The 55895-nt window shown below is 64.2% G+C and carries 56 protein-coding genes (2 of these 56 running past the window's edge); 31 read left to right on the forward strand and 25 right to left on the reverse strand.

Translation table 11 applies throughout. The features are described 5' to 3' along the window. The 7 genes from NKG60_RS08485 to NKG60_RS08515 form a co-directional block, all read left to right on the forward strand. Positions 1 to 1175, forward strand: partial view of a sensor histidine kinase gene (locus tag NKG60_RS08485; RefSeq protein ID WP_352863015.1) — the end only. Its footprint begins 1387 nt before the window's first position; the window shows 1175 of its 2562 coding nt (coding positions 1388-2562); its start codon lies off the left edge, out of view; it ends in the stop codon at positions 1173 to 1175. 8 nt (positions 1176 to 1183) lie between these two features. Next, entirely contained in the window at positions 1184 to 2695 is a 1512-nt protein-coding gene (tsaE, locus tag NKG60_RS08490) for a tRNA (adenosine(37)-N6)-threonylcarbamoyltransferase complex ATPase subunit type 1 TsaE (protein WP_352863016.1), read from the forward strand. Between the two features lie 41 nt (positions 2696 to 2736). Continuing rightward, positions 2737 to 3495, forward strand: coding sequence for a nucleotidyltransferase family protein (locus NKG60_RS08495; protein WP_352863017.1), 759 nt, complete (start codon positions 2737 to 2739; stop codon positions 3493 to 3495). Beyond that, on the forward strand, positions 3492 to 6629 hold the full coding sequence (addB, locus tag NKG60_RS08500; RefSeq protein ID WP_352863018.1) for a double-strand break repair protein AddB: 3138 nt from the start codon (positions 3492 to 3494) through the stop codon (positions 6627 to 6629). Before NKG60_RS08495 ends, addB begins: the two co-directional genes overlap by 4 nt. Beyond that, entirely contained in the window at positions 6626 to 10138 is a 3513-nt protein-coding gene (addA, locus tag NKG60_RS08505) for a double-strand break repair helicase AddA (RefSeq protein ID WP_352863019.1), read from the forward strand. Before addB ends, addA begins: the two co-directional genes overlap by 4 nt. Positions 10139 to 10210: 72 nt before the next feature. Next, the gene (gene trxA / locus NKG60_RS08510; RefSeq protein ID WP_352663466.1) at positions 10211 to 10534 is read left to right on the forward strand and encodes a thioredoxin; all 324 of its coding nucleotides are present in this window, start codon (positions 10211 to 10213) and stop codon (positions 10532 to 10534) included. 132 nt (positions 10535 to 10666) lie between these two features. Beyond that, positions 10667 to 10948 (forward strand): cupin domain-containing protein, encoded by a 282-nt coding sequence (locus tag NKG60_RS08515; RefSeq protein WP_023718287.1) that lies wholly within the window; start codon positions 10667 to 10669, stop codon positions 10946 to 10948. A 47-nt stretch (positions 10949 to 10995) separates the two neighbouring features. On the opposite strand, the gene NKG60_RS08520 is transcribed toward NKG60_RS08515, so the two are convergent. The 6 genes from NKG60_RS08520 to NKG60_RS08545 form a co-directional block, all read right to left on the reverse strand. Beyond that, positions 10996 to 11415: a VOC family protein gene (locus NKG60_RS08520; RefSeq protein ID WP_352863020.1), complete on the reverse strand. Its 420-nt coding sequence runs from the start codon at positions 11413 to 11415 to the stop codon at positions 10996 to 10998. Between the two features lie 50 nt (positions 11416 to 11465). Next, on the reverse strand, positions 11466 to 12791 hold the full coding sequence (locus NKG60_RS08525; protein ID WP_352974807.1) for a bifunctional folylpolyglutamate synthase/dihydrofolate synthase: 1326 nt from the start codon (positions 12789 to 12791) through the stop codon (positions 11466 to 11468). A 55-nt stretch (positions 12792 to 12846) separates the two neighbouring features. After that, on the reverse strand, positions 12847 to 13773 hold the full coding sequence (gene accD, locus NKG60_RS08530; RefSeq protein ID WP_352863022.1) for an acetyl-CoA carboxylase, carboxyltransferase subunit beta: 927 nt from the start codon (positions 13771 to 13773) through the stop codon (positions 12847 to 12849). A gap of 96 nt (positions 13774 to 13869) precedes the next feature. After that, entirely contained in the window at positions 13870 to 14709 is an 840-nt protein-coding gene (gene trpA / locus NKG60_RS08535) for a tryptophan synthase subunit alpha (protein ID WP_352863023.1), read from the reverse strand. Positions 14710 to 14711: 2 nt separating this feature from the next. After that, the gene (trpB, locus tag NKG60_RS08540; RefSeq protein ID WP_352974810.1) at positions 14712 to 15962 is read right to left on the reverse strand and encodes a tryptophan synthase subunit beta; all 1251 of its coding nucleotides are present in this window, start codon (positions 15960 to 15962) and stop codon (positions 14712 to 14714) included. 32 nt (positions 15963 to 15994) lie between these two features. Next, the gene (locus tag NKG60_RS08545; RefSeq protein ID WP_352863108.1) at positions 15995 to 16654 is read right to left on the reverse strand and encodes a phosphoribosylanthranilate isomerase; all 660 of its coding nucleotides are present in this window, start codon (positions 16652 to 16654) and stop codon (positions 15995 to 15997) included. Positions 16655 to 16820: 166 nt separating this feature from the next. Between NKG60_RS08545 and NKG60_RS08550 the strand changes: the two genes are divergently transcribed. Next, a complete protein-coding gene (locus tag NKG60_RS08550) occupies positions 16821 to 17039 on the forward strand; it encodes a hypothetical protein (RefSeq protein WP_352464644.1) in 219 nt (72 codons plus the stop codon). Between the two features lie 8 nt (positions 17040 to 17047). Here the strand turns inward: NKG60_RS08550 and NKG60_RS08555 are convergent, their stop codons facing one another. From NKG60_RS08555 to NKG60_RS08570, 4 genes are all read right to left on the reverse strand, one after another. Then, positions 17048 to 17806 carry a M48 family metallopeptidase gene (locus tag NKG60_RS08555; protein ID WP_352663454.1) on the reverse strand — a complete coding sequence of 253 codons (759 nt, stop codon included), beginning with the start codon at positions 17804 to 17806 and terminating at the stop codon, positions 17048 to 17050. Positions 17807 to 17903: 97 nt separating this feature from the next. Beyond that, on the reverse strand, positions 17904 to 18380 hold the full coding sequence (locus NKG60_RS08560) for a DUF2852 domain-containing protein (protein WP_352663452.1): 477 nt from the start codon (positions 18378 to 18380) through the stop codon (positions 17904 to 17906). Positions 18381 to 18496: 116 nt separating this feature from the next. Then, positions 18497 to 19639 (reverse strand): benzoate/H(+) symporter BenE family transporter, encoded by a 1143-nt coding sequence (locus NKG60_RS08565; RefSeq protein WP_352663450.1) that lies wholly within the window; start codon positions 19637 to 19639, stop codon positions 18497 to 18499. A 4-nt stretch (positions 19640 to 19643) separates the two neighbouring features. Next, complete coding sequence (locus NKG60_RS08570; RefSeq protein ID WP_352863025.1) at positions 19644 to 20411, reverse strand: alpha/beta hydrolase; 768 nt, start codon at positions 20409 to 20411, stop codon at positions 19644 to 19646. A 192-nt stretch (positions 20412 to 20603) separates the two neighbouring features. Between NKG60_RS08570 and NKG60_RS08575 the strand changes: the two genes are divergently transcribed. The 9 genes from NKG60_RS08575 (at position 20604) to NKG60_RS08615 (ending at position 28150) form a co-directional block, all read left to right on the forward strand. Then, on the forward strand, positions 20604 to 20888 hold the full coding sequence (locus NKG60_RS08575; protein WP_352863026.1) for a type II toxin-antitoxin system TacA family antitoxin: 285 nt from the start codon (positions 20604 to 20606) through the stop codon (positions 20886 to 20888). Between the two features lie 47 nt (positions 20889 to 20935). Continuing rightward, complete coding sequence (locus tag NKG60_RS08580) at positions 20936 to 21397, forward strand: GNAT family N-acetyltransferase (RefSeq protein ID WP_502903368.1); 462 nt, start codon at positions 20936 to 20938, stop codon at positions 21395 to 21397. Between the two features lie 175 nt (positions 21398 to 21572). Then, entirely contained in the window at positions 21573 to 22109 is a 537-nt protein-coding gene (gene infC / locus NKG60_RS08585; RefSeq protein ID WP_023677573.1) for a translation initiation factor IF-3, read from the forward strand. A gap of 227 nt (positions 22110 to 22336) precedes the next feature. Continuing rightward, positions 22337 to 22978, forward strand: a complete 642-nt coding sequence (locus NKG60_RS08590) for a methyltransferase family protein (RefSeq protein WP_352663442.1) — start codon at positions 22337 to 22339, stop codon at positions 22976 to 22978. A gap of 191 nt (positions 22979 to 23169) precedes the next feature. Further along, the gene (gene rpmI, locus NKG60_RS08595) at positions 23170 to 23373 is read left to right on the forward strand and encodes a 50S ribosomal protein L35 (RefSeq protein WP_006201248.1); all 204 of its coding nucleotides are present in this window, start codon (positions 23170 to 23172) and stop codon (positions 23371 to 23373) included. Between the two features lie 38 nt (positions 23374 to 23411). Next, on the forward strand, positions 23412 to 23813 hold the full coding sequence (gene rplT / locus NKG60_RS08600; RefSeq protein ID WP_006201247.1) for a 50S ribosomal protein L20: 402 nt from the start codon (positions 23412 to 23414) through the stop codon (positions 23811 to 23813). A 96-nt stretch (positions 23814 to 23909) separates the two neighbouring features. Then, a complete protein-coding gene (pheS, locus tag NKG60_RS08605; protein ID WP_352663440.1) occupies positions 23910 to 24995 on the forward strand; it encodes a phenylalanine--tRNA ligase subunit alpha in 1086 nt (361 codons plus the stop codon). Between the two features lie 106 nt (positions 24996 to 25101). After that, positions 25102 to 27510, forward strand: coding sequence for a phenylalanine--tRNA ligase subunit beta (gene pheT / locus NKG60_RS08610; RefSeq protein ID WP_352863027.1), 2409 nt, complete (start codon positions 25102 to 25104; stop codon positions 27508 to 27510). A 37-nt stretch (positions 27511 to 27547) separates the two neighbouring features. Continuing rightward, positions 27548 to 28150 (forward strand): nucleotidyltransferase family protein, encoded by a 603-nt coding sequence (locus NKG60_RS08615; RefSeq protein ID WP_352663436.1) that lies wholly within the window; start codon positions 27548 to 27550, stop codon positions 28148 to 28150. Between the two features lie 234 nt (positions 28151 to 28384). Here NKG60_RS08615 and NKG60_RS08620 read toward each other — a convergent pair whose 3' ends face one another. Beyond that, a complete protein-coding gene (locus NKG60_RS08620; protein ID WP_352863028.1) occupies positions 28385 to 29380 on the reverse strand; it encodes an aldo/keto reductase in 996 nt (331 codons plus the stop codon). Between the two features lie 114 nt (positions 29381 to 29494). Between NKG60_RS08620 and NKG60_RS08625 the strand changes: the two genes are divergently transcribed. From NKG60_RS08625 to NKG60_RS08645, 5 genes are all read left to right on the forward strand, one after another. After that, positions 29495 to 30385 (forward strand): LysR family transcriptional regulator, encoded by an 891-nt coding sequence (locus NKG60_RS08625; protein WP_352974818.1) that lies wholly within the window; start codon positions 29495 to 29497, stop codon positions 30383 to 30385. 155 nt (positions 30386 to 30540) lie between these two features. Next, positions 30541 to 31119, forward strand: a complete 579-nt coding sequence (locus tag NKG60_RS08630; protein ID WP_352863030.1) for a cytochrome b — start codon at positions 30541 to 30543, stop codon at positions 31117 to 31119. A 68-nt stretch (positions 31120 to 31187) separates the two neighbouring features. Further along, on the forward strand, positions 31188 to 31763 hold the full coding sequence (locus tag NKG60_RS08635) for a YceI family protein (RefSeq protein ID WP_352863031.1): 576 nt from the start codon (positions 31188 to 31190) through the stop codon (positions 31761 to 31763). Positions 31764 to 31908: 145 nt separating this feature from the next. Then, positions 31909 to 32895: a Gfo/Idh/MocA family protein gene (locus tag NKG60_RS08640; protein WP_352863032.1), complete on the forward strand. Its 987-nt coding sequence runs from the start codon at positions 31909 to 31911 to the stop codon at positions 32893 to 32895. 59 nt (positions 32896 to 32954) lie between these two features. After that, positions 32955 to 34613: an FAD-binding dehydrogenase gene (locus NKG60_RS08645; protein ID WP_352863033.1), complete on the forward strand. Its 1659-nt coding sequence runs from the start codon at positions 32955 to 32957 to the stop codon at positions 34611 to 34613. Positions 34614 to 34636: 23 nt separating this feature from the next. Here NKG60_RS08645 and NKG60_RS08650 read toward each other — a convergent pair whose 3' ends face one another. Beyond that, complete coding sequence (locus tag NKG60_RS08650; protein WP_352974821.1) at positions 34637 to 35383, reverse strand: GntR family transcriptional regulator; 747 nt, start codon at positions 35381 to 35383, stop codon at positions 34637 to 34639. Between the two features lie 99 nt (positions 35384 to 35482). Here NKG60_RS08650 and NKG60_RS08655 point away from each other — a divergent pair, with 99 nt between their 5' ends. The 3 genes from NKG60_RS08655 to NKG60_RS08665 all read left to right on the forward strand — a co-directional run bounded on the left by NKG60_RS08655 (position 35483) and on the right by NKG60_RS08665 (position 37350). Continuing rightward, entirely contained in the window at positions 35483 to 36037 is a 555-nt protein-coding gene (locus NKG60_RS08655; RefSeq protein ID WP_352863037.1) for an autotransporter, read from the forward strand. A 161-nt stretch (positions 36038 to 36198) separates the two neighbouring features. Beyond that, positions 36199 to 36984 carry a DUF899 domain-containing protein gene (locus NKG60_RS08660; RefSeq protein ID WP_352863039.1) on the forward strand — a complete coding sequence of 262 codons (786 nt, stop codon included), beginning with the start codon at positions 36199 to 36201 and terminating at the stop codon, positions 36982 to 36984. Positions 36985 to 37083: 99 nt separating this feature from the next. Beyond that, a complete protein-coding gene (locus NKG60_RS08665) occupies positions 37084 to 37350 on the forward strand; it encodes a hypothetical protein (RefSeq protein ID WP_352863041.1) in 267 nt (88 codons plus the stop codon). A gap of 46 nt (positions 37351 to 37396) precedes the next feature. On the opposite strand, the gene NKG60_RS08670 is transcribed toward NKG60_RS08665, so the two are convergent. The 7 genes from NKG60_RS08670 to bcoG form a co-directional block, all read right to left on the reverse strand. Beyond that, positions 37397 to 38338: an alpha/beta hydrolase gene (locus NKG60_RS08670; protein ID WP_352974823.1), complete on the reverse strand. Its 942-nt coding sequence runs from the start codon at positions 38336 to 38338 to the stop codon at positions 37397 to 37399. A gap of 219 nt (positions 38339 to 38557) precedes the next feature. After that, positions 38558 to 39340 carry a carnitinyl-CoA dehydratase gene (locus NKG60_RS08675; RefSeq protein WP_352863045.1) on the reverse strand — a complete coding sequence of 261 codons (783 nt, stop codon included), beginning with the start codon at positions 39338 to 39340 and terminating at the stop codon, positions 38558 to 38560. After that, the gene (locus tag NKG60_RS08680) at positions 39333 to 41411 is read right to left on the reverse strand and encodes an acetate--CoA ligase family protein (protein ID WP_352863047.1); all 2079 of its coding nucleotides are present in this window, start codon (positions 41409 to 41411) and stop codon (positions 39333 to 39335) included. The genes NKG60_RS08675 and NKG60_RS08680 overlap by 8 nt, the downstream gene beginning before the upstream one ends. 3 nt (positions 41412 to 41414) lie before the next feature. Then, positions 41415 to 42578, reverse strand: a complete 1164-nt coding sequence (locus NKG60_RS08685) for an acyl-CoA dehydrogenase family protein (RefSeq protein ID WP_352863049.1) — start codon at positions 42576 to 42578, stop codon at positions 41415 to 41417. Positions 42579 to 42582: 4 nt separating this feature from the next. After that, positions 42583 to 43656 carry a 3-hydroxyacyl-CoA dehydrogenase NAD-binding domain-containing protein gene (locus tag NKG60_RS08690; protein WP_352863051.1) on the reverse strand — a complete coding sequence of 358 codons (1074 nt, stop codon included), beginning with the start codon at positions 43654 to 43656 and terminating at the stop codon, positions 42583 to 42585. Further along, the gene (locus NKG60_RS08695) at positions 43653 to 44282 is read right to left on the reverse strand and encodes an HD domain-containing protein (protein ID WP_352863053.1); all 630 of its coding nucleotides are present in this window, start codon (positions 44280 to 44282) and stop codon (positions 43653 to 43655) included. The genes NKG60_RS08690 and NKG60_RS08695 overlap by 4 nt, the downstream gene beginning before the upstream one ends. Before the next feature lie 28 nt (positions 44283 to 44310). Continuing rightward, positions 44311 to 45222 (reverse strand): 3-dehydrocarnitine:acetyl-CoA trimethylamine transferase BcoG, encoded by a 912-nt coding sequence (gene bcoG / locus NKG60_RS08700; protein WP_352863055.1) that lies wholly within the window; start codon positions 45220 to 45222, stop codon positions 44311 to 44313. Between the two features lie 76 nt (positions 45223 to 45298). On the opposite strand from bcoG, the gene NKG60_RS08705 reads away from it, so the two are divergent. Next, positions 45299 to 46279, forward strand: coding sequence for a GlxA family transcriptional regulator (locus tag NKG60_RS08705; RefSeq protein WP_352663405.1), 981 nt, complete (start codon positions 45299 to 45301; stop codon positions 46277 to 46279). 6 nt (positions 46280 to 46285) lie between these two features. Here NKG60_RS08705 and NKG60_RS08710 read toward each other — a convergent pair whose 3' ends face one another. Next, entirely contained in the window at positions 46286 to 46495 is a 210-nt protein-coding gene (locus NKG60_RS08710) for a hypothetical protein (RefSeq protein WP_254815980.1), read from the reverse strand. A 165-nt stretch (positions 46496 to 46660) separates the two neighbouring features. Next, positions 46661 to 47317, reverse strand: coding sequence for an O-methyltransferase (locus NKG60_RS08715; RefSeq protein ID WP_352974828.1), 657 nt, complete (start codon positions 47315 to 47317; stop codon positions 46661 to 46663). A gap of 93 nt (positions 47318 to 47410) precedes the next feature. Between NKG60_RS08715 and NKG60_RS08720 the strand changes: the two genes are divergently transcribed. After that, positions 47411 to 48043, forward strand: a complete 633-nt coding sequence (locus NKG60_RS08720) for a TetR/AcrR family transcriptional regulator (RefSeq protein ID WP_352863058.1) — start codon at positions 47411 to 47413, stop codon at positions 48041 to 48043. Positions 48044 to 48173: 130 nt separating this feature from the next. Here NKG60_RS08720 and xylA read toward each other — a convergent pair whose 3' ends face one another. Then, complete coding sequence (xylA, locus tag NKG60_RS08725; protein ID WP_352863060.1) at positions 48174 to 49499, reverse strand: xylose isomerase; 1326 nt, start codon at positions 49497 to 49499, stop codon at positions 48174 to 48176. Between the two features lie 110 nt (positions 49500 to 49609). On the opposite strand from xylA, the gene NKG60_RS08730 reads away from it, so the two are divergent. Continuing rightward, complete coding sequence (locus NKG60_RS08730) at positions 49610 to 49972, forward strand: nuclear transport factor 2 family protein (RefSeq protein WP_352863062.1); 363 nt, start codon at positions 49610 to 49612, stop codon at positions 49970 to 49972. Between the two features lie 38 nt (positions 49973 to 50010). Here the strand turns inward: NKG60_RS08730 and xylB are convergent, their stop codons facing one another. The 3 genes from xylB to NKG60_RS08745 form a co-directional block, all read right to left on the reverse strand. Next, positions 50011 to 51465 (reverse strand): xylulokinase, encoded by a 1455-nt coding sequence (gene xylB / locus NKG60_RS08735; RefSeq protein WP_352863110.1) that lies wholly within the window; start codon positions 51463 to 51465, stop codon positions 50011 to 50013. 182 nt (positions 51466 to 51647) lie between these two features. After that, positions 51648 to 52973 carry a tetratricopeptide repeat protein gene (locus tag NKG60_RS08740; protein WP_352863064.1) on the reverse strand — a complete coding sequence of 442 codons (1326 nt, stop codon included), beginning with the start codon at positions 52971 to 52973 and terminating at the stop codon, positions 51648 to 51650. A gap of 9 nt (positions 52974 to 52982) precedes the next feature. Next, positions 52983 to 53606, reverse strand: coding sequence for a LysE family translocator (locus NKG60_RS08745; protein ID WP_352863066.1), 624 nt, complete (start codon positions 53604 to 53606; stop codon positions 52983 to 52985). 188 nt (positions 53607 to 53794) lie between these two features. Here NKG60_RS08745 and NKG60_RS08750 point away from each other — a divergent pair, with 188 nt between their 5' ends. From NKG60_RS08750 to NKG60_RS08760, 3 genes are all read left to right on the forward strand, one after another. Next, on the forward strand, positions 53795 to 54559 hold the full coding sequence (locus NKG60_RS08750) for a L,D-transpeptidase (protein WP_352663391.1): 765 nt from the start codon (positions 53795 to 53797) through the stop codon (positions 54557 to 54559). A gap of 96 nt (positions 54560 to 54655) precedes the next feature. Next, positions 54656 to 55822, forward strand: coding sequence for a diphosphate--fructose-6-phosphate 1-phosphotransferase (locus NKG60_RS08755; protein ID WP_352863068.1), 1167 nt, complete (start codon positions 54656 to 54658; stop codon positions 55820 to 55822). A gap of 16 nt (positions 55823 to 55838) precedes the next feature. After that, positions 55839 to 55895, forward strand: partial view of an MBL fold metallo-hydrolase gene (locus NKG60_RS08760; protein ID WP_352974833.1) — the 5' end (the start) only. 669 nt of this gene lie beyond the right edge of the window; 57 of the gene's 726 nt are visible here — the first part of the coding sequence; it begins with the start codon at positions 55839 to 55841; the stop codon falls past the right edge of the window.

A 55895-nucleotide genomic window follows, 5' to 3' on the forward strand; every position in this document is an offset into this window, starting at 1 on the left:
AGGGCGGCGTCACCTGGGTGTTCGAGAACCTGACCGAGAAGATGGACCTTGAAAGCCGCTACCAGACCGCCGTGCGGGTCCAGGGCGAGACGCTCGACAACCTTGCCGAAGGCGTCGCTGTGTTCGGCCCCGACGGCAGGCTGAGATTGTCGAACCCGGCCTTTGCGGCATTGTGGGGGCTGGATGCCGATGCCTCAAAACCCAACGTTCATGTCTCGACGATCCGCGACCTGTGCGACCGCCGTGCCGTCGATAGTCCGTGGGGTGGGTTCGTTGCCGCCATCACCGGCTTCGACGACGAGCGCCGCGACCGCCACGGCCAGACCGAATTGAACAACGGCACCGTTTTGCGCTACGCAGTCATCCCTTTGCCTAACGGCCAGGTGATGATGACCTTCGTCGACGTTACCGACAGCGTCAACGTCGAGCGGGCACTGAAGGACAAGAATGAGGCGCTGCAAAAGTCCGACCAGATCAAGAACGAATTCGTGCAGCACGTCTCCTATGAGCTGCGCTCGCCGCTCACCAACATTATCGGCTTTACCGAGCTTCTTTCACTGCCGTCGACTGGTCCGCTGAACCAGAAGCAACGCGAATATATCGGGCATGTCGGCTCGTCCTCCTCGGTCCTGCTCACCATCGTCAACGACATCCTCGATCTGGCGACGGTGGATGCCGGCATCATGGAACTCGACATTTCCGAAGTTCACATCGACCGAACCATTACAGCCGCCGCCGAACTGGTCGCCGACCGGCTGGAGGAACATGCGATCAAGCTTAGGATCGACGCGGCGGCCGCGCCGAAAACCTTCCACGGCGACGAGATACGTGTCCGCCAGATCCTCTACAATCTGCTCAGCAATGCCGCCAATTACGCGCCGGAGGCGAGCACCATAACGCTCGCCTGCCGCCAACTTGCCGACGGCGTGGAATTTTCCGTTCACGATGACGGTCCCGGCATGCCGCCGGACTTGCTTGACTCGGTGTTCCGGCGCTTCGAGCCGCGCACCAATGGCGGCCGTCGCCGTGGCGCCGGGCTCGGCCTTTCGATCGTCAAGAGCTTTGTCGAACTGCATGGCGGCAGCGTCCGCATCGAGACAGGCAGGGATAAGGGCACCACGGTTGTCTGCGCCTTTCCCGACACGCCGTCCGGCATCCGCGCGGCGGCCGAGTAGCGCGTTCGATGGTGGTATTGGTGCTGGAGCGTTTTCTCGCCGACGAGGCCGCGACGGCAAGGCTTGGTGAGGATCTCGCCATGTCGCTGCGCATTGGCGACGTGCTCGCTCTCAAGGGCGATCTCGGCGCCGGCAAATCGACCTTGGCACGGGCGCTGATCAGGGCACTGGCCGACGATGCCGGCCTCGACGTGCCGAGCCCGACCTTCACCCTGGTCCAGAGCTACGACACGCGTGTGCCGGTCCATCATTTCGATCTCTACCGTTTGGGCACGGCATCCGAGCTGCACGAGCTGGGCTTCGACGAGGCGCTGACGCAAGGCGCCGCGCTGGTCGAATGGTCGGAGCGGGCAGAGGCATATCTGCCGAAAACCTCGGTGCTGGTCGAACTTCTCCAGCAGGGCCATGGCCGACTGGCGAGACTGTCGGGAGAGGGCGCCGCCTTCGAGCGCGCGGCGCGATCGCTGGCGATGCGCGATTTTCTCGGGCAGGCCGGTTGGGGCGAAGCGCAGCGGCGATATTTCATCGGTGATGCCTCGGCCCGCTCCTACGAGATCGTCACGCTCGCCGGATTTCCGCCGCGCGTGCTGATGAACTCGCCAAGGCTGGTGCTCGGACCGCCAGTTCGCGACGGCAAACCCTATGCCGAGATCGCCCACACCGCGCAATCCGTTTCGGCGTTCGTCGCCATCGATCGGGCCTTGCGGGCCGGCGGCGTCAGCGTCCCGGAAATCCATGCCCAGGACCTCGACCAGGGTTTTCTCCTGCTGGAACATCTCGGTTCCCAAGGGTTTCTCGACAAGCGCGGCCAGCCGGTGGTCGCGCGCTATGCGGCGGCGGCCGAACTGCTTGCCATGATGCACGGCAAAACATGGCCGGCCCGCATGCAGGCCGGCCCCGGCGTCTTCCACGAGGTGCCGCCTTTCGACCGCGACGCCATGATGATCGAGGCCGAATTGCTGGTCGACTGGTATGTCCCGGCGATATCAGGCGCTCCGCCAGGCGAGGCACTGCGCGCCGGTTACCGCAGCGAATGGAATGCGGTGCTCGATCGGCTGGAGGGGCGCGAATACACGCTGATGCTGCGCGACTTTCATTCGCCCAACCTGATCTGGCGCGGTGACCGTTCCGGTCACGACCGCCTCGGCGTCGTCGATGTCCAGGATGCGCTGATCGGACCGTCAGCCTACGACGTCGCCTCGCTCGCCATGGACGCGCGCGTCACCATCTCACCCGAAATCGAAAAGCACACGCTCGCCGCCTATATCGCCGCGCGACGCACCGCCGGCGCCTTCGACGAGGACGAATTCCGCGAAACCTATGCAATCATGGCCGCACAGCGCAATTCCAAGATCCTCGGCATCTTCGTGCGGCTCGAAAAACGCGACGGCAAGCCCTATTATCTGAAGCACCTGCCGCGCATCCGCGACTATCTTCGCCGGGCACTGGCGCATCCGGCGCTGGCCGGGCTACAGGATTTCTACATCGCCCACGGCTTGCTGGAGGAACGGTCGATTTGACGGCTAAGGATTTGGGCCTGGAGGCGTCGCACGAGGGACCGATGCCAACGACCGCCATGGTGCTCGCCGCCGGGCTCGGCAAGCGCATGCGGCCGATCACCGACACCATGCCGAAGCCGCTGGTCAAGATCGCCGGCAAGACATTGCTCGACTGGGGGCTGGACTGCCTGGCCGAAGCCGGCGTCGCCAACGCCGTCGTCAACGTCCATTACCTGCCGCAACAGATCGTGGACCATGCAGCCCGCCGCAGTGCGCCGAGAATCGTCATCTCGGATGAGAGTGGCGGCTTGCTCGACTCTGCCGGCGGTATCATCAAGGCATTGCCCAGGTTAGGGGCGCCCTTCTATGTGCTCAACGCGGACACCTTCTGGATCGACAGCGGCGTTTCCAATCTCAGGCGTCTTGCCCTTGCATGGGAGGGCGCGACAATGGACATTCTGCTGATGCTTGCGGATCTCCAGTCGGCAACCGGGCATAGCGGCGGCACCGATTTCCTGATCGCGCCGGATGGCGCCTTGCGGCGTTCGAAGGGTGATCCAGCCGGGCTGATCTATGCCGGCGCCGCAATCGTCCATCCGCGCATCTTCAAGGATGCGCCGGCCGGCCCGCTGTCGCTCAACGCCTATTTCGATGCGGCAATCGCCGCCGGCCGCCTGTTCGGCATGAAGATGCAGGGTCACTGGATCACTGTCGGCACACCTGACGCGATCCCGCGGGCGGAAGCAGCAGTCGCCGCCGCGCTTGCCGGCGCGCCCGCTGCTGTTGCTGAGGCACCCGGCGCTCTTACCGAGTCGAAATGAGCGGCTCCCGCCGCGTTTTCTCGATCCCTCCCGGAGCGCCGTTCCTGCCGACGCTGGCCGAGGCGCTGCTTGCGGGGCGCCTGGTTCCCGGCTTTGCCTATGATGGCGATCCGCTGGTGCTGGCCGATCTCACTATCTATGTGCCGACGCGCCGTGCGGCGCGGGCGCTTCGCGGCGTCTTCGTCGATGTTCTCTCGCGCTCCGGAAGCCGTTCGGCGATCCTGCCGGTCATCCGCCCGCTCGGTGAGTTCGATGAAGATGAAGCCGCCTTCGAGGCGGGAGCTTCGGCCGCCATCGACCTTGCGCCGCCGATCGCCGCGGTAGAGCGTCTTCTGCTGCTTGCGCCGTTGGTGCGGGCGTGGAAACGCCGCCTGCCGGCACATGTCGCGGCATTGTTCGATGAGGAGATCGTCATCCCGGCCTCTGCCGCCGACGCCATCTGGCTGGCGCGCGACCTGGCGCGGCTGATGGATGAGATCGAGACCGAAGGCACGGATTGGGCAAGGCTCGCCGACCTTGTAACCGGCAATCTGGCGGGCTGGTGGCAGGTGACGCTCGACTTCCTGACCATCGTGACCGAGAACTGGCCGAAGCTGCTCAAGGAACGCCATCGCTCCAATCCGACCGCGCACCGAAACGCCCTGATAAGGCTGGAGGCGGCGCGGCTGAAGCGCAATCCGCCGGCCGGGCCGGTGATCGCCGCCGGTTCCACCGGGTCTATTCCCGCCACGGCCGAGTTGCTTGCCGTGATCGCCGGTCTGCCCAATGGTGCCGTTGTGGTGCCCGGGCTCGACCGGACACTGGACGACCCCTCCTTTGCCGCCATCAGTGCACTCGGTGCGCGCCCGGCCCTGCTTGGCCACCCGCAATACGGCCTGGCAAAGTTGATCGGCAAGATCGGCGTGCCGCGCACCGACGTCGAGGACCTTGCTGTTGCACCGCGGCCGCTTGCATTGCGCGCCGCACTTGTCGGCGAAGCGCTGCGCCCGGCGGAGACCACTGAGCTCTGGGCCGAGACGCGCGCCGGTTTCACCGCCGGCGATGTTGCCGAGGCCTTCGCCGGCGTGACGCTTCTCGAAGCCGCCAGCGAACGCGACGAAGCAGTGGCGATCGCCGTCGCGCTCAAACAGGCCGTCGAACGGCCCGGCCAGCGCGCCGCACTTGTCACCGGCGACCGTGCTCTGGCGCGGCGCGTCTCGGTCGAGCTGCTGCGCTTCGGCGTTGCCGCCGACGATTCCGGCGGCACGCCGCTCATCAACACGCCAGCCCCCAGCCTGCTCAGGCTGGCACTTCAGGCAGCCTTCCGCCCCGGCGACCCTGTCGCCCTGCTGTCGCTGCTCAAGCATCCGCTGCTTGGCCTCGGCCTGGAGCGGGCAAGCGTGCGCCATGCGGCCGAGATCGTCGAACTCGTGGGGCTGCGCGGCGGCACAGGGCGTCCGGACGTGGCGTCGCTGCCGCAGCTCTTCGACACCCGGCTCCTCGAATTCGACGGCGGCGGCAACCGCCGCCCGCCTTTCTGGCGATCGCGCCTCTCGGTCAGGCGCATCGAACAGGCGCGCGATCTGCTGATCCGGCTAACGGCTGCGCTGGCGCCGCTGGTTGCCTTTCGCGGCGAGGAAAATGCCGATCTTGCCACCCTTGTGCGCGCCAGTGTCGGCGTGCTCGAAAGCCTCGGACGCGCCGCCGACGGTAGCCTGAGCGAACTCTATGCCGGCGATGCCGGCGAAAAGCTCGCCGAGCTCTTGCGCGGGCTGGTCGCGGCCTCGGTGTCGTTCTCCTTCGCGGCGGACGAATGGCCTGACGTGATGGAGGCGCTGATCGCGCCCGAGACGGTCAAGCCGGCGCAGGGCACCGACAGGAACATCGCCATCTGGGGCGTGCTGGAAGCGCGGCTTCAGGACGTCGATACGCTGGTCGTCGGCGGGCTCAACGAAGGCGTGTGGCCGCGCAAACCGGAGAGTGACCGCTTCATGTCGCGGCTGATGAAGACCGGCATCGATCTTGAACCGCCGGAGCGGCGCATCGGCCTTACCGCTCATGATTTCCAGATGGCGATGGGTGCCAAAAAAGTGGTGCTGGCTCGCTCCGGCCGCTCCGGCGACGCACCGTCAGTGCCCTCGCGCTGGCTGCAGCGCATCCTTACCTTCGTCGGCGAGGATCATGCGGCGGCACTTCGCCGGCGCGGCGACGAACTGCTTGCCTGGGCGCGTGCGCTCGATGCCGGCGAAAAGCAGGACTTTGCGCCGCGGCCGCAGCCGAAACCGCCGCTCGCCGCACGGCCGCACCACTTCTCGGTCACCGAGATCGAAACGCTGCGTCGCGATCCCTATGCGGTCTATGCCAGAAGGATACTCGGCCTGATGCCGCTCGATCCGGTCATTCGCGATCCGGGCGCCGCCGAGCGCGGCACGCTGTTTCACGCTATTCTGCACCTCTTCTCAGCGAGGGTGGCCGAACCGCGGGCGCCGGAGGCGCTGGACGGGCTCATCGCCGCAGGCCGCTCCTGCTTTGCCGACGCGGCCCTGCCCGCCGACGTCGAGGCGGTGTGGTGGCCGCGCTTCGAAAAGCTTGCCGCCGGCATCATCGAATGGGAGCGCGGGCGGGCCGCAGCCGTGGCACGGCGGCACGCCGAGGAACGCGCCGAAAAGATCGGTGTCGGCCGATCCGGCGTGACCCTGTCCGGCTATGCCGATCGAATCGATCTGTTGGCTGGCGGAATGGCCGACATTCTCGACTACAAGACCGGCTCGTCGCCATCCAAAGCACAGGCGCACACGCTGCTCGCGCCGCAACTGGCGCTGGAGGGCGCGCTGCTGCGTCGCGGCGCCTTCAAGGAGCTTGGCGCGCGTGAGCCATCGCAACTGGCCTTCGTGCGGCTGAAGCCGAATGGCGAGGTGTTCGAGGAATCGATCCTCGAATACAACCGCAAGCCGCGAACGGCCGCCGATCTCGCCGAAGAAGCGTGGGCGCGGCTGGAAAAACTGCTGATCCACTACGCCGACCCGGCGACCGGCTATCTGTCGCGGGCGCTGCCGTTCCGCGAGGGCGAGACCGACGGCGACTATGACCATCTCGCCCGCGTGCTCGAATGGTCGGCCGGCGGCGATGCCGACGACGAGGGCGGGGAGGCATGAAAAAGGCCTACCCAATTCCGAGCGACACTGCCGCGAGCCAGGCAAGCGCCTCCGACCCGCGCAATTCCGCCTGGGTGTCGGCCAACGCCGGATCGGGCAAGACCCATGTACTCGCCCAGCGCGTCATCCGGCTTTTGCTGCGCGGCACCGATCCGTCCAAGATCCTGTGCCTGACCTATACGCGTGCCGCCGCCGCCAACATGTCGAACCGGGTGTTTTCGACCCTGTCGCAATGGACGGCCCTGGGCGATGCCGAGCTCTCGACACGGATAGAGGCGCTGGACGGCCGCCAGCCCGACCGCGAAACCATGCGCCGGGCGCGGCGGTTGTTTGCCGAGGCGCTGGAAACACCGGGCGGACTGAAGATCCAGACCATCCACGCTTTCTGCGAATCGGTGCTGCATCAGTTCCCGCTGGAAGCCAACATCCCGGCGCATTTCGAACTACTCGATCCGCAGATGGAGGCTTCGCTGTTTGCCGCCGCCCGCCGCGACATGATTTCGGGCGGCGTTGCAGGCGATGCGGCATTGGCCGAAGCTTTTGCCACCGTGCTGGAGCGCGGCGGCGAACATGGGCTCGACGCACTGCTGGCCGAGATCGTGCGCAAGCGCGATGGTTTGCGTGCCTTCATCGCCGCGGCCGGCGGCGATGGTTTTCAGGCGCTGTTCGACGAGTTTCAGTTCCGCGCCGGCCAGACGGCCGAAGGTATAGCCGCCTCGGTCTGGCCGCTGCCCGGCTTCCTGCCGGATTATCTCGTCACCTTTTCACGGGCGGCCGAGGCCGCCGATGCGCGCATCGTGCTGAACAATCTCTTGCCCTACGCCCGCCTTGCCTTTGCCGAGGAGGATCCGGTCCGTCGCCTGAATTTGCTCTCTAAGGCTTTCCTGAGGGCCGACGGCGGCCCTTACGATCCGGCAAAGACGTTTAAAAGGGCCTTGCTTGACCGGCTGCCCGATCTTGCCGAACGTTATCTGGCGGCGGTCGACGCCATTCTCGAAATCTCCGACCGGCTGGCCTTGTTCAGGATGCTGGAAGGCACGCGTGCCGCGCTGACCATCGCCGACTGGCTGATCGCCCGCTACGAGCAATTGAAGCGCGCCCGCGGCTTCCTCGACTTCAACGACCTGATCACCCGCACCGTCAACCTTCTGGCGCGGCCCGATGCCGGCCCGTGGGTGCAATACAAGCTCGACCAGGGCATCGACCACATCCTCCTCGACGAGGCGCAGGACACCAGTCCCGACCAGTGGGAGGTGGTCAAGCGGCTGGCGGAGGAGTTCTTTGCCGGGCTCGGCGCACGCGACGCCGTCCACCGCACCATCTTTGCTGTCGGCGACGAAAAGCAGTCGATCTATTCCTTCCAGGGAGCCGCCCCGGATTCCTTTGCCGACAGCCGGCTTTTGTTTGCCGGCAAAGTTAGATCCGCCGCCGCCGCCTTCGCCGATCTCAAGCTGACCTGGTCGTTCCGGTCGACCGAAGATGTTCTTGCCGGGGTGGATCGTGTCTTTGCCGACCCGAACGTGCGGCGCGGCATCAGCCGCGATCCCGATCCGCTCGACCACAAGGCGATCCGCAACGATGCGCCGGGTTATGTCGAGGTCTGGCCGTCGATCGGCGCCGACGTCGTCGACGAACCGGACGATTGGACGCAAGCGGTCGACCATGCTCACGCGCCGGCAGTCCGCGTCGCTGAAAACGTCGCAGCGACCATTGCCGGCTGGATCGGCGGCGGCGAGGTGATCGAAGGGCGTGGCAAGAAACTCCGGCCCGGCGACGTGCTAGTGCTGGTGCGCAAGCGCGACCGCTTCGTCCATGCGCTGACGCGGGCGCTGAAGCGCCGCGACATTCCGGTGGCCGGCGCCGACCGGCTCAGCCTGCCCGGCCACATCGCGGTGAAGGACCTGATCGCACTCGGTCATTTTCTCATCCAGCCCGAGGACGATCTGTCGCTGGCCGCCGTGCTGCGCAGCCCGCTCTTCGATGTCCCGGAAGAGCAGCTTTTCGCGCTTGCTGCCGAGAGGCCGTCGGGCGTCTCGCTGATCGCCTCGCTGCGCCGGCATGCCGGCGAAAGCGAGGCGTTGGCCGCCGTCGTCAGCCGGCTCGACACATGGTCGAACGAGGCCGCATTCAAGCCGGTGTTCGAATTCTATGCCGCAGCTCTCGCACGCGACGGGCTGCGCAAGAAGATGATCGCGCGGCTCGGTCCGGAGGCCGGCGATATCCTCGACGAATTCCTGAATTTCTGCCTGGCCGAGGAGCGGACCGGCCTGCCGGGACTAGAATCCTTCCTGTCGACATTGGAAAACGCCGGCCCCGAGATCAAGCGCGAAATGGACCAGACCCGCGACGAGGTTCGCGTCATGACCGTGCATGCCGCCAAAGGCCTGGAAGCGCCGGTGGTATTCCTTGTCGATGGCGGCTCGGCGCCGTTCAGCGACCAGCATCTGCCGAGATTGATGCCGTTCGAAGGCTCGGGCGACTGCTGGCAGGGCAAGGGTTATCTCTGGCGCTCGGCCAGCGATGTCGCCAATGGATTTTCACGCGCTGCATCGGCCCGCGCTCGCGAACTCGCCGACGATGAATACCGCCGGCTGCTCTATGTCGGCATGACCCGCGCCGAGGATCGGCTGATCGTCTGCGGCTACCATGGCAAGCGGGCGCCGAATACCGGCACCTGGCATTCGATCGTCAGCCGCGCACTGGTCGGTGCCGCGGAGAGCGAAGCACGCCGGCATCCCGCCACTGGCGAGACCGTGCATCGTTTCCAGGTGACGAAACTGCCGCCGATGCCGCTGGCGTCAGTGGATGAGGCACGACAGGCGGAACGCTTTGCGCCATTACCGGAAACCCTGTTCCAGCCACTGCCACCCTACGAGGAATTGCCGCGGCCGCTGTCGCCGTCCGGCGCCTCGGTGCTGATCGACGAGGCGCGGCAAGCGGTGGCCGACACGCGTTCGCCGGTGCTGGATATCGACGCCGAGCCCGGCTTTGCCGTGATACGCGGGCTGGCGCTGCACAAATTGCTGCAGATGCTGCCCGGCATCGCCGAGGAAAAACGCCGGGATGCCGCCGAACGCTATCTGGCAAGAGCCGGCGCGGAATGGCCCGACGACGAGCACGACAAGGCCTTGGCTGGCGTTTTCAGAATTCTTGCCGACGGCCGTTTCGCGCCGCTGTTTGCGCCAAACTCGCGCGCTGAAGTCGCCATCATGGGCAGCCTGGAGGTAAGGGGCAAACTGCGCTCGATTTCCGGCAAGATCGACCGACTGGCAGTAACGCCGGACAAGGTTTCGATCGTCGACTACAAGACCAATCGGCCAGCGCCAGCTACGCTCGCTGAAGTGCCTCAAGCCTATGTTCTGCAGCTCGCACTTTATCGCGCGCTGCTTCAGCCGCTCTATCCGGGACGCGAGGTCTCGGCGGCGCTGCTGTTCACCGAGGCGCCGCGGCTGATCGAGCTGCCGGCGGCGGCCATGGACGGTGCGCTTGCTAGACTCACGGGAGCGTGACACAACACTTGCTTGAAGACGGACGCGATCACCACCACATTTGGTGCGACGAACAATCGAAAGGATCTCAGCATGGCCACCGTCAAGGTCGACAAGAGCAATTTCCAGGCCGACGTGCTCAACGCCAAGGAGCCGGTCGTGGTCGATTTCTGGGCGGAATGGTGCGGCCCGTGCAAGATGATCGCCCCGGCGCTTGAGGACATCGCCATCGAACTCGGCAGCAAGATAAAGATCGCCAAGCTCAACATCGACGAGAATCCTGAGCTGGCCGCGCGGTTCGGCGTGCGCTCGATCCCGACGCTGATGATCTTCAAGGGCGGCGAAGTCGCCGACATGAAGGTCGGTGCCGCGCCGAAAACGGCATTGTCGCACTGGATCAACGGCAGCCTCGCCTGATCCAATCAAGATTTTGCAGAAAAGCCCGGCCTCGCGCCGGGCTTTCTTTTGCTGGCGTCATTGGTGGGCCGCTCTGGCACTCGCGGCTTGCCGCCCCGTATTCTTCTCTTCTGAACACAAAGGAGAAGCGATATGACCGGATCCGCCAAGGCCACCGTCTTCATCGACAATGAGCGCGTCATCGTCACCGAATACCGCTTCGCCCCGGGCGACAACACCGGCTGGCACCGCCATGGCCACGACTATGTGATCGTGCCGTTGACCGACGGCAAGGTGAAGCTCCTGACCAAGGATGGGGAATCCTTCGCCGAAATGAAGAAGGGCGCGCCGTATTTCCGCAATGAGGGCGTCGAACATGACGTCATCAGCGCAAACGATGGCGAATTCGCCTTCATCGAGGTCGAGCTGAAATAGTCCACCAACCATCGGCTGCGCCGCTGCAATTGTCCGGCGCCGCGCGATCACCAATCCGCGATACGATCGCCGCCGACGAATTGGGCGCTTTTCTCAGTGTATTCGAACAGTTCTATCTTCACGCCGTTGGGGTCACGAATCCAGGCCTGGTAGGTGTCATCGCACGCGCGTTTCTTGGAAGTGACATCAACCCCCTTTGACCTCAAATGGACGATCGCGGCGTCGATGTTTTCCACTTCGAGGCAGAAGTGGTTGATCTGGTTCAAGTCGCTATAGCTTGCGCCGTCTTTCTGGAACACCTCGACATGGCTACGGCCGCCGCAATTGAGGTAGAAGCCGAAAATCTCTCCGTCGCGCAGGAAATTGAACTGTGTATCCATGCCGAGGACGTCCCGATAGAAGCTTCGCGTGGTCTCCAGGTCATTCGCGAAAATGCAAACGTGAGCGAGCTGCTTTACCTTGATCATGACTGGCTCCTCGCGGTGACCTGGTAAGTGTGTCCGGGTGGAGGCACGCCTCAAACCGGCGGCGTGCCGTTTTCGGCCAATACCGCACCGGCCAGGTAAAGCGATCCGCCGATCAGGATGCGTGGCGGTGGTCCGTCCCATGTGTCGCGCAGCAGCATCAGCGCATTGGCGACGGAACTGACCGGTTCGGCCGACAGGCCGGCCTCGATAGCGCGTGTCGCCAGCTCGTCGTTCGGCACGCCGGCGTCGCTCAGGCTCACCGGCACTGTGTAGACATGCCGGACCAGCCCTTTGAAGGCGCGGAAATAGCCGCTCTGGTCCTTGGTGTTGATCATGCCCGAGATCAGGAACAGGGGCCGCGGGTTCTTTTCCTCCTGCTCGGCCAGCGCCTCGGCGACGACCACGCCGGCGCCGGGATTGTGGCCGCCGTCGAGCCAGATGTCGGCGCCCTTCGGCGCCAGTTCGCTCAGCCGGCCTTGCGGCAGCTTCTGCATGCGGGCCGGCCAGGCGACATTCGTCATCGCCTTCTCGGCGGCTCGGTGGCTGATCTCGAAGCCCGCCGCCTTGACCGCCGCGATCGCCGCCGCCGCATTGGCGAATTGATGGCGCCCCGGCAGGCGCGCCGGCGGCAGGTCCATCAACCCATCTTCGTCCTGATAGACCATGCGGCCGTTTTCCTCATAGGCGAGGAAATCCTGGCCATAGACGAAGGCGGGGCAGTCGAGCCGCTCGGCGGTTTCGATGAGCACCTGCTGCGCCGTCTCGCTTTCCTGCGCGCCGATGACAACCGGGCATCCGCGCTTGATGATGCCGGCCTTTTCGGCGGCAATCAGCTCGACGCGGTCACCGAGATAGGCTTCGTGGTCGAGCGACACCGGCATGATCACCGACACGGCCGGCTCGGCGATGACATTGGTGGCGTCGAAGCGGCCGCCAAGGCCGACCTCGAGGATGACGGCATCGGCCGGATGTTCGGAAAACAGCAGGAAAGTGACGGCGGTGAGGATTTCGAAGACGGTGATCTTCTGGCCTTGATTGGCTTTGGCGACGCGGGCGATGGCTTCGGCGAAGACCTTGTCGTCCACGAGCCTGCCGCCGCCATCATCGGCCAGCCGGTAGCGCTCGTGCCAGTTCACCAGATGTGGCGAGGTGTGGACGTGGACGCGGTAGCCGGCGGCTTCGAGCAGCGCCCGTGAAAAGGCGGCACAGGAGCCCTTGCCGTTGGTGCCGGCGATGTGGATGACCGGCGGCAGCTGGTCCTGCGGATTGCCGAGGCGTTCGAGCAGCCGCGAAATGCGGTCGAGCGAAAGGTCGAAGCCCTTCGGGTGAAGCGCCATCAGGCTTTCGATTTCGCGGTCGGCGGCAAGCGTGGTCATGGCGAATCCTAGGCGCGCCACGGACGGCGCGCAATCGCAGTTCGTGGCGAATGCGTCAGGCGTGCGGCCGGGCTTCGGCCGGAATCACCGACGGTGGCAGGATCTCCGGCTCCTGCGGTTTTTGCTCTTCCGGCAGCTTGAGCAGCATTCTCAGCAGCCGCGCAATCGTCTGGCGCATTTCCAGCCGTGACACCACCATGTCGACCATGCCGTGTTCCATCAGATATTCGGCGCGCTGGAAGCCGTCGGGCAGCTTTTCGCGGATGGTCTGCTCGATGACGCGCGGGCCGGCAAAGCCGATCAGGGCGCCGGGCTCGGCAATATGCACGTCACCCAGCATGGCGTAGGAGGCGGTGACGCCACCGGTCGTCGGGTTGGTCAGGACGACGATGTAGGGCAGGCCGGCTTCCTTCAGCCTGTCGACGCCGACCGTGGTCCGCGGCAACTGCATCAGCGACAGGATACCTTCCTGCATACGGGCGCCACCGGAGGCCGCAAACAGGATCAGCGGCCGCTTGCGCTGCAGGGCGACCTCGAAACCATGCACGATGGCATCGCCGGCCGCCATGCCGAGCGAGCCGCCCATGAAGGCAAAATCCTGCACCGTCACCACCACCGGCACGCCCTCGACCGTGCCCAGCGCATTGATGATAGCGTCTTCCATGCCGGTCTTGGCCTTGGCATCCTTCAGCCGGTCTACGTAGCGCTTCTCGTCGCGGAACTTGAGCGGATCCTGAACGACCTTGGGGTTTTCCAGCGTCTCGTATTTGCCGTCGTCGAGGAAGAATTTCAGCCGTTCCTTGGCCGATATCTTCATATGGTGGCCGGAGGACGGGATGACGAACTGGTTCTGCTCCAGATCCTTGTGGAACACCATTTCACCGGTCTCGGGATCCTTGATCCACAGGTTTTCCGGCATGTCGGTGCGGCGGCCGAGCATCGAATTGATCTTCGGACGGACGTAATTGGTGATCCAGTTCATTCGCTTCGGCTCCTGTCCTTACGAAGAGTTAGACCATGATCCCGAAAAGTGGAAACTGGTTTTCGGCAAAGGTCATGGCCAACCAGAAGATCAAGATTATTCGGCGGCAGCAAGGCGAGCCGCGCGAACCCCTTGCGAAAGCCCGCTGACCAGCGTGGCGACGGCCTCGGCCGGATCGGCGGTCTTTTCGCCCTTCGGCCCGAGCACGTTGGCGACGGCATTGACGATTGCGGTGCCGACAACGACGCCGTCGGCCGACGCGCCGATGGTGCGCGCCTGCTCGGCGGTCTTGACGCCGAAGCCGACGCAGACCGGCAGGTCGGTATGGCTCTTGATGCGCTTGACCGCTGCCGCCACCTTGCCGGTGTCGGCCAGTGCCGAACCGGTAATGCCGGTCATCGAGACGTAGTAGACGAATCCCGATGTGTTCTGCAGCACCTTGGGCAGGCGCTTGTCGTCGGTGGTCGGCGTCGCCAGCCGGATGAAATTGATGCCGGCCTTGAGTGCCGGGATACAAAGTTCCTCGTCCATCTCAGGCGGCAGGTCGACGACGATCAGCCCGTCTATGCCGCTGGCCAGCGCATCGCTCAGGAAGCGCTCGACGCCGTAGATGTAGATCGGATTGTAATAGCCCATCAAGACGATCGGCGTTTCACTGTCTCCGGCGCGGAATTCCGAGGCCATCTTCAACGTTTTGACCAGGGTCTGGCCGCCCTTCAGCGCCCGCAGGCCGGCCGCCTGGATCGCCGGGCCGTCGGCCATTGGATCGGAAAACGGCATGCCGAGCTCGATGATGTCGCTGCCGGCGCCGGGCAGCGCCTTCATGATCGACAAGGACGTCTCATAGTCGGGGTCGCCGCCCATGAAATAGGTGACGAGTGCCGGGCGCCCCTCGGCCTTCAGCTTTGCCATGCGGCGGTCGATACGGGTGGCCATGATCAGATCTCCATGCCCAGCATATTGGCCACCGTATGCACGTCCTTGTCGCCGCGGCCGGACAGGTTGACGATGACGATCTGGTCCTTGTCCATATCGGGCACGATCTTCACCGCCTGTGCGATGGCATGGGCCGATTCCAGCGCAGGAATGATGCCCTCGACGCGTGTCGTCAGCTGAAACGCCTCCAGCGCCTCGCTGTCGAGGATCGGCACATAGTCGACGCGGCCGGAATCGCGCAGCCATGAGTGCTCCGGCCCGACGCCGGGATAGTCGAGGCCGGCCGAGATCGAGTGGCCGTCCATGATCTGCCCGTCGGCGTTCTGCAGGAGGTAGGTGCGGTTGCCGTGCAGCACGCCGGGCGCACCGGCACTCATCGAGGCGCAATGCTCGATGCCGTCGAGGCCGCGGCCGCCGGCTTCGACGCCGATGATGTGCACCTCACTGTCGTCGAGGAAGGGATGGAACAGGCCGATAGCGTTGGAACCGCCGCCGACACAAGCGATGATGGTGTCCGGCAGCCTGCCTTCCTGCTCGAGGATCTGGGCACGCGCCTCAGTGCCGATCACCGACTGGAAGTCGCGCACCAGCTCCGGATAGGGGTGCGGGCCGGCGGCGGTGCCGATCAGGTAATAGGTATCCTCGACATTGGTCACCCAGTCGCGCAGCGCTTCGTTCATTGCGTCCTTCAGCGTGCAGTGGCCGGCGGTCACCGGCCGCACCTCGGCGCCCAGAAGCTTCATACGAAAGACGTTGGGGCTTTGCCGCGCGACGTCGGTCGCGCCCATATAGACGATACAGGGAAGGCCGAAGCGCGCCGCCACCGTGGCGGAAGCGACGCCATGCTGGCCGGCGCCGGTCTCGGCGATGATCCGCGTCTTACCCATGCGCTTGGCGAGCAGGATCTGGCCGAGGCAGTTGTTGATCTTGTGCGAGCCGGTGTGGTTCAGGTCCTCGCGCTTGAAATAGACTTTTGCGCCACCCGCGAGGCCCTTAGCCGCGGAAACCCCGCGAAGATGCCGGGTCAGGCCTTCGGCGAAATAGAGCTTCGACGGCCTGCCGGCATAATGCGTCGAGAGATCGGTCAGCTCGGCCTTGAAATCCGGGTCGTTCTTGACCTCGTTCCAGTGCCGCTCCAGCTCGAGGATCAGGGGCATCAGCGTTTCGGCAACGAAACGACCGCCAAAAATGCCGAACATGCCCTGCTCGTCGGGGCCGGTGCGGAAGGAATTCGGTATCGCCGGCTTGTCCATCGCCGATCTCCTGGTTTGTGGCTTGAAGCGGGTCAGGCGGCGCGGTTGTCGCGTGCTGCCCCGACGGCCCGGAAAAATTGTTCGATCAGCGCCGGTTCCTTGACGCCCGGGGCGCTCTCCACGCCCGAGGAAATATCAATTCCGGGCGGGTTCGCCAGCCGAAGGGCGTCGCCGATATTGCCGGCATTGAGCCCACCGGAAAGCATGTAATCGACGCCGGCGTCAAGGCCGGCCAGAACGCGCCAGTCGAAGGCAAGGCCGTTGCCGCCCGGCAATTCCGAACCCTTAGGCGGCTTGGCGTCGAACAGGAAGCGGTCGGCAATGCCGATGAAGGGTTTAACCCGCTCGAGATCGGCAGCCTCGCTGACCGGCAGCGCCTTCATCACCGGCAAGCCGAAGCGCACCTTCACTTCGGCCACCCGCCCGGGCGTTTCGGCGCCGTGAAGCTGCAGCATGTCGGGCTGCATCTTTTCGACGATCTCATCCAGGAACACGTCGCTGGCGTCGACCGTGACCGCAACCGCCTTGGCTCTGCCGCGCGCCGCTTCGCGCAGGCGGCCGGCTTCCGCCGGCTCGACATAGCGCGGGCTTTTGGCAAAGAAAATGAAGCCGACATGGCTGGCGCCGCCGGCCAATGCCGCAGCCAGAGCCTTGTCGGTCTTCAACCCGCATATCTTGATGTCGAGCGCCATGGCGCGGGATTGGCACGAAACAGCCAAAGAGTCGAGAAAAAGCATCCTGTTTGCCGCCAGCGCGGAACGCGCTACCTTGCTAATGTAAGAGCCGAATGCGCTACCTTGCTAATATAAGAGCGCGACGCGCTACTTGCTCAGGCACAAAGGCGGGAGAACAAAGACCATGCCGGAAAAGACCGTCGCGGAACTCAGGCACAAGCTGGCGCAGGCCCATGAGGTCATCGCTCATTTGATGGACAAGGCCGCTTTCAACGGCGCCGAGGCGCACCGGGCGCTGGCATATTTCAGCAACGACACCTTCGAGCAGGATTTCCTGCCCTGGCCGCGCCATGTCGATGAGGGGTTGCGGCCGGAGGAGTTGAACGCGGCGAATGACGATTGATCGGACAACTACTCGAACGTGATCGCCTGCAGCGCGCCGCCATTGCGCTTGAGCCAGTCCTTGCAGCGCTCGGTGTCCGGGCAAAGCTGCTCGCATAATTTCCAGAATTTCGGGCCGTGGTTCATCTCCTTGAGATGCGCCACCTCATGCGCGACGAGGTAGTTTATCACCGGCCGCGGCGCCATCATGATGCGCCAGGAAAACGACAGATTGCCCTCCGACGTGCACGATCCCCATCGGCTAGACGTATCCTTGAAGCGGATCGCCTTGGCGCGCTTGCCGACCGCAGCACTGTGCTTGGTCACCAGCGCTTCGATCTCGCGCTTGGCTTCGCGCTTGAGGAAATCGGCGATGCGGCGCGGCAGGTGCACGCGTTCGCCATGCACGATCATCAGCGGCCCGCGCTCGTCGCGCGATAGCGTGACCGTGCCGCGTTTCGACGGTTCATGGACGATGCGATGCGGCACGCCACGCACCGGTATCTTGATGCCGGGCCGCACCTGCGGCCGATTGGGCACTTTGGCCAGCCTTTGCTCCAGCCAGTCCTGATGGCGGTCGAGGAATTTTTCGACCTCGCCGCGGCGCAGTCCCGGCGGCACGGTGATGCGCAGGCCGCGGCCGCCGGAATCGATGCGCAGCGTCAGGCGCCGCGCCCGGTCGTTCTCGACGATCTTGAGCGGCAGCGTGCGGCCGGCAACGCAATGCTCGCGCTCCACGACGGGCGTGGGCTTGGGTTTCGTCGGGGTGCGAAAGAAGCCGAAGGACATTCCGGGACGATACGTGATTCGAGGGAAACGACTAGAACAAAAAAGAAACGGCGCCGCTGACGCGACGCCGTTGGATTATCTATCTGCGCACGGGACCTTACTCGTCGAGCAGGCCTGGCGTGGACTTGCCGCTGGGTTTGTTGTTCGTCGTCGATCCGGTCGTGGGCGACGTCGACTTGTTGCGATTGGCCATGAAGCGATCGAACTCCTCCTGGTCCTTGGCGCGGCGCAATTCGCGGGCATATTCGTCGAACTCGCTCAGCATCTCGTCGAGCTTGCGGCGTTCCTCGGCAAGCCGCTCGAGCTCCTTCTCGCGCCAATCGTCGAAAGCGACGTTGCCGGTGCGGGCGGAGCCATGACCCCAGCGCGCGGCCTTATCGGAACCGCGGCGGCAGCCGGCGAAGATGCCGTCGGTGGCGCGGTTGACGTCACGCTTGAAGCCGTCGAGCCTGTCGCCCCAGATGATGTAGGCGAGCATGGCTAAGCCGAGCGGCCAGAACACCATGAACCCGATCACCATCAACGCGATGGTCGCCGGCGTCCAGGCCGGACGGATCAATGCAGATGTGTTCATTTCTCCCAATCCTTCAGTTGGAGACAGCCAAATCCGGCTGCGTGGAATCGAAATGGGATGGAGAAAACGGCGATTCAAGACAGCAACCGCCAAAACCGGACAAGCGGCTGAAATGATTATCGCTTTTTGAGCTTTTCGAGGAAAAGCACGACCAATCCCGCAATCAGCCCCCAGAACGCCGCGCCGACGCCGAACAGCGTCAGCCCCGATGCGGTGACGGCGAAGGTGACGGTGGCGGCCATCCGCTCGTCCTCGTCTTTCAAGGCGATTGACAGCGCATTGGCGAGCGGTGCCATTAGCGCCAGGCCGGCGACCAGCGCGATCAGGCTCTGCGGCAATACGGCGAAGATCGCCACCAGCGATGCGCCGAACAGGGCAAAGACGAGATAGGCCAGCGCGTAGAACGGCCCGGTCTTCCAGCGCTCGGCCGGATCGGGATGCACATCAGGCCCGGTGCAGATCGCCGCGGAGATCGCCGCCAGATTGGTGGTCGAGGCGCCGAACGGCGCCGTCAGCAGCGAAAACAGGCCGGTGACGCCGATCAGCGGCCCGGGTTCGGGATGATAGCCGGCTGCCCTCAGCACGGCGAGGCCGGACAAGTTCTGCGAGGCCATGGTGACGAGGTAGAGCGGCAAGGCGAGGCCGATGATCGCGGTGGCGCTGAACTGCGGCATCACCAGCGTCAAGCTCGAAAGTTCCGGTGCCGGCAGACCGCCGACCCGGCCGGTGAGAAAGGCGGCGAGACCGCCGCCGATCAGCACCAGCAGCACCGACAGCGCCGGGTTGAACAGGCGGATGGCGAAGAACGCCGCAACCAGCGGCAGGATCAGCCAGGGGTCGAGGGGAACGGTTTTCACCGCATTGATGGCGAAGGTGACGACGATGCCGGCCAGCATTCCGGATGCGACCGAAGCCGGTATTCTGGCGATCAGCTTGGTCAACGGCCTGAACAGGCCTGTGGTGATCAGCAGGACCGCGGTGACGATGAAGGCGCCAACCGCCTCGCCCATCGAAAAGCCGGTCGATGCGGCGATCAGCGCGACGCCTGGCGTCGACCAGGCGGTGATGACCGGCATTTTCGTACGCCACGACAGCCACAGGCTCTCGATCGCCATCGCCAGGCAAAGCGCCGTCACCCAGCTTGCGGTCTCGACCTGCGTTGCGCCGACCGCCTTGGCCGCGGCAATGACGATGGCCAGCGTACCGCCGAAGCCGACGATCGCCGCCACCGAGGCGGACACCGGAATGGAAATGCGCATGTCTCTATCCCGCCTGCCGCACCATCGCGTCCACCGCCCGCACCAGCATGTCGAGATCCTGCGGCCGCGACAGGCGGTGATCGCCGTCGGGGATGAGCGACAACGTGACGTCGTCGGCCGGCAGCAGGCTGACCAGCTTCAGCGCATGGCTCGACGGCACGTCGGGATCGGCCAGCCCTTGCAGGATGTGGACCGGACAGTGCGTGTCGATCGGCCCGGTCATCACCCGGTTGTTGCGGCCGTCCTCGATCAGTGTGCGGGTGTAGATGTACGGTTCGACGGAATAGTCCGACGGCTCTTCGAAAAAGCCCTTTTTCCTGAGGTCGCGCTTCTGCGCCCCGGTCAGCACCGGCTCCACCAGTTCGAACGTGAAATCAGGCGCCGGCGCCAGCAGCACAAGGCCGGCGACGCTGTTCTCGCCCGCCCTGCACAACTCCTGCACCATGCGCAGCGCGATCCACGCGCCCATCGACGAGCCGACCAGGATTTGCCGGCGCTGGGTGAAGCGGCGGAAAACCGCCATGCTCTCGCCCAGCCATTTCGAGATGGTGCCGTCGGCAAAGGCGCCACTCGATTCGCCGTGGCCGGAATAATCGTGGCGCAGGAAGGCGCGGCCTTCTTTGCGCGTCCATTCCGACAGGGTTTCGGCCTTGGTGCCCAGCATGTCGGATTTGTAGCCGCCAAGCCAGACGATGCCGGGCTCGGCACCTGCCGCATGCCTGACGGCGATGCTCGTCCCGTCGACGTCCAGAAAGATCGGGGTGGTGGTCATGGTGTATTCCCTCACGCCGGTCTTTTGGCACAGCAAGGCATTCAACGAAAAGTGCTCTGCGGTGTCTTTAGCTTGGTGCAACGGCGCTGATTTGCCTTCGCGTTCCCATTCGACACGGCGGTCGCTTGCTTAATGTATTGCGTATCGCGTTACAGAGCCCTATATGTCTTTGACCGTCCAGGAAGCCGCGCAATGTCCGCCCTGTCACCGAGAAAAGAGACGCCCGTATCGATGCGGTTCCGCAACGATGATCTTGCGATCATAGATCGTGGCGCAGACCTCCTCGGCCTTTCGAGAACGGAATTCATGCGACGCGCCGCAATTCAGGAGGCGCAAACCGCCATCCTGAACGAAATCGTCATCCGGCTCTCCCCAGACGCTTTTCGGGACTTCGTGCAGGCGATCAGTGCGACGCCTGCTCCCATTCCACCCAAGGTCGCCGAGCGCCTGCGACGTAAATCTTTCGGGAGCAGCTGAATCGGGTGGCGCTGTCTGGTGTCGAACTCCTCTCGGAAAGACATCGCTTGGAAGGGTTCGAATGCGGCAAGCCCGCACTTGACCATTGGCTGGCGAATTTCGCCCATTCGAATCACACGCGTGGCTTTACTCGCGTCCTTGTGGTTCACGATGCTGGTCAGGTGATCGGCTACTATGGCTTGGCTCCGACTGTGATTGAGCCCAACACCGCTCCACGTGCCATCCGAACGGGGCGCCCGCCGGATCCAATTCCCTGTTTGCTAATCGGCCAGCTTGCCGTAGACCGCCGCCATGTCGGCCGGGGGATAGGCTCGGCGCTTGTGAAGGACGCCTTGCAACGGTGTATCGCCGGCGCGGCAATCGTCGCAGGCCGCGCCGTCATTGTTCGCGCCATTGATGGTGAGGCCGAGACATTCTGGCAAAGCTGGGGATTCATCCCGGCGCGCGACAACCCTTCGGTTCTGATGCGCTCGCTTGACGATATCCGTGCCTGGCTCTCCGGCTACTGACCATCATTCATGCGCAGCCGCGTTTGTTCGCCGCCTTGGTCTTGCTCTTCTCATCGAGCAGGTGATTTCCTGAGAATGCTGTGCTATTGACTCCGACCGCGCGCTCACCACATTGCGCGTTCGCAATTCTGAACTGAAGAACCCCTTAACGAAACGGCTCAAGGAGACCACGACCATTCGCAGACCTTTCAAAGCAGCGGCGCCCACCAAGGAAGGCCCGCGCTCCAACCGTGACATCCGGGTTCCCCGGGTCCAGCTAATCGACGCCGAAGGCCAGAACCGCGGCGATGTCTCCATCAACGACGCATTGCTGCTCGCCGAAGAGGCTGGGCTCGATCTGGTCGAGATATCGCCCAATGCAGTGCCGCCCGTCGTAAAGATCCTCGATCTCGGCAAGCTGAAATACGCCAACCAGAAGAAGGCGGCCGAAGCACGCAAGAACCAGAAGGTCATCGAGATCAAGGAGATCAAGATGCGCCCGAACATCGACAGCCACGACTACGAGACCAAGATGAAGGCCGTCCGGCGCTTTTTCGAGGAAGGCGACAAGGTCAAGCTGACGCTGCGCTTCCGCGGTCGCGAGATGGCGCATATGGAACTCGGCATGCAGCTTCTGAACAAGGTTCGCGAGGAAGTGGCGCCCATCGCCAAGGTCGAAGCCGAACCGAAGCTCGAAGGCCGCCAGATGATGATGGTGCTGGCGCCCCGCTAAAGCGCGTTGCGCTTTAGTTCTGTTTTGTGCATGTCGTTGTCCCAAAACCGCTGCGCACCCTCGGGTCAAGTCCGTGGGGAGGCTTTTTGGGCGACGTGCATAAAATCCGCCTGAATCATGTTGCAAGGCGTCCCGACGATCGGCGGGGCGCCTGTTTCTTGGCCAGACGCTGCGATCGCCGGCGAGAGCAAAGACGCTCTGGTTCCCTCGACGATCGGATTCCCGACATGGTCAATGACGTCAAGCATTCGGAAGCCAAATACGGGCTGGGCAGCTACCAGCACACGCGCAGGATGGTGCTTGCCGTCGTCGTCGTCGTCCTGTTCGCGATGCTTTTGTTCGGGCAGTCGGTTTTTCCGCCCGATACGCCTGTGCATGAAACGATCGAAATGGTCGGCGTCGTGCTGATCTTTCTCGGCATCGTCGGACGCTTGTGGTCGACGCTCTATATTGGTGGACGCAAATCCTCCGAAGTGGTGACCGGCGGGCCATATTCGATCACCCGCAACCCGCTCTATGTCTTCTCTACTTTAGCTGCCGCCGGTGTCGGCGCACAGATCGGCTCCATCACCGCCACGATCGGCTTTGGAGCGCTCTGCGCGGGTGCCTTTTACATCGTTATCCTGCGCGAGGAGAAATTCCTCAAGGAGGTTCTCGGCGCGCCATACCAGGCCTACCTGGCGAAAGTGCCGCGCTTTTTCCCGAAGCTGGCGCTGTATCAGGAAGGCGACACCGGCGGCTTCAAGCCGCGCCTGCTGCGAACCACGCTGCTGGACGGTCTGGTCTTCCTGGTTGCCTTGCCGGCTTTCGAACTGATCGACGGCGCCCAGCAGTCCGGCATATTGCCGGTGCTGTTCCGTTTCCCCTGAGTCCGGTGTTGCTGAGTACAGTGTTGCTGAGCACGGGGTGTTGCGCGCCAGCCCGCTTTGACGTATAGGACCGCCGTTCCCAAAAAACCGCCCGGCAGGGCATGCCGTGGCGGTTTCATTTGCTTTTCGGGCTTTGGTCGGCCTGAAGCGAACAAAAAGCGCATTGGTGCGCATATAAACGGAGTAGCAAAATGCCCAAGATGAAGACCAAATCGGCCGCCAAGAAGCGGTTCAAGATCACAGGTACGGGTAAAGTTCTGTCGGCTGCGGCCGGCAAGCGTCACGGCATGATCAAGCGCTCCAACAAGTTCATTCGAAATGCCCGCGGCACGATGGTTCTGGCTGAACCGGATGGCAAGAAGGTCATCAAGAATTTTCTGCCGAACGGCCTCTAGGGCATTCGGTCTGGACAGCGTTTTAAGGAGATCATGACATGGCACGCGTAAAGAGAGGCGTCACCTCGCACGCCAAGCACAAGAAGGTCCTGAAAGCCGCCAAGGGTTTTTACGGCCGTCGCAAGAACACCATCCGCATCGCCAAGCAGGCGGTGGAAAAGTCGCTGCAGTACGCCTATCGCGACCGCAAGAACCGCAAGCGTTCGTTCCGCGCGCTGTGGATCCAGCGCATCAATGCGGCGACGCATGAGCATGGCCTGACCTATGGCCGTTTCATCGACGGTCTCAACAAGGCCGGCATCGAGATCGATCGCAAGATCCTGTCGGATATGGCCATCCACGAGCCGCAGGCATTCGCCGCACTCGTGGCCAAGGCCAAGGTCGCGCTCGAATATCTCAAGAATACCACGCCGAATGCTTTTGAAAGCGCTGTCGCTTAAGACCAGCGCTTCCCAAGCTATTCGACACTTGATTTGGGAAACCCGCGCTGGCAGGGCTGGCGCGGGTTTTTCTTTGCTTCCAATCGGATCTGGAACATGAGTGACATGGAAACTCTCGAAAATTCCCTGATGGCCGAGATCGCCTCGGCCGCCGACGAGCAGGCGATCGAGGCGGTGCGTGTCTCGGCCCTTGGCAAGAAGGGCTCGGTTTCCGAGATGCTGAAGACACTCGGCTCGATGAGCGCCGAGGAGCGCCAGGTCAAAGGCCCGGCAATCAACGGCCTCAAGAACCGCGTTACCGAGGCGCTTTCGGCGCGCCGTGCCGAGCTGAAAGATGTGGCGATCACGGCACGGCTTGCCGCCGAGAAGGTCGACGTCAGCTTGCCGGTCAGGCAATCGCCGGCCGAGCGCGGCCGCATCCATCCGATCAGCCAGGTTATCGACGAGATCGCGGCGATTTTCGGCGATCTCGGCTTTGCCATTGCCGAAGGTCCCGACATCGAGACCGACTATTACAATTTCACCTCGCTGAACTTCCCGGAAGGCCACCCGGCGCGCGAGATGCACGATACCTTCTTCTTCCAGCCGGACGCGCAGGGCGAACGCAAGCTTTTGCGCACCCACACCTCGCCGGTGCAGATCCGCACCATGGAGATGCAGAAGCCGCCGATCCGCATCGTTATTCCTGGCAAGACCTACCGGCAGGATTCCGATGCCACCCACTCACCGATGTTCCATCAGGTCGAGGGGTTGGTGATCGACAAATCGGCTAATGTCGCCAACATGAAGTGGGTGCTGGAGGAGTTCTGCAAGGCCTTCTTCGAGGTGCCGAGCGTCAAGATGCGCTTCCGGCCGTCCTTCTTCCCGTTCACGGAGCCCAGCCTCGAGGTCGACATCCAGTGCGACCGTTCGCGGCCCGGCGAGGTGCGCTTCGGCGAGGGCTCGGACTGGATGGAGATCCTCGGCTGCGGCATGGTCCACCCCAATGTGCTCCGTTACGGCGGCCTCGATCCCGACGAATACCAGGGCTTTGCCTGGGGCATGGGCATCGACCGCATTGCCATGCTGAAATACGGCATGCCGGATCTGCGCGCCTTCTTCGACGCGGATGTGCGCTGGCTGTCGCATTACGGATTTAGGCCGCTCGACATGCCGACGCTGTTCGGGGGCTTGAGCGCGTGACGAGCTGGCCGCAGCAAATCCGCGGGCAGCTCGCCTTCCTGCACATGTCCGACGCGCGGCCGCATAGCTTCAAGTGCAGCGTGCCCAGACCAGACGGAACACAGTCATGAAACTTACCCTCTCCTGGCTCAAGGATCATCTCGAGACCGACGCCTCGCTGGCGGAAATCGTCGAGCGTCTCACCTCGATCGGCCTCGAGGTCGAGCATGTCGACGACCGGGCGAGCCTGGCCCCCTTCGTCATCGCCAAGGTGCTGACGGCGGTCCAGCATCCCGACGCCGACCGGCTGCGCGTGCTGACCGTCGACACAGGCGACGGCAAGCCGCCTGTGCAGGTTGTGTGTGGAGCGCCGAACGCCCGCGCCGGCCTGATCGGCGCCTTTGCAGCACCGGGCACCTATATTCCCGGCATCGACGTGACGCTGACCGTCGGCAAGATCCGCGGCGTTGAAAGCCACGGCATGATGTGCTCCGAGCGCGAGCTCGAGCTGTCCGAAGAGCATGACGGCATCATCGACCTGCCGGCCGATGCGCCGGTCGGCACCAGTTTCGCCGCCTATGCCCATCTCGACGACCCGCTGATCGAGATCAATCTTACGCCGAACCGGCCGGATGCCACCAGTGTCCATGGCATCGCCCGCGATCTGGCGGCGAGCGGGCTCGGCACGCTGAAGAGCGCGCCGATAGAGCCGATCTCCGGCAAGGGCGAGACGCCGATAAAGGTGACGATCGAAGCGCCGGAGCTCTGTCCCGGCTTTGCGCTGCGCCTGGTGCGCGGCGTCAAGAACGGCCCGTCGCCGAAATGGCTGCAGCAACGGCTTCTCGCCATCGGCTTGAGGCCGATCAGCGCGCTCGTCGACATCACCAATTACGTCACCTTCGACCGCGGCCGGCCGCTGCATGTTTTTGACGCTGCGAAGGTCACCGGCAATCTCACCGTGCGCCGGGCGCGAGACGGCGAAAAGGTGCTGGCGCTCGACGGCCGCGAATACACGCTGACGCCGGAGATGTGCGTGATCGCCGACCAGGACGGCATCGAATCGATCGCCGGTATTATGGGCGGCGAGCATTCCGGCTGCGACGAGAACACCACCGACGTGCTGATCGAGTCGGCGCTTTGGGACCCGATCGCCACCGCCCGGACCGGCCGCACGCTCGGCATCATCACCGATGCACGCTATCGGTTCGAGCGCGGCGTCGACCCGGAAATGATGGTTCCCGGCCTGGAGCTGGCGACGAAGCTGGTGCTCGATTTCTGCGGTGGCACGCCGACGCAAACCGAAGTCGTCGGCTATACCGGCCATCGGCCGAAGATCGTCTCGTTCCCATTGTCGGAAGTGAAGCGGCTGACCGGTATCGAAGTGCCGCACTCGACGAGCCTCGACATTCTAGCCCGCCTCGGCTTCAAGCCGGAGGGCGCCGGCGATGTCGTCAATGTGGCAGTCCCGTCCTGGCGGCCGGATGTCGACGGCAAGGCCGACCTGGTCGAGGAGGTCATGCGCATCCACGGCGTCGACAATATCGCGCCGCAGCCGCTCGGCAGCCACGACGCGGTCAACGCCAAGATCCTGACCGTGCTGCAGATCCGCACCCGTGCCGCCAAGCGGGCACTTGCCGTGCGCGGCATGATGGAGGCCGTCACCTGGTCGTTCATTCCGGCAAAACACGCCGAATTGTTCGGCGGCGGCCAGCAGGCGCTGAAGCTTGCCAACCCGATCGCCGCCGACATGTCGGACATGCGGCCGTCGCTGCTGCCGGGGCTGATCGCGGCAGCGCAACGCAATGCCGACAAGGGCATCGGTGATGTCGCGCTGTTCGAAGTGTCGGGCACTTACGAGGGCGACGGCGCCGACCAGCAGCGACGTGTTGCCGCCGGCGTGCGGCGCGGCACCGCCAAGCTCGAGGGCTTCGGCCGCCATTGGGCCGGCAACGCCGGCGCCGTCGGCGTGTTCGATGCCAAGGCCGATGCGATCGCCGCACTCGAAGCCTGCGGCGCGCCCGTCGAGCGGCTGCAGATCGAGGCCGGCGGCCCGGCCTGGTATCATCCCGGCCGCTCCGGCACGATCAAGCTTGGGCCGAAGGTCGTGCTCGGCACCTTCGGCGAATTCCACCCGAAGACGCTGGAAGGGCTGGACGTCTCCGGCCCGCTCTGCGGCTTCGAAGTATTCATCGATGCGGTGCCCGAGCCGAAGGCCAAGCCGACTCGGACAAAGCCGAGACTGGATCTGTCCGCCTTCCAGGCGGTCAAGCGCGACTTCGCCTTCGTCGTCGACAAGGCGGTCGAAGCCGGCACACTCGTTCGCGCCGCCCTTGCCGCCGACCGAAAGCTGATTTCCGGCGTCTCGGTGTTCGACGTCTTCGAAGGTGCCGCACTTGGGGCGGCGAAGAAATCGATCGCCATCGAGGTGTCGATCCAGCCGGTCGAAAAGACGCTGACCGACGAGGATTTCGAGGCGCTGGCCAAGCGCATCGTCGAGAATGTCGGCAAGCAGACCGGCGGTGTGCTGCGCGGCTGAGCTTGCGGACACATGGCGAATCGCCCTCCAAAGGGCGATGAACCATTTGCGCTATTCGGGGCTGCCCTTTGAGGAACAGCGTGCAGCCTTTCTCGATATCGTCTCAACCGATCCGCTGGTCGGCGAGACGCTGAAGCGGGCACGGGAGCTAGGCCTACCCGAGTGGCTGGTCGTGTCCGGCGCGCTCTACAACAGCGTCTGGAATTATCTGACCGGAAACCCGTCGGGGTACGGCATCCGGGATGTCGACCTGTTTTATTTCGATGAGAGCGATCTGTCATATGAAGCCGAGGACACAGTCATCCGCCGTGCGGCGGAGCATTTCGAAGGGCTGAAGCTGCCGGTCGAGGTGCGCAATCAGGCGCGGGTGCATCTGTGGTTTGAGGCGCGCTTTGGCGGTTCCTATCCCAGGCTGTCGTCGTCCGCCGAGGCGCTTTTCTATTTCGCGTCGAAAACCCATGCGGTCGGCGTTAGATTCGGCACAGATGGGCAACTCGCGCTCGTGGCGCCGTTCGGGCTCGACGACATCTTCTCGTTTCGCATTACCCCGAACCGGGCACTGGACAATCGGCAGACGCACGAGACGAAGGGCGCTCGCGCAAGGGAGAACTGGCCGGAGATCAGTGTCGTGCCCTGGTAGAATGTCGGCGCGAGGCACCCCCCTCTGCCCTGCCGGGCATCTCCCCCTCAAGGGGGGAGATCGGATGTCGCCTCTGCTTTCGCTAATCACCGGCGCCGGAAGGGCGGGCAGCGCGCTGGAACTGCCAATCTCCCCCCTTGAGGGGGAGATGTCCGGCAGGACAGAGGGGGGTGCCTCGCGTCGAGGTCTAGTCAAAAAGGGTGCCGAAACGCCCCGTTTCGACTACTGTGCCGTTCACCCGTTGACCAACGCCAACAGCTCTTCGGTGTAGCGCTTGCCGACCACCTTCTCCGGCGACAGGGCGTCGCCAATAGATGCCACTTCGGCCTGGCTCAGCACGATATCGGCTGCCGCCGTATTCTGCTCCAGATGGCGGATTTTTCGCGCACCAGGGATCGGCACAATGAAGTCGCCCTGATGCAGCACCCAGGCGAGCGCCAGCTGCGCCGGCGTCACGCCCTTCTCGGCGGCCATCTTTTCCAGCACGGCGACGACCGCCGCATTGGCCGCCATGGCGTCGGCCTGGAAGCGCGGCAACCCGCGGCGCCAGTCGTCGGCGCCGAGAACATCGGGCTTGGCGATTGTGCCGGTCAGCAGACCGCGGCCAAGCGGGCTATAGGGGACAAAGCCGATGCCGAGCTCGCGGCAGACGGCAAACACTTCTTCTTCCGGATCGCGGGTCCACAGCGAATATTCGCTCTGCACGGCGGCGATCGGATGCACCGCATGCGCCCGGCGGATGGTCGCCGCACTCGCCTCCGACAGGCCGAGCGCCCGCACCTTGCCCTCGCGCACCAGCTCGGCCATGGCGCCGACCGTATCCTCGATCGGCACGTTGGGGTCGACGCGGTGCTGGTAGTAGAGGTCGATCACTTCGGTATCCAGCCGCTTCAGCGACGCTTCGGCAACCGCCTTGACATGTTCGGGGCGGCTGTCGACGCCGGCCATGCGCTCCATGCCGCTGCCTTCTTCGAGGATCTTGAAGCCGAATTTGGTTGCGATCGTCACCTTGTCACGCACCGGCTTCAGCGCCTTGCCGACCAGGATCTCGTTCTCGTAGGGGCCATAGACTTCGGCCGTGTCGAAGAAATTGACGCCGATCTCGACGGCGTGGCGCAGCGTGGCGATCGCGTCTGCCTCCGGCTGGCCGCCATAGGCAAAGCTCATCCCCATGCAGCCGAGGCCGACCGGGTAGACGTCGAGTTCATTGCCAAGCTTGCGGGTTTGCATCACCTGTCTCCTTGTTGTGATGGTTGTGATGGTTGTGATGCCGCAGAGATAGCCTCTTGCGCTGCGTTCGATAATCGGCTCTCATCTGCACGGGCTGTTCCAAGAAATAGATCAATGAAGCGAACCCATCTTTCACAGCTCGCTGTGCTGGCAACTGTCGCCCAATGCGGCAGTTTTCGCGGTGCCGCCAAGGAGCTGGCAATCGCGCCATCCGCGGTCAGCCATGCCGTTTCCAGCCTCGAAGCCCGCCTCGGCGTCCGTCTTCTGGCGCGCAGCACGCGCAGCGTCGCCCCGACCGAGGAAGGCGCGCAGCTGCTCGAGCGTCTCAGGCCGGCGCTGTCGGAGATCGACCTGGCGCTGGAATCGGCGATCGAGGCGCGCGACCGGCCGGCCGGCAATCTGAGGCTCAACGTGCCGCGCACCGCGGCCCATCTGACGCTGACGCCTCGACTCGGCGCCTTTGCCGCGGCCTATCCGGACATCGTGCTGGAGATCGTCATCGAGGACCGCTTCACCGATGTCGTCGAAGGCGGCTTCGACGCCGGCGTGCGGCTGGACGAGAGCCTGCAGCGCGACATGATCGCGGTGCGTATCGGGCCGAATCTCCGCGGCGCCGTGGTCGGCGCGCCATCCTATTTCGAGACCAGGCCCAGGCCGATCCATCCGCACGACCTTGCCGGCCACCGCTGCATCCGTTTCCGCTTCTCCAGCGGCATTCTCTACCGCTGGGAATTCGAGAAAAACGGCGAAGAGATCGAGATAGCGGTGCAAGGGCCGCTGATCCTCGACGAGGACCATCTGATTGCCAACGCCGCGGTTGACGGCGCCGGGCTCGCCTTCGTGTTCGAGGACTATGTCCGCGACGCGCTCGCCACCGGGAAGCTCGTTCGCGTGCTGGAGGACTGGTGCCCGCCCTTCGACGGCTTCTTCGTCTATTACCCCAGCCGCCGCCAGATGCGGCCGGCACTCAGGGCCTTTGTCGATTTCTTCGGGGTGAGTACATAGGGGCACCGTCGGAACAGCGGCGGGCAATCTCTTCAGGCTGAATGCTCATCTCACGGCCGTTGCGGCGCCGGCGCCGGCAATTATTCGTCTCCAAACACAAGTGGAACCGCCTTTCTGGCCTGGAAGAAACCAGACCTGGCATTCGTTCACCGACCATGTCTACACTGCCCAAAAACCAAACGGCCGGCTACGGCTGGACGGCGATCATCCTTCACTGGCTGATCGCGGCGCTCTTTATCGGCCAGTTCGTGCTCGGCTTCGTCATGGTGCGGCTGTCCAGCCAGCGCACCGCCTTCGAGCTGATCCAGCTGCATAAATCCTTCGGCTTTCTGCTGCTTGGGCTGGTCATCCTGCGCATCGCCTGGCGCCTAGGCAGACCGGCCCCGCCGCTGCCGCGCTCGGTCGGGCCGTTCGAGCGCCGGATGGCGCCGCTGGTCCATCTCGCGCTTTATGCGTTTCAGCTCGCTCTGCCGCTGTCCGGCTGGGCGCTGGTCTCGGTCTCGGTGCTGGAGATCCCGAGCGTGCCGTTCAATCTGTTCGTCATGCCCAATCTGCCGCTTGGCGAATCGGACACGGCAGAAAGCTTCTGGGCAGCGACGCACTGGTATCTCGCCTATGCCGGCATCGGACTTGTCGCTTTGCATCTCGCCGCAGCGCTGCGCCACCATTTCTGGCTGAGGGATACCGTGCTGACGCGCATGATCACGGCTTCGTCAGATCGCGACACGGAATAGAGCGGACGGCTCATTCGTTGATGGGGCGAGGACGCAAGAAAGCGTTGCCTACCAAGAGGACCATTTCCATGTACGCGCGCATCTTCGGATTTGCGGCCGCCGCCGCTTGTTTTGCCATGCCTGTTTTCGCCGCCGTTGCCCTCGGCGACGCGGCCGGCAGCTACACCATCAGCCCGGGGAGTTCCAGCATCCACTTCTCGATCGGCAAGCTCGGCGGCGGCGGGCTCGACGGTGCTTTCTCCCGCTTCAAGGGCAGTATCCTCATCGACAACAGCGATGTCGGCCGGTCCCAGGTCAATTTCACCATCTTCCCCGAAAGCGTCGGTACCGGCCAAAGTCGCATCGACGCCTTTCTTCGCTCGGACGCGGTTTTCGACGCAGCCAACAATCCGGAGATCCAGTTCCGTTCGACCAGCGTCAAACGCACCGGCGACACGTCGGCCCTTGTCACCGGCCGGCTGACGGCGCGCGGCAAGACGTTTCAGGAAAAGTTCACGGCCGAGCTTGGCGGCCTCAAGGCGGGCACGATAAAATTCCACGTCACCGGCAAGGTGCTGCGGTCACGCTACGGCATGGATGTCGGCACGCCGATCTATTCCAACGTCGTCGACTTCGACATGACGCTGACGGGTAGAAGGGGATAGTCTTTGCGGAACTCAGGTTCCGCGAGGGCAGCGCCGACATCCGACAAGCCGCAGACGATCGCCCTGTTCGCCGCCACGCTCCCGCATTGGCTTTTCTCCTGAATTAGGGCAAACCTCCAGGCCTGCAATCGAGAGGAGAAATCTGATGTTCCGATGGGGTGTTTTGTCGACGGCCAAGATCGGCCGCGAGCAGCTTTTGCCGGCAATCGGCGAGGCGGAGAACGGCGTGCTGTCGGCGATTGCCAGCCGTGATCTGTCGAAAGCCCGGGCGCTGGGCGAACGCTTCGGTGCGCGCCACGCTTTCGGCTCCTATGAGGAACTGCTCGCCTCCAGCGACATCGACGGCGTCTACATTCCGCTGCCGACCTCGCAGCATGTCGAATGGACGGCCAAGGCGATCGAGGCCGGCAAGCATGTTCTGGTCGAAAAGCCACTGGCGCTCGATGCCAGGGACATTCCGCCGCTGATCAAGCTGCGCGATGCCAGGAAGGTGCTGGTCTGCGAAGCCTTCATGGTCGTCTATCATCCGCAATGGATCAAGGTGCGCGAGCTGATCGCCAACGGCGCCATCGGCCGGCTGCGCCATGTCCAGGGCGCGTTCTCCTATTACAATGTCGACCCCAACAACATGCGCAACAAGCTCGATCTCGGCGGCGGCGCGCTGCCCGACATCGGTGTCTACCCGACGGTGTCGACGCGCTTTTCGACAGGCAAGGAGCCGCTGCGCGTCCAGGCGACGATCGAGCGCGACAAGACATTCGGCACCGACATCTATTCCTCGATCCGTGCCGATTTCGGCGATTTCGAGCTGTCCTTCTACCTGTCGACGCAGATGGCGGCACGCCAGGTGATGGTCTTCCACGGCGAGAAGGGCTTCATCGAGGTGTTCTCGCCGTTCAACGCCGGGCTCTACGACCATCACCGCGTCGAGCTGCACAACCAGAACCACAGCGGGGCGCAGGTGTTCCGCTTTCCCGGCACGCAACAGTACCGGCTCGAGGTCGAGGCCTTCGCACGGGCGGCGCAGGGCGGCAAGGATCGCGTCTTCACCCTGGAAGAATCGGTGCTCAACCAGAAGATCATCGATGCCATCTTCCGCGCCGGCGAGAAGGAAGGCTGGGAGGCAGTCTAGGCCGGCCATGATCCCAAAAAGTGGGGGACCGGTTTTTGGACGAGATCATGGTCAAATAGATGCCCGACGACGCGGATGTGATCATTGTCGGCGCCGGCATTGCCGGCCTTGTCGCGGCGGCCGAACTGACTGCGGCCGGCAAGAAGACCATCATCGTCGAGCAGGAGCCGGAACAGTCGCTTGGCGGTCAGGCATTCTGGTCGCTCGGCGGCATCTTCCTCGTCGATTCGCCCGAACAGCGGCGTATGCGCATCCGCGATTCGTATGAGCTGGCGCTCGAGGACTGGCTGGGCACCGCAGCCTTCGATCGCACGGAAGATCTCTGGCCGCGCCGCTGGGCCGAGGCCTATGTCGGCTTCGCCGCCGGCGAGAAGCGCTCCTGGCTCATGCAGCGCGGCCTTAAATTCTTTCCGGTAGTCGGCTGGGCCGAACGCGGCGGCGGCAATGCCGTCGGCCACGGCAATTCGGTTCCGCGCTTCCATGTCACCTGGGGCACCGGCCCCGGCGTCCTCGAGCCGTTCGTGCAGCGCGTGCGCGAGGCCGAGAAGCGCGGATTGATCCGGTTCAAATTCCGTCACCGGGTCAACGAATTGACCCGGACGGGCGGCGTCGTCGACGGCGTGCGCGGCGACCTATTGGCGGCGAGCGATTCCGAGCGCGGCCGCAAGAGCTCGCGCGAGATCACCGGCGATTTCGAGCTGAAGGCGCAGGCCGTCATCGTCGCCTCCGGCGGCATCGGCGCCGATCACCAGCTGGTCCGGGAGAATTGGCCGCAGCGGCTGGGTGCGCCGCCGAAACGCATGATCACCGGCGTTCCCGACCATGTCGACGGCCGCATGCTGGCGATCGCCGAGGCTGCCGGCGGCAGGCTCATCAACCGCGACCGCATGTGGCACTATGTCGAGGGCGTCAGGAACTGGGCACCGATCTGGACCGATCATGCGATCCGCATCCTGCCCGGCCCGTCATCGCTGTGGCTCGATGCGCGCGGCAAGCGCCTGCCGGTGCCGCTTTATCCCGGCTTCGACACGTTGGCCACGCTCAGCCACATCATGAGCACCGGCTTCGATCATTCCTGGTTCATCCTGACCAAAAAGATCATCCGGAAGGAGTTCGCGCTGTCGGGCTCCGAGCAGAACCCGGATTTGACGGGGAAGAGCTGGCGCCAGGTGCTTGGCCGTGCCACCAGCGGCGTGCCCGGGCCGGTCAAGGCGTTCATGGAGAAGGGCGAGGATTTCATCGTCGAGCCCGAACTGCCGGCGCTGGTCGCCCGCATGAACGCAATGGCCGGCGGCGAGCCGCTGCTCGAATTGCGCCAAGTCGAGCGCGAAATCCGCGCCCGCGACCGGCAGCTCGACAATCCGTTCTCCAAGGACATGCAGATTACTGAGCTGCGCGGCGCGCGAGCCTATCTCGGCGACCGGCTGATCCGCACCGCAAGGCCGCACAAGCTGCTCGACCCCGCCAATGGCCCGTTGATCGCCGTCAGGCTCAGCATCCTGACCCGCAAGACGCTCGGCGGGCTTGAGACGGACCTCGACAGCCGCGTGCTGGGCCCCGGCGGCCAACCGGTCGAGGGGTTGTACGCGGCGGGCGAAGCCGCCGGTTTCGGCGGCGGCGGCATGCACGGCTATGCAGCGCTCGAAGGTACGTTTCTCGGCGGCTGCATCTTTTCCGGCCGCAGTGCCGGACGGGCAGCGGCGCGAGCGGTGGGGTGAAACAAAGTCGACCGCAACGCGCTTTAGGCGAAGGGCTGCAAATTGACGTCCTGAAGCTTGGAGCCGGCAAGCAAAGCCTCGAGCACCTGCTTTTTGAGAAACAGGCACTGCGAACGGGCAAGTTTGACGATGCCGGAAACGTCGCCTGCTTCGCAGGCAAGAACCAGTTCCTTTTGCTGGGCGATGATCAACTGGGTGAAATCGCGCGACTTGAACCCGAGGTGGAGAACCCGCGCCGACTGGTCGAGTATCTGGTCCAGCAGATGCGCCAGCCGTAGATTTCCCGAGAGCTCCGCAAAGGCCAGACGAAAGGCACGATCGGCCGCAAGGAAGGCGACGTGGCTGCGCAGCGTCTCCGGTTTCAGCACCTTTTTCGCTGCCAGCCCGATGTCCTCGAGCCCGCGCTCGGTCATGTTCGATGCTGCCACCCTGAACACTTCCGGCTCGATCAAGCCGCGGACATCGAAGATCTCGTTGACGTCCCGCAGGCTGAGCGTCGCAACGACGTAGCCACGGCGCGGCTCGCTCCTGACCAGACCTTCCTGCATCAGGCGGGCCAACGCCGCGCGGATGGTCGCCTTTTTGATCTGGTATCGATCGCCGATCTGTTTCTCGGTCAGCGCTTCACCGGGGCGCAGCACGCAGGCAATGATGTCGTTCCTCAGCTGCTCATATGCCTGTTCCCTGCGAAGGACGTCGGCGGCTGACAGTGCTGTCGCCTCGACCGTGGCCGGCCTTGCCGGTTCGGCGGTCAACTTCGTCGTTTTCATATTCTGTCCGTCTGGCTGTCCCGTTGACGCTGGCATCGGCATTCGCTAGCCTGAGCATCTCAGATTGATAATCTGATCATCTCAGGGAGGATAACTGATATGCCTTTGCCCGCCAACTCGCCTCTCTACGCCGTTGCCGACGATATCGTCAATGCCGCGAAGGGGCCAGATCCCCTCGAAGCGGTAAGGACGGTCCTGGGCGACTACACCAACCGTTTTCACGCATCGGGAACACTCGCTCACGAAGAAGAAGACGACGAGGTTCTTCTGCATGCGAGCCCGAACCTGACGATCTATCACATCACGCTGTCGCCCGGCCTGCAGTACCCGCCCCACAACCACCTGATGGATGCCTTGATCGGCATCTACAAGGGAAGCGAGACGAACTTCATCTATCCCGTTGCCGGCAGCGAACTCGATGTTCCCGAAAGGCAGGACATCGCAGCGCCTGCCGTGGTGCACATGGCGTCAAATACCGTGCATGCGGTTGCGAATACCGGCAGCGCGCGATCAGGTGCGCTGCATGTCTACCTCGGCGATCTCACACGAACCCACCGGCAGCTGTGGAGCCCGGATAGCAACCAGGCCGAACCGTTTGACAATGACCGCTATCTGGCCGGCGCTCGGCCCATTCAGCAGTCCGGGCGGGAATGAGCGCAGGGCGTCGCGGGCGGCGAAATTGGCCGTGATCAGCGAACCCGTCGGAATCGCGTCACACTTGTCACTCTCGCCAATCCGCTATCGCCCCTATCCTATCTCACGACCAAGCAAGACGTCGCGCCGATGCGGCGACAAACCAGCAAGGGAGATGCACAATGACGGCACATCAGAATGGCACAGGCGAGCAGACGACGCGGCTCGCGATGAAGACACCACCGGTCGTTTCGCCCGACGCGTGGGAAGCCGCGCGCCAGCAGCTGCTCGTGAAGGAGAAGGCCGTGACCCGGGCTCGCGACGCCTTGGCCGCCGAGCGCCGGCGGATGCCGTGGATGGCGGTGGAGAAGACCTATACGTTCGAAGGGCCCGACGGAAAGGTGAGCCTGCTCGACCTGTTCGAGGACCGCCGTCAGCTGATCGTCTACCGCGCCTTCTTCGAGCCCGGCGTATTCGGCTGGCCCGATCACGCTTGCCGCGGCTGCTCGCTGGGGGCGGACCAGGTTGGCAACCTCGCCCATCTGAACGCCCGCGACACCACGCTTGCCTACGCCTCGCGCGCACCGCAGGCCGACATTGCGCGGCTGAAGGCGCGGATGGACTGGAAGATGCCCTGGTACACCATCACCGACAGCTTCGATGCCGACTTCGGCGTTGACGAGTGGCACGGCCATAACGTGTTCATCCGCGACGATGATCGCGTGTTCCGCACCTACTTCATCAACAACCGCGGCGACGAGGCGATGGGGACCGTATGGAGCTATCTCGACCTGTCGCCGCTCGGCCGGCAGGAGGTTTGGGAAGATTCGCCCGAGGGCTATCCGCAGACGCCGACGTACAAGTGGTGGAACTGGCACGACAATTACGGCGCCGAAGCCGTTCCCGACAAAAAGTGGGTCGAGGTGTCGGACGCCGGAGAGGCGGCGTTCCGGAACCGCACTGAATAGAACGTCTTTAGCGTCGCGGAAATACGGCTAGGACAAACGGAGGAGCGGGATGCACGGTTCAATTCGACCGCATCCCGCTCACTACCAGGGACGACGGACATGAGCGAGATTCATGCAGGCGGATCCGCCGGCGATCCGAGCCCGGCCGGCCATGGCGTAGCCGATTGGCTGTCCTTTGCGGCCGCGCCGACCTTCGCAACCATGGCGCTGCTGACGCTTCTCGGCGGCGCGCCGGATATGATGTGCTCGACCGGGCAAGAGGTGTCACCGCTGGGCGGCATGGTCCCGATGTACCTGCTGATGAGCGGCTTTCATTTAGGACCTTGGCTGAAGCAGGTTTCCGGCCGGCGACGCCGCCGCAAATAGAGCTGTACCGGCCGACAAAGGCCCGTTCTGGTCGGGAAGGCATCCCTCACCAGATCCACTCGCCCCTTCCCAAAACCGCTACCGCATCGACAATCCGGGTAAAGCTCGAGCGGGCGCGGCCGACAGTGTGTCTGGCGCGCAAATAGCCATGCACCAGTCCCGGCTCCTCGAACCACCAGGCCCGCCCGCCTGCAGCAACGATGCAGTCGCGATAGGCTTCGCCGTCCGACGACAGCGGGTCGCATTCGGCGGTGATCACGACGGCAGGTGGCAGATTGGCAAAGTCGGCGTCGGCGAGCGGCGACAAGGTGAGATCGCCGGTCCGGTCCTCGCCACCGGTCCTGATGTCCTTGTAGAAAACGAGGTCGCGCACGTTAAGCATCGGCGCTTCCGCGTGGGTGACGTAGGAGCCTGTGGAGCTGTCGCCGCCAAGGCCGGGATAGACCAGCATCTGGCCGATCGGCTTGCGCGCATGGCCGCGCGTCGCGTGGCTGACGGACGCGGTGAGATTACCGCCGGCACTGTCGCCGCACAGCAGGATAGGCCGTTCGTAAGTGGTCGACGCCCATTCGAAGGCGCAGATGGCATCGTCGAAGGCGGCCGGATGAAGGTGTTCCGGCGCCAGCCGGTAGTCGACCGAAACCACTTCGTAGCCAGTGCGGCTGCAAAGCTCGGCGCAGAGGTCGTCATGGCTGTCGAGCCCGCCGAGCATAAAACCGCCGCCATGGAAATAAAGCACCATCGCCGCCGTTTCCGGCGCCGGGGCGCGGTAGATGCGAATTGGAACCCGATGCCATGGCGTGGCAATGGCGGTGGTTTCCGCCGTGACGCCTTGGGGATAGCCGGCAAAGAACTCGCGGCACATCCGGTTATAGATCTCGCGCTGCTCGGCGATGGTGTAGTCGATCGTATCGGGCGGATAATAGGAGTTGGTCCGCTCGATGAAAGCCCAGGTCTCGGCGTCAATGAGGGTTTTGTAGTCGGTCATGGGCGCTGAATGGGCTGCCAAGGTTGAGCCTGGACACCCCCCTCTGTCCTGCCGGACATCTCCCCCGCAAGGGGGGAGATTGGTAGCTTTGCCGACGGCGTACGTCTTGCAACATCGGCGATTGGCGAAAGCGAGGGCGACATCCAATCTCCCCCCTTGCGGGGGAGATGGCCGGCAGGCCAGAGGGGGGTGCGACGGAACGCCATCATCTCGGCAGTGTCATTTCCCCTTCCACACCGGATCGCGTTTTTCGGCAAAGGCGCGAAAACCCTCGAGATTGTCCTCCGAGCCGTAGAGTGCGTCAACCGTCGGCAGTTGCCGGCGCGTCACCCGGTTCATGGCGTCCTGGAAGGTCAGCGATTCTGCGACCCGCGCCGTTTCCTTGATCGCGGCGAAGACCAGCGGCGGGCCGCTGGCGAGCAGCCGGGCGATCTCCCAGACGCGGTCCTCCAGCCTGTCCTTGGGCAGCACCTCGTTGACCAGGCCCCAGCGATGCGCCTCGGCGACGTCCATCCAGCGGCCGGTGAGCAAAAGGTCCATGGCGACATGATAGGGGATGCGCTTCGGCAGCTTGATCGTCGCCGCATCGGCTAGCGTGCCGGCGCGGATTTCGGGCAGGGCGAAGGAGGAGTGATCCGACGCATAGATGAGGTCGCAGGACAGCGCCAGCTCGAAGCCGCCGCCGACAGCCATGCCGTTGACGCAGGCGATCACCGGCTTGTTGAGATCGCGCAGTTCCTGCAAGCCGCCGAAGCCGCCGACGCCATAGTCGCCGTCGACCGCGTCGCCACCGGCCGCGGCCTTCAGGTCCCAGCCGGCGCAGAAGAACTTGTCGCCGGCGGTCTTGACGATAGCGACGCGCAGGTCGGGATCGTCGCGGAACGTCTTGAACGTCTCGCCCATCAGCCGCGACGTCTTCAGGTCGATGGCGTTGGCCTTAGGCCGGTCGAGCGTCACTTCGAGGATCGTGCCCTCGCGGCGGGTGGTGATGATTTCAGCCATTCTTCTTGTCTCCAAGCACCAGCAGCGCATCGGCGATCCAGGCGCCCTTGCCCTCGGTGCAGACGATCAGCGGATTGATGTCGAGCTCCTCGATTTCGCCCGCGTTTTGCTGCACGAAAGCGGCAATGCCCGATATCGCATCGATTGCCGCCGCGACATCGGCCTTCGGCCGACCGCGATAACCGTCGAGCAGCGGGAACAATTTCAGCCCGCGCAAAGCGGCCTCAATATCGTCGCGGGTCGCCGGCAGCATCAGCGTGACGCTGTCGCGCAACAGCTCGACCAGCACGCCGCCGGTGCCGAGCGTCATCACCGCGCCGAACATCGGGTCGCGGGTGAAGCCGACCAGCAGCTCGGCGACGCCGTCGCGCACCATGCGCTCGACATAAAGGCCGGTGCCGAGCGGGCCGAGATCATGGGCGGCGGTGCTGACGGATTCGGCATCCCTGAGGTTGAGCCGGACCGCATCGAGCTCGGATTTGTGGATGACGCCAAGGGCCTTCAGCGCCACCGGGAAGCCGAGCGCCATCGAGGAGATGACAGCTTCGACCGCATTGCCGGCGCGCTCGCCCTTCGGCACGGAAAGCCCGGCCTCGATGAGCCGCGCTTTCGCCTCCGCCTCGTCCGGCGTGACATGGTCGCCGGCCGGCGCGCCGGCCGCCGAGGTGTCGATCGGCTGCGCCTGCGGCTCGCGCCAGGCCCAGCCGATGAAGGCCGCCGCCTGGGCGGCGTCCATGGCTTCGGAGATGCCGAACAGCGGCACCATGCCCCGCGCCATCAGGCCGGCCGTGTATTCCTCGGGCAGGTTCTCCGGCAGCGAGGAGACGATCGCGCCTTGCGCGCTATTGGTCTTCAGTGCCGCTTCGAAGGCGCGCAGCGTCGCCCACCAGTCGGTGTCCGAACAGCGGTCGGGGCGCGGGAAATCGAGCACCAGCATGTTGAGGTCGAAGCCGCCCGACACCATGGCGGTAAAGGTGGCGGTCATCGCCGGCTCGTTGTTCCAGATGAAGGTGTGATAGTCGAGCGGGTTGGCCACTGCGACCAGCGGCCCGAGCGTCGATTTGACATGCGCGCGGTGCTCGGCGGTGAATGGCGGAAACATCACCCAGCGGCCTTCGGCGCTGTCGGCCATCACCGACGCCTCACCGCCCGAACAGCTCATCGACGACAGCCGGTAGCCGGGCAGGGGACCGGTGACGTGCAGCAGCTTCAGCGCTTCGATGAAGGCCGGGATGGAATCGATGCGGGCGATGCCGAGCCGCTTCAGAAAGGCGCCGGACGCCGCGTCCGAGCCGGCCAGCGACGCGGTATGGGAAACGGTCGCCTGCCGCGCCTGCTCGGAGCGGCCAACCTTCATGGCGATGACAGGCTTCTTCAGTTCGCGCGCCCGCGCCGCCAGCCTTTCGAAGCCGGCTACCGAATCGAAGGCCTCGATATGCAGGCCGAGCGCGGTGACGCGGTCGTCCTCGATCAGGCCGAGCGCCATTTCCGAAAGCCCGGTCTGCGCCTGGTTGCCGGCGGTCATCAGAAAGGCGATCGGCAGGCCGCGTTTCTGCATCGTCATGTTGATGGCGATGTTCGACGACTGGGTGATGATGGCGACGCCGTGACCGCCTTCTGGCAGCCTGATGCCGCCATGCTGGTCGGGCCACAAAAGCGCGCCGTCGGCATAATTAATCAGCCCGTAGCAGTTCGGCCCGATGATCGGCATTTGGCCCGCCGCCGCGACCAGCTCGGCCTGCAGCCGCTCGCCGTCCTCGTCATAGGCCTCGGTTTCGAGGAAGCCGGCGGCGAAGCAGACCGCACCGCCGGCGCCGCGCTCGGCCAGCGCCTTGACCACTTCGATGGTCAAATGCCGGTTGACGCCGATGAAAGCGGCATCCGGCGCACCGGGCAATTCGGCCACCGAGCGATAGGCCTTGCGGCCGGCGACCTCGGCCTTGGTCGGATGCACCGGCCAGATCTCGCCGGCAAAGCCCATCTTGATCGACTGCGCGACGACGGCGGCGGCCTGCGCGCCACCGAAGACGGCGATTGTCCGCGGGCGCAAAAGGCGCTCAAGTTTGTGCATAGTTCAGCCCCCCAACGGGCGCAGCAGCGCCCGCGAGATGATGTGGCGCTGGATTTCCGAGGTGCCCTCCCAGATGCGCTCGACGCGGGCGTCGCGCCAGATGCGTTCCAGCGGCAAATCGTCCATCAGCCCCATGCCGCCATGGATCTGGATCGCCTCGTCGGCGACGAAGGCAAGCATTTCGGTGGCCTTCAGCTTGGCCATGGCCATGTCCTGGTCGGTGACGGTGCCCTGATCGTACTTCCAGCCGGCTTCGAACACCATCAGGTCGGCGGCCTTCAGCTCGGTCGCCATGTCGGCGAGCTTGAACGACACGCCCTGGAACTTGCCGATCGGCTGGCCGAACTGCTGGCGCTGCGCGGCGTATTCGATGGCGTGGCCAAGCGCCCGCTCGGCGCGGCCGAGGCAGGTGGCGCCGACCTGCAGGCGCGTTGCGCCGAGCCATGAATTGGCAACATCGAAGCCCTTGTGGACCTCGCCCAGAACCTGAGTGGCCGGCAACCGGCAATCGTCGAATTCGAGGATGGCATTGGTATAGCCACGATGCGAGACGTTGCGGTAGCCGTCGCGCACGCTGAAACCCTTGGTGCCCTTGTCGACGAAGAAGGCGGTGATCTTCTTGCGTTTGCCACGCGAAGATTCTTCCTCCCCCGAGGCCATGAAGACGATGGCGAAATCGGCAATGTCGGCGTGGCTTATGAAATGCTTGGTGCCGTTCAGCACCCAGTCGTCGCCGTCTTGCACGGCGGTTGCCTTCATGCCGCGCAAATCGGAACCGGCGCCTGGCTCGGTCATTGCCAGGCAATCCCACTTCTCGCCGCGAATGCAGGGAAACAGATATTTTTCGCGCTGCTCCGGCGTGCCGGCGAGAAGGATGTTCGAAGGCCGCGCAACGCAAGTCCAATGCAGCGCGTAGTTGGCGCGGCCGAGCTCCTTCTCGTAAAGGAGCCAGGTCACCGTATCGAGCCCGGCGCCGCCGACATCGGCCGGCATGTTGGCGGCATAGAGGCCGGCTTCGATCGCCTTGGCCTTGATCTCCTCGATCAGCTCGCGGCGCAGCACGCCGGTACGCTCGACCTCGCGCTCATGCGGGTAAAGCTCGTTCTCGACGAATGCCCGCGTCGTCTCGACGATGAGCTTCTGCTCCTCCGAAAGACCAAAATCCATGGTCTCAGCCTTTCTTCTTTTTCTTCGGCTTTTCAGCCTTGGCCTTTTCGGCCGCCTTGGAGGCAACGGGCTTCTTCGCCGCAAGTTTGGCCAGCTGCCTGGTGTAGTCCTTATGCAGGGCGCCGGCACCCCAGCCTTTGCCTTTGTTCTGCTTCGACAGTGCCTCCATGATGGCGACCAGATTGTCGTCGCGGATCTTTTCGAGCTCGCGGATCGACAGACCGTGCGCCTGGTCGTCCGACTGGGTCGCGATCAGCTCGACCAGCTCGTCGTTGAACTCCGGCACATCCATCAGCTTGGTCCACGGCCATTTCAGGCACGGGCCGAACTGCGCCATGAAGTGGCGCATGCCGGCCTCGCCGCCGGCGACGCGATAGACCTGGAACATGCCCATCTGGGCCCAGCGCAGGCCGAAGCCATAGCGCATGATGTCGTCAAGCTCCTCGACCGTGCAGATTCCGTCCTTGACCAGCCACAGCGCCTCGCGCCAGGCCGCTTCGAGCAGGCGGTCGCCGACGAAGGCCTCGATCTCCTTGCGGATCACCACCGGTTTCATGCCGATCGAGGCATACATCTCCTTGGCGACTTCGATCGCCTCGGGAAAGGTCTGTTCGCCGCCGACGATTTCGACCAGCGGCAGGAGATAGACGGGGTTGAACGGATGGCCGACGACCAACCGTTCCGGGTGCTTCTTCATCGCCACCTGCATGTCGGTCGGCTTGATGCCGGAAGTGGAGGAGCCGACAATGGAGTTGGCCGGCGCATAGAGGTCGATCTCGGCCAGCACGCGGTGCTTGAGGTCGAGCCGCTCCGGCACGCTTTCCTGGATGAAGTCGGCATCGGCCACCGCCTCGGCGATCGTCTTGGCGAAGGTGAGCTTGCCCTCTTTCGGCAGGCCGCCGGGCAGCATCTGCTTGTAGGCGCGTCGCGCTCCCTTCATCACCTCGCCGACCTTGCGTGACGCCTCGGGGTCGGGATCGAAGATCGATACCTCGATGCCGTTGAGCAGCAGCCGCGCCACCCAGCCGGCGCCGATGACGCCGCCGCCGATGGCGGCCGCCTTGTTGATGATGCTCATGCGGAGGCTCCGGTTCTTGTGCTGGCTGTTGCGGGGTCGGTGAGGGCGACACGCTCGCCGGCACGGATCACGGACGCGTCATAGGCCTTGCGCGCGAACACTTCGAGCACGAAGGGCCGGAAGAAATCGATCGGCAATGTCTCGTAGTCGGGATCGAAGCTCGACTGGTCCCAGCGTTCGCAAAACTCATCGCAATCGTCGAAGTAGATGTGCCCGGCGAAACGGTCGCGGGCGTGCGGATTGCCGCCGAGGTGATGGGCGTAATAGAGACGCTGGAAGTCGCCGTGCTTCTCCACCACCCAGGTGCATTGCTCGCGCACAAAAGGCTTCAGGATCGACGCCCCATACTCGTCGTGATTATAGGGTGCATAGATGTCGCCGATATCGTGCAGCAGCGCGCAGGCAATCCAGTCGGTGTCGGCGCCGTCGCGCCATGCCCGTGTTGCCGCCTGCAGCGAATGGCCGAGCCGGGTGATCTTGTAGCCCGACAGCCCTTCGTCGAGCTGGACCAGCGCGTCGAGCAACCGCTCGCCGGTCTTTGCCGCATAGTCGATCTCGTGCTCGGTGAGGAAGGCGTAATCCTCGCGGTCGCCGTCCTTCATGGCGGTGAATTTCACGGTCTTCATCGGCGGCTCCTCCCAACCGATTCCCTGTTCAAAGCGGTGCGTGCTTCGTCAGGTTCAGCTTCTTGCGGACTTCGTCCGGGCCGATGACCCTGGCGCCCATATTCGACACGATGCTGACCGCCCGCTCGACTAGCTGAGCATTGGTCGCCAGCACGCCCTTGTCGAGCCAGAGATTATCCTCCAACCCGACGCGGACATTGCCGCCGGCTAGCACCGCGGCCGCGACATAGGCCATCTGGTTGCGGCCGATGGCAAAGGCCGACCAGTTCCAGGTTGGCGGCACATTGTTGACCATCGCCATGAAAGTGTTGAGGTCGTCCGGCGCTCCCCACGGCACGCCCATGCACAATTGCACCAGCGCGTCCGGCTTCAGCACTTCTTCCTCGACCAATTGCTTGGCGAACCACAGATGCCCGGTGTCGAAGGCCTCGATCTCCGGCTTGACGCCGAGCGCCGTCATCATGCCGCCCATGGCGCGCAGCATGCCGGGCGTGTTGGTCATGACATAGTCGGCCTCGGCGAAATTCATGGTGCCGCAGTCGAGCGTGCAGATTTCCGGCAGGCACTGGCGCACATGCTCCATGCGGTTGCTGGCACCGCCCATATCCGTGCCTTTTTCGTTCAGCGGCAGCGGCTTTTCCGGCGGGCCGAACACCATGTCGCCGCCCATGCCGGCGGTCAGGTTCAAAACGACATCGACGTCCGCCGCGCGGATGCGCTCGGTTACTTCGCGATAGAGATGCACGTCGCGCCTAGGCTTGCCGGTCTCGGGATCGCGCACATGGCAGTGGACGATCGCAGCCCCTACCTTTGCTGCCTCGATGGCCGAATCGGCGATCTGCTTGGGCGAACGCGGCAGATGCGGGCTGCGGTCCTGCGAACTGCCGGACCCGGTTACGGCACAGGTAATGAAGACCTCACGGTTCATCGCAAGCGGCATCGGACTCTCTCCCAATAGAACGTAGGGCAAGAATGCCTGACTTGCCGGAAACTGTTTTGCGTTTTACGAAGATCGTGTGACGAAAAACGAAAAACCGACGATCTTTCGGGCTGAGCGTTTGCCGCTCAAGGTAACGCTGCTGGTATTCTCCGGCTCGTCGATCATGTGCGTCGCCTCCGCCGTCGATCCGTTGCGCGCCGCCAACCGTATTGCCGGTGAGACGCTGTTCGATTTCAAGCTGGTCTCGGTGACAGGCGAAGCGCCGGTCACCACATGCGGCCTGCCGGTGGCGGTCAGCGGCCGCTTCGATGCGGCTGACGCAACCGACATGCTGGTCGTCGTCGCCGGTTTCGGCACGCAAAACTACGCCACATCGGCCCTGCTGTCCGGACTGCGGCGGGCGGCGCGCACGGCACGTGCCTGCGGCGGCGTCGAGGCGGGTACGTGGCTGGTGGCGCGCGCGGGCTTGCTGGAAGGGCGCAGCGCCACCACCCACTGGGAGGACATGGAGGATTTCTCTTCGGCCTTTCCCGGCGTCGACGTGCGCCCCGACCGCTACGTCATCGATGGCCCGGTGTTCACCACAGGCGGCGCCTCGCCGACCTTCGACCTGATGCTGCATCTGATTCGCACGCGGCTCGGTATGGCCGTCGCGCTCGATGTCGCGAGCGTCTTCATCTACGACCAGGCGCGCGCCGCGACCGACGCGCAGCCGCTGGTCTCACTCGGCCGTCTTGACGGCTACGATCCCAGGCTGGCGCAAGCCATCCGGCTGATGGAAGCGCATGTCGACCAGCCGCTGACCATCACCGCGGTGGCAAAGCGCGCCGGGGTGACGGCACGGACGCTGGAAAGCATCTTTCGCAAGTCGATCGGCGAAACACCCGGCGCTTACTACCTCAGGCTGCGCCTCGGCGCCGCGCGCCGGCTGGTGGTCGATACGCGCATCGCCATGGCGGACATTGCCGGGCGAACGGGGTTTTCGTCCGCCGCGGCATTTTCCAGAGCGTTTTCAAGAGCGTTCGGCGAAGCGCCGGTCAGGCTGCGCCAGAGGTAGGGTGGATCAGGCAGCGTCCTGGCGGTCGCTGTTGCCGTCGATCTGCGAGCGCATCTGTCTCGCAAGATGGGTCTCGAAGCGGCTGGCGACCGCGCGATCCCATTCGTTTGCACTCAGCGCACCTTGCTTCGGGTGCGGCAGCGCCATCAGCCGGTCGATGATCGATCCGGCCTCGCCAGATGAGAGCAGGGCGTCGATTTCGCGTTCGTGCTGCATATCGTTTCGCCTCCTTCTTTCTGTTCCCGCCACGAACCACACTATAGGAGGTTCGTGACGGCTGTTTGAAGGCAAGAGCGAGGCGATTGATGGGCGATGCCGGGCAAAGTTTTGTCCGCCGCCGCGCATCTTGGGCACGATCGTTCCGGCAGGTCAGGCAGTGCTTCAGCCAAGCCGCATCGACAGTTCAACATCCTCGCCGAACGGCGTGGACATGTAGCCACTCCCGGTCGAGCGCACCCGCTCGAGGTATTCGGGGCAAAGATCGGCGTTGTCGGCAACGACGAAGGCGCCCGGCCTGAGGCGGCTTTCAACCAGACTCAAGATCTCGGGATAGAGCGCTTTGGCGCCGTCGAGCAGAAGCAGGTCGACCGTTTCGGGAAGATCGACGCTTAATGTTTGCAGCGCGTCACCTTCGCAGATTTCCACCATGTCAATGAGACCGCCTGCTGTCAGATTACGCCTCGCACGCGCCACCTTGGACGGCTCGAACTCGCTCGTGATCAGGCGGCCGCCGCCATTGTCCCGCAAGGCTGCGGCAAGGTGCAGGGTCGAAATGCCGAACGAGGTTCCAAATTCGACAATCGTCCGTGCGCCGCTGCCTCGTGCCAGCATGTAGAGCAGCGTGCCGGTCTCTCGCGAAACGGGAAGCCAGAGATCCTTTAGCCGCCCATAGAGCTCGACGTATTCGGTCTTGCTTCGAACCAGGCGCATCCGCTCCTCGGCGGAGAGTTCCGCCACTGCAGGGCTCGTTGCCGCAGCGGCTTCCTCGAACAGGCGGTCCAGCAGGGGTGCGAGCGGCTTTGTCGTCAGTGTGGTCATATCGGTCTCCAGTCAAAATTGAATGCGTCCTTGTGCGCCATTCAAAATACGACTAATCATTCGCATTCACTAATCGCATTGGCGCGCCTCTCAATGAGCGATCACCGAAGTCCGCGGATTTCCTCGCGAAAACAGCCCAAGCAGGCCCGCTCGGCAGAGCTCGTCGCTGCGATTTTGCAGGCTGCTGTTCAGGTTTTGGCGAAAGAAGGCGCGCAGCGCTTCACCACGGCGCGGGTGGCCGAGAAGGCCGGTGTCAGTGTCGGATCGCTGTATCAGTATTTTCCGAACAAGGCGGCGATCCTGTTCCGGCTCCAGAGCGACGAATGGCGGCAGACGACTGGTTTGCTGCGCGACATCCTCGAGGATATCAGGAAACCGCCGCTTGACCGGCTGCCCGGCCTGGTCCACGCCTTCCTCCGCTCGGAGTGTGACGAGGCCGCGGTGCGTGTGGCGCTCGACGACGCCGCACCGCTTTATCGCGACGCGCCTGAGGCGCAGGCGGCAAGGGCGTCCGGAGACCGCACCATCCAGCTCTTCATGCAGGAGGCGTTGCCCAACGCCGCACAAGCGACTCGCGAAGTAGCCGGCGACCTAGTCATGACGACGCTGAGCACGGTGGGAAAGCAGTTCTCGGAGGCGCCTCGAACCGCCAAGGAGATTGAAGCCTACGCCGACGCCATGGCCGACATGTTCTGCGCCTACCTGAGAGGCCTCGATCATGACTAAGGCAAATGCCAGGCCCGGTCAGCAAGCAGGGCGAAGTTTCGCACGGGGCAAACCTTGTTGGTTTCAGCCCCGCGGAAAGCCGCCTTTATCCGCGGCCGTTCGAACAATGCGGCCGCGAACCGGGTACGCCTCAGACGTACCGGTTGACGATGTTCTCGAGCAGTTCCTGGCGGCCGGATCGGGGCTGCGGCTCGATCTTCTCCTTGACGACGCGCGCAGCGATTTCCTCAAGCGTGCGCTTGCCGGCAAGCATCGCCTTGGCCTCGGCCGCATCCCAGCCGGCATAGCGCTCGGCGAGCGGGGCGGACAGCGCCTTGTCCTCGACCATGCGCGCTGCCGCCTTGAGGCCGCGAGCGCAGCAGTCCATGCCGCCGATATGGCCGATCAGCAGATCCTGCGGATCGAGCGACTGGCGCCTGAGCTTGGCGTCGAAATTGGTGCCGCCGGTCTTGAAGCCGCCGGCCTGCAGCACCTGGTAGTAGGCGAGAGCCATCTCCGGCACATTGTTGGGGAACTGGTCGGTGTCCCAGCCCGACTGGTAGTCGTTGCGGTTCATGTCGATCGAGCCGAAGATGCCCAACGCATTGGCCAGCGCCAGTTCATGCTCGAACGAATGGCCGGCCAGGATGGCGTGGCCCTGCTCGATGTTGAGCTTGACCTCGTTCTCGAGTCCGAAACGCTTGAGGAAGCCATAGACGGTGGCGACGTCGTAATCGTACTGGTGCTTGGTCGGCTCCTGCGGCTTCGGCTCGATCAGGATGGTGCCTTCGAAGCCGATCCTGTGCTTGTAGTCGACGACCAGGTTGAGGAAACGGCCGGCCTGTTCCTGCTCGCGCCCAAGGTCGGTGTTGAGCAGTGTCTCATAGCCCTCGCGGCCGCCCCACAGCACGTAGTTCTCGCCGTTCAGACGCTTGGTGACGTCGATGCAGTGTTTCACCGTCGCCGCCGAATAGGCAAAGACGTCCGGATCGGGATTGGTGGCGGCGCCCGACATGAAGCGGCGGTTGGAGAACAGGTTCGCCGTGCCCCACAACAGCTTGACGCCGGTCTGTTTCATCTTTCCCGAGAAATAATCGGCGATCTCGTCGAGCCGCGCTGCACTTTCGGAAAAGTCCCGGCCCTCCGGCCGCACATCGGCGTCGTGGAAGCAGAAATAGGGCGCGCCCAGCAGCGAAAACATCTCGAAGGCGACGTCGGCCTTGAGCTTGGCCAGTTCCATCGTGTCGGTACCGCCGGCCTTCGGAAACCACGGCCGCTCAAACGTCTGGCCGCCGAACGGATCGCCGCCCGGCCAGGCAAAGGAATGCCAGTAGGCGACGGCAAAGCGCAGATGGTCTTCCAGCCGCTTGCCGGCGACAATTTCGTCGGGATTGTAGAACCGGTAGGCCAGCGGATTGGTCGAATCCGGTCCCTCATATTTGATCTGTCGGATGTCGCCGAAAAAACCGCTGCTCATGTTCTTTTCCTCTCGCATGGTTCGGCCTGATTACCTCAGGCGTAATTGGTTTCGCGCTGGCGCTGGTCGAAAAGGCTCATGTCAAAGCCACCCAACGAAGGAGACAGACCATGACCGACCTCAACACCATTGCCGAAAACTACATCGCCGCCTGGAACGAGAGCGACGCCGCGCGCAGGAAAGCCTTGCTCAAGACGACCTTCACCGAGGATGTCGGCTACCGCGATCCGATCATGCAGGGCGACGGCCATGACGGCATCGCGGCGCTGATCGACGGCGTGCAGCAGCGCTTTGCCGGCTTCAGGTTCTCGCTGAAAGGCAAGCCGGACGGCTTCGCCGATACTATCCGCTTCTCGTGGAACCTCGGGCCGGACGGCACCGAGTCCGTCATCGAAGGCACAGATATCGGCGTCATCGAAAATGGCCGGCTGAAAAGCATCACCGGCTTTCTCGACAAGGTGCCGGCGCAGTGAGGCCTTCTCGGCGGGCCGCGGCGAGGGCGGGAATCCGCTCACGCCGTGGCGCTCCTGATCGCCGGATAAAGCGCCCGGTAGCGCTGATAAGCATCCTCATAGGCATCGCCGAGGGCGGCGACCGGCTCGACCGTGGTGTCTGTCGCCGGCGCCGTGCACACGGCGCGCGGATCGGCACCGGTCGCCGCGATCAGGCCAAGCCGGGCCGCACCGAAGGCGGCGCCGAAATCGCCGTCGGCGGGAATATCGACTGGCAGGCCAAGCGCGGTGGCGATGGCCTTCAGCCAGTAGCGCGAACGCGAGCCCCCGCCGATCGCCGTCACCCGGGTCAGCGTCGTGCCGGCCTTGGCCAGGGCTTCGAGGCTGTCGCGGAAGGCGAAGGCGACGCCTTCGAGCACGGCCTGGGTCAGCGCCACGCGGCCGGACTCGTGGGCAAGCCCGGTCAAGGCGCCCCGAATGACGGAATCATTGTGAGGCGTCCGTTCGCCCGAGAGATAGGGCAAAAAGGAGACACCGGTCGGAGCCTGCAGCGCATCGCCGAGTTCGGCGGTCAGCTCGCCAGCGCTTTTTCCAGCGATTGCCGACAGCCAGTTGAGCGAATCGGTTGCCGACAGGATGACGCCCATCTGATGCCAGGTGCCGGGCAGTGCATGGCAGAAGGTGTGCACGGCGCTTTCCGGATTGGGCAGATAGGAGGCATTGGCGGCAAAAAGCACGCCCGACGTGCCGAGCGAGACGAAAGCCTGGCCGGCGCCGACCGTGCCCATGCCGCAGGCCGAGGCTGCATTGTCGCCGGCACCGCCGGCGATCGGAATGCCCGCCTGCATGCCCCATTTCGCGGCCAATTCGGCGCGCAAGGCACCGGCCTTTGCCGTGCCTTCGACCAATGACGGCATCTGCCTTTCGTCGAGCGACGTGGCGGCGAGCAGTTCGGCGGACCAGGCTCGTCTGCCGACATCGAGCCACGACGTGCCAGCCGAATCCGACATTTCCGAAATATGCTCGCCGGCGAGCCAGAGCCGCAAAAAGTCCTTCGGCAGCAGGACCTTTGCCACCTTGGCGAAAACAGCCGGCTCGTTGTTTTTCACCCAGGCCAGCTTCGGCGCGGTGAAACCGGGAAAGACGATGTTGCCGGTCAGCTTGCGAAAGCGCGGGTCGGCATCGAGTGCGGCCGCCTCGGCGTGGCTGCGTGTGTCGTTCCACAGAATGCAGGGGCGCAGCACCTGGTCGGCGGCATCGAGCAGGGTGGCGCCATGCATATGGCCGGAAAGGCCGATGCCTTTGACCGCCGCGAGTTCCTTCGCATGCATGGATCTCAGCTCGCCGATCGCCGCTTCACAGGCGCGGATCCAGTCGGCGGGGTTCTGCTCGGACCAGCCGGGATGCGGCCGCGACACGTCGAGCGGCGCATGGCCGGAACCGACGATGCTCTGCCTTGCATCGATCAGCAGCGCCTTGACGCCCGACGTGCCGAGATCGAGGCCGAGATACATGTTTCCTCCCATGTCCGTCATGCCTGGCGGCGACGGTCTTCCTTGCTTCCCCGCCCAGTCCTGCGGCGAAGATATCCCGGCAATCGTGCCGCCGGAAACGCACCCCGGTCAACACGCGAAGATTTTTTCGACACTCGAAAAAATCTTGCCGGGGCAGTTTTTAAGGCAAGATGTGGCCTAGGTCAATTCGCCGCGAGAGCGGTTGCGCGCCGTGAAAACAGTGCCGACAACGGGCTGTCCGGCCGTGCCAGCGCGCGTTCCGCCGCAAGCGCCCTCGCCAGCGCGCCATCACCGGAACGCAAGGCCGCCTCGATCAGCGTCAGGTCGATGACGTCGCGTTGTGCGTGGCTGCCGCCGAAGCGATGGGCGATTGCCCGGATCGGCCGGATCAGGCGTATCGTCTCGGCATGATTGCCCTCGCCGAATGCCTTGATGGCGAGCGTCAGGGGATGGCCGACATCCCGGGTGAAAGCAGCGTTGTCGTCTTCACCCTGCATCGCCTCGCGCTGCGCCTCGAGCAAGCCGCGGGCCGGCGCGTCGAGGCCGGCGCCGACAAACGCCATCATCGCGTGGGCGTCGTTGAAGGCATAATGGCCGGCGCTGGCCTTGGGCAACCAGTTGGCGGCGAGCGCAGTCCAGCGCTCGCCGACATCGACGCCGCCGAGATGCAGCCGCCACAGAATCGCCGAGGCATCGACCATGTTGAGCGCCAGCGTCGAGCGCTCGCCATAGATGGGCCCGTCGTAGAGCGCCAGCACCTCGTCGGTCTCGCCGAGATCATAATGGAACAGCGCCAGATGCCACCAATTGTGCACCTGCAGGAAGCTTTCCCGCGTCCACGCTTCGGGATTGGCGCGCATCCACAGAATGCCGTCCTTTTGCCGGCTCTGCATCTCCATAACATGGGCCACCGCATGCTGGGCCCAGCCGTCGCGCGGCTCGAGATCGACCGCCGTGCGGCCAAGCCTTTCGGCACGCGCGTAGTCGCCCATTTCCTCCAGCCCAAAGGCCTGCATGCCGAGTATGGCGTGGTAGCCCGGCATGCCGCTCTGCCAGGACGGCAGCGCGCGGCCGATGCGGTCGCGCAGCATGCGGGCATTGCCGGTGAAGAAGTCGATCTGGTGGCCGGTCAGCAGCGCCAGCGCATCGAGCGGGAACTCGATGGCGATATCCTCCAGCACGCGGGCGGCCTCGTGCCAGCGTCCCACCGCAAGGTGGCCAAGGGCGGCGACATGCGCCTGCTCGCGCGTCGTCGCGGCAAGCGGCAGCGCTGCCTCGTGACATGCCTTGGCCACCGCCGTCGCTTCGCGCTCTGTGGCGAGGCCAAAGAGATAACCCTTGAACACATGCGCCATGACGAAGCCGGGATCGTCGGCGATTGCCCGGTCAACCGTACCGACCGGATCGCCGATGAAGCACTGCAATTCGCGCACAGCCCGGCTGTAGGACGAGAGCCCGGCCTCCGTCGCGCCGGACAGTGTCAAGCCGAATGCATCGCTGACCGCCATTATCTCTCCTCAGTTGCCCGATCGCATCGCCACCGTCGCGATCCCGGCGCCGACCAGCAGCGTGCCGCCGGTGCGGTTGAAGATGCGGATCGCCTTCGGGTTGCGCACCACGTTGCGCGCTCTTGCCGCGATCAGCGCGTAGCCGAAGGCATTGGCGAAGGCGAGCGTCAGGAAGGTCGTCTCGAAGATCAGCATCTGTGTCCAGAAATCCGCGTATCGGTCGAGAAACTGCGGCAGGAAGGCGACGAAGAAGGTGATGCTTTTCGGATTGAGCGCGGTGACCAGCCAGGCATGCGCCGTCATCTTGGCCGATGACACCGCCTCGGTGCGCGGTTCGGCCCGGAGCGCGCCGCCGGCGCGAAACAGCTTGATGCCGAGATAGATCAGGTAGCCGGCGCCGATCACCTTCAGCACCGTGAATACGGTGGCCGACGCCGCCAGCAGCGCGCCGATGCCCAGCATCGACAGTGTCATCGCGGTGAAGTCGCCGAGCGCCACGCCGACTGCCATCGGCAGCGCGGTGCGCCAGCCCTGGCCGAGCGCATAGGACACCACCAGCAGGATGGTCGGACCCGGAATGACCAGGAGGACTGCCGAGGCGGCGGCAAACGCGGCCCAGTTTTCGAAAGACATTTTCTCCTCCTTGAGCTCAAAGAAGAGGATAAATCCTTGGCCCCGCGAAGATGTAAAGAGGCAAGAATCGAAAAAGCCCCTCGTTAACGCCAGGCGGCCGGCCTTCACGCTTTTTCAACCATGATTGGTGAAAATGCCTGCAATCCGGCCGGACCGTGTTTCCCGCCGATAGCGTAGGGTTTGGGTAAATGCGTGAGTTGCCGCAAGGTCTGTCGCTGCCGCACACCGGCGACGCAATCGAAACCGAAATACAGCTTTCCCGCCGCACGGTGCTGTCCGGCGCCGGTGCGCTGGCGCTGCTCGGCGTCGCCGGCTGCAGCCAGACGCTGGATCTGCCGTCGCTCCAGCTCGACGACGTCACCACCGGCTCGATCCGGCCCGTCCGTCCGAGCATCAGCGTCGACAAGAACATCACCAGCCCCGACGTGATGTACGCTTCGCTTACCGACGGTGGCTTCAACGTGCCGGAAGTGCCCTATCTCAAGGTCAAGCCGGAGTTCCGCCGCCAGATCGTCGTCGATCCGACCGGCGAGCAGCCCGGCACCATCGTCGTCCACTCGCAGGAGCGGCTGCTCTATCTGGTGCAGCCCGGCGGCGAGGCGATCCGTTACGGCGTCGGCATCGGCAAGGACGGATTCCGCTGGTCCGGTCGCGCCAACATCCAGTACGGCAAGGAATGGCCGGTCTGGACCCCACCGCCCGAGATGATCGCCCGCAGGCCGGAGCTGGTGAAATGGCAAGGCGGACAGCCGGGCGGCCTCGACAATCCGCTTGGCGCGCGTGCCCTCTACATCTATCAGAACGGCAGCGACACCGGTTATCGCATCCACGGCTCACCCGAATGGTGGAGCATCGGCCAGGCGATGTCGTCGGGCTGCGTGCGCCTGATCAACCAGGACATCATCGATCTCTACAGCCGCGTCTCCAAGAAAAACCCGGTCGTCGTCGTCTGAACGGCGGCTTCGCTTTCAACGATCACTCTGCCGTTGCGCGATGCCGCAAGACAGGCGAATGTGCCTGCGATTTTCATCGCCCGGGAGACGTAAGCAATGGCCGGAACTTTTGTCATCGCGCAAGGCGGCGGCCCAACCGCCGTCATCAACCAGACCGTGGTGGGCGCTACGCTCGAAATCCGCAAGCGGCATCCCGGCGCCAAGGTCCTTGGTTCCATCCACGGCGTGCGCGGCATTCGTGACGGCAATTACGTCGATCTTTCCGCCATCCCCGAGGACCGCCTGCGGCTGATAGCGGCGACGCCGAGCGCCGCGCTTGGTTCGACGCGCGACAAGCCGGATGCCGCCTATTGCGACCTCATCCTCAACGGCCTGAAGAAAGCCGGCGCCGACGCCTTCATCTATATCGGCGGCAACGACACCTCGGGCACGCAGCAGATCCTCACCGACGCCGCCGGCGGCAAGATCGCCTTCGTGCACGCGCCGAAAACCATCGACAACGATCTCGAGGAGAACGATCACACGCCCGGCTTCATGTCGGCGGCCGAGTTCGTCGCCGGCGCATTCCTTTCGGTCGATCTCGATTTCCGCGCTTTGCCGGGCATCTATGTCGGCATCGTCATGGGGCGGCATGCCGGTTTCCTGACGGCCGCATCCGCGGCATGGCAGCTCGACCAGGACAGCGGCCCGCATCTCGTATACGTGCCGGAGCGGCCGTTCTCGGCGGCAGGTTTCATCGACGACGTGCGTGCCACGCTCGACCGCCACAAGCGCTGCATCGTTGCCGTCTCCGAAGGCGTCAGCACGGCCGACGGCAAGGCGCTGGTCGAAAGCCTGGTGCCGCCGGAAAGGCTGGAGCGCGACCAGCACGGCAACGTCAAGCTGTCGGGCAGCGACCTGCCGGCAGCCTTGGAGCGCGCGCTCGCCGAAGGATTGCCGGGCAAGCGGGCACGCGTCGATGCGCTCGGTTACATGCCGCGCGGCTATGTCGGCGCCATCAGCGCGGTCGACGCGCAGGAGGCCTTCGATGCCGGCGCCTTCGCGGTCACGGTGGCCGACGAGGGCGGCGGTTCGGTGGCACTGCAATATGACGGCAAGAAAACCGTGCTGAAGAAGGTGCCGCTGAAGAACGTCGCCGGCAAGACGCGCCACATGCCGGATGATTTCATGCTGCCCGATGTCAACCGGCTGTCCGATACGGGCATGGCCTATCTGAAGCGGCTGGTCCCGCAAAAGTACAAGATCGGCAAGCCGTTCGTCTGATGCCGGCCTTGATCTGATGGACAGCTGGTTCAGCAAAACCATCGTCGACGCCAAGACGACGATGCTGACCGAG

It is taken from the genome of Mesorhizobium sp. M1428, from assembly GCF_040317515.1.
Lineage (GTDB): Bacteria > Pseudomonadota > Alphaproteobacteria > Rhizobiales > Rhizobiaceae > Mesorhizobium.

Excerpts from the sequence above, each read along its gene's own strand:
- tsaE (WP_352863016.1), top strand. The coding sequence starts at position 1,184 with ATGGTGGTATTGGTGCTGGAGCGTTTTCTCGCCGACGAGGCCGCGACG.
- NKG60_RS08495 (WP_352863017.1), top strand. The coding sequence starts at position 2,737 with ATGCCAACGACCGCCATGGTGCTCGCCGCCGGGCTCGGCAAGCGCATG.
- addB (WP_352863018.1), top strand. The coding sequence starts at position 3,492 with ATGAGCGGCTCCCGCCGCGTTTTCTCGATCCCTCCCGGAGCGCCGTTC.
- addA (WP_352863019.1), top strand. The coding sequence starts at position 6,626 with ATGAAAAAGGCCTACCCAATTCCGAGCGACACTGCCGCGAGCCAGGCA.
- trxA (WP_352663466.1), top strand. The coding sequence starts at position 10,211 with ATGGCCACCGTCAAGGTCGACAAGAGCAATTTCCAGGCCGACGTGCTC.
- NKG60_RS08515 (WP_023718287.1), top strand. The coding sequence starts at position 10,667 with ATGACCGGATCCGCCAAGGCCACCGTCTTCATCGACAATGAGCGCGTC.
- NKG60_RS08520 (WP_352863020.1), bottom strand. The coding sequence starts at position 11,415 with ATGATCAAGGTAAAGCAGCTCGCTCACGTTTGCATTTTCGCGAATGAC.
- NKG60_RS08525 (WP_352974807.1), bottom strand. The coding sequence starts at position 12,791 with ATGACCACGCTTGCCGCCGACCGCGAAATCGAAAGCCTGATGGCGCTT.
- accD (WP_352863022.1), bottom strand. The coding sequence starts at position 13,773 with ATGAACTGGATCACCAATTACGTCCGTCCGAAGATCAATTCGATGCTC.
- trpA (WP_352863023.1), bottom strand. The coding sequence starts at position 14,709 with ATGGCCACCCGTATCGACCGCCGCATGGCAAAGCTGAAGGCCGAGGGG.
- trpB (WP_352974810.1), bottom strand. The coding sequence starts at position 15,962 with ATGGACAAGCCGGCGATACCGAATTCCTTCCGCACCGGCCCCGACGAG.
- NKG60_RS08545 (WP_352863108.1), bottom strand. The coding sequence starts at position 16,654 with ATGGCGCTCGACATCAAGATATGCGGGTTGAAGACCGACAAGGCTCTG.
- NKG60_RS08550 (WP_352464644.1), top strand. The coding sequence starts at position 16,821 with ATGCCGGAAAAGACCGTCGCGGAACTCAGGCACAAGCTGGCGCAGGCC.
- NKG60_RS08555 (WP_352663454.1), bottom strand. The coding sequence starts at position 17,806 with ATGTCCTTCGGCTTCTTTCGCACCCCGACGAAACCCAAGCCCACGCCC.
- NKG60_RS08560 (WP_352663452.1), bottom strand. The coding sequence starts at position 18,380 with ATGAACACATCTGCATTGATCCGTCCGGCCTGGACGCCGGCGACCATC.
- NKG60_RS08565 (WP_352663450.1), bottom strand. The coding sequence starts at position 19,639 with ATGCGCATTTCCATTCCGGTGTCCGCCTCGGTGGCGGCGATCGTCGGC.
- NKG60_RS08570 (WP_352863025.1), bottom strand. The coding sequence starts at position 20,411 with ATGACCACCACCCCGATCTTTCTGGACGTCGACGGGACGAGCATCGCC.
- NKG60_RS08575 (WP_352863026.1), top strand. The coding sequence starts at position 20,604 with ATGTCCGCCCTGTCACCGAGAAAAGAGACGCCCGTATCGATGCGGTTC.
- NKG60_RS08590 (WP_352663442.1), top strand. The coding sequence starts at position 22,337 with ATGGTCAATGACGTCAAGCATTCGGAAGCCAAATACGGGCTGGGCAGC.
- rpmI (WP_006201248.1), top strand. The coding sequence starts at position 23,170 with ATGCCCAAGATGAAGACCAAATCGGCCGCCAAGAAGCGGTTCAAGATC.
- rplT (WP_006201247.1), top strand. The coding sequence starts at position 23,412 with ATGGCACGCGTAAAGAGAGGCGTCACCTCGCACGCCAAGCACAAGAAG.
- pheS (WP_352663440.1), top strand. The coding sequence starts at position 23,910 with ATGAGTGACATGGAAACTCTCGAAAATTCCCTGATGGCCGAGATCGCC.
- pheT (WP_352863027.1), top strand. The coding sequence starts at position 25,102 with ATGAAACTTACCCTCTCCTGGCTCAAGGATCATCTCGAGACCGACGCC.
- NKG60_RS08615 (WP_352663436.1), top strand. The coding sequence starts at position 27,548 with ATGAACCATTTGCGCTATTCGGGGCTGCCCTTTGAGGAACAGCGTGCA.
- NKG60_RS08620 (WP_352863028.1), bottom strand. The coding sequence starts at position 29,380 with ATGCAAACCCGCAAGCTTGGCAATGAACTCGACGTCTACCCGGTCGGC.
- NKG60_RS08625 (WP_352974818.1), top strand. The coding sequence starts at position 29,495 with ATGAAGCGAACCCATCTTTCACAGCTCGCTGTGCTGGCAACTGTCGCC.
- NKG60_RS08630 (WP_352863030.1), top strand. The coding sequence starts at position 30,541 with ATGTCTACACTGCCCAAAAACCAAACGGCCGGCTACGGCTGGACGGCG.
- NKG60_RS08635 (WP_352863031.1), top strand. The coding sequence starts at position 31,188 with ATGTACGCGCGCATCTTCGGATTTGCGGCCGCCGCCGCTTGTTTTGCC.
- NKG60_RS08640 (WP_352863032.1), top strand. The coding sequence starts at position 31,909 with ATGTTCCGATGGGGTGTTTTGTCGACGGCCAAGATCGGCCGCGAGCAG.
- NKG60_RS08645 (WP_352863033.1), top strand. The coding sequence starts at position 32,955 with ATGCCCGACGACGCGGATGTGATCATTGTCGGCGCCGGCATTGCCGGC.
- NKG60_RS08650 (WP_352974821.1), bottom strand. The coding sequence starts at position 35,383 with ATGAAAACGACGAAGTTGACCGCCGAACCGGCAAGGCCGGCCACGGTC.
- NKG60_RS08655 (WP_352863037.1), top strand. The coding sequence starts at position 35,483 with ATGCCTTTGCCCGCCAACTCGCCTCTCTACGCCGTTGCCGACGATATC.
- NKG60_RS08660 (WP_352863039.1), top strand. The coding sequence starts at position 36,199 with ATGACGGCACATCAGAATGGCACAGGCGAGCAGACGACGCGGCTCGCG.
- NKG60_RS08665 (WP_352863041.1), top strand. The coding sequence starts at position 37,084 with ATGAGCGAGATTCATGCAGGCGGATCCGCCGGCGATCCGAGCCCGGCC.
- NKG60_RS08670 (WP_352974823.1), bottom strand. The coding sequence starts at position 38,338 with ATGACCGACTACAAAACCCTCATTGACGCCGAGACCTGGGCTTTCATC.
- NKG60_RS08675 (WP_352863045.1), bottom strand. The coding sequence starts at position 39,340 with ATGGCTGAAATCATCACCACCCGCCGCGAGGGCACGATCCTCGAAGTG.
- NKG60_RS08680 (WP_352863047.1), bottom strand. The coding sequence starts at position 41,411 with ATGCACAAACTTGAGCGCCTTTTGCGCCCGCGGACAATCGCCGTCTTC.
- NKG60_RS08685 (WP_352863049.1), bottom strand. The coding sequence starts at position 42,578 with ATGGATTTTGGTCTTTCGGAGGAGCAGAAGCTCATCGTCGAGACGACG.
- NKG60_RS08690 (WP_352863051.1), bottom strand. The coding sequence starts at position 43,656 with ATGAGCATCATCAACAAGGCGGCCGCCATCGGCGGCGGCGTCATCGGC.
- NKG60_RS08695 (WP_352863053.1), bottom strand. The coding sequence starts at position 44,282 with ATGAAGACCGTGAAATTCACCGCCATGAAGGACGGCGACCGCGAGGAT.
- bcoG (WP_352863055.1), bottom strand. The coding sequence starts at position 45,222 with ATGCCGCTTGCGATGAACCGTGAGGTCTTCATTACCTGTGCCGTAACC.
- NKG60_RS08710 (WP_254815980.1), bottom strand. The coding sequence starts at position 46,495 with ATGCAGCACGAACGCGAAATCGACGCCCTGCTCTCATCTGGCGAGGCC.
- NKG60_RS08715 (WP_352974828.1), bottom strand. The coding sequence starts at position 47,317 with ATGACCACACTGACGACAAAGCCGCTCGCACCCCTGCTGGACCGCCTG.
- NKG60_RS08720 (WP_352863058.1), top strand. The coding sequence starts at position 47,411 with ATGAGCGATCACCGAAGTCCGCGGATTTCCTCGCGAAAACAGCCCAAG.
- xylA (WP_352863060.1), bottom strand. The coding sequence starts at position 49,499 with ATGAGCAGCGGTTTTTTCGGCGACATCCGACAGATCAAATATGAGGGA.
- NKG60_RS08730 (WP_352863062.1), top strand. The coding sequence starts at position 49,610 with ATGACCGACCTCAACACCATTGCCGAAAACTACATCGCCGCCTGGAAC.
- xylB (WP_352863110.1), bottom strand. The coding sequence starts at position 51,465 with ATGTATCTCGGCCTCGATCTCGGCACGTCGGGCGTCAAGGCGCTGCTG.
- NKG60_RS08740 (WP_352863064.1), bottom strand. The coding sequence starts at position 52,973 with ATGGCGGTCAGCGATGCATTCGGCTTGACACTGTCCGGCGCGACGGAG.
- NKG60_RS08745 (WP_352863066.1), bottom strand. The coding sequence starts at position 53,606 with ATGTCTTTCGAAAACTGGGCCGCGTTTGCCGCCGCCTCGGCAGTCCTC.
- NKG60_RS08750 (WP_352663391.1), top strand. The coding sequence starts at position 53,795 with ATGCGTGAGTTGCCGCAAGGTCTGTCGCTGCCGCACACCGGCGACGCA.
- NKG60_RS08755 (WP_352863068.1), top strand. The coding sequence starts at position 54,656 with ATGGCCGGAACTTTTGTCATCGCGCAAGGCGGCGGCCCAACCGCCGTC.